At 59.5% G+C, this 53554-nt stretch carries 63 protein-coding genes and 1 tRNA gene (3 of these 64 running past the window's edge); 24 read left to right on the forward strand and 40 right to left on the reverse strand.

The window, feature by feature from the left end; genetic code table 11:
* The 3 genes in view from RS9916_RS01605 to cbbX are tightly spaced (at most 24 nt apart) and all read left to right on the forward strand, a layout consistent with a single transcriptional unit that may run on beyond the window.
* On the forward strand, positions 1-562 hold the final stretch of the coding sequence (locus RS9916_RS01605; RefSeq protein ID WP_007097428.1) for a CO2 hydration protein. It extends 575 nt beyond the left edge of the window; 562 of the gene's 1137 nt are visible here — the last part of the coding sequence; its start codon lies beyond the left edge, outside the window; it ends in the stop codon at positions 560-562.
* Positions 563-586: 24 nt separating this feature from the next.
* On the forward strand, positions 587-844 hold the full coding sequence (locus tag RS9916_RS01610) for a 4a-hydroxytetrahydrobiopterin dehydratase (protein WP_007097429.1): 258 nt from the start codon (positions 587-589) through the stop codon (positions 842-844).
* Entirely contained in the window at positions 828-1733 is a 906-nt protein-coding gene (cbbX, locus tag RS9916_RS01615; RefSeq protein WP_007097430.1) for a CbbX protein, read from the forward strand. The genes RS9916_RS01610 and cbbX overlap by 17 nt, the downstream gene beginning before the upstream one ends.
* 46 nt (positions 1734-1779) lie before the next feature.
* Here the strand turns inward: cbbX and RS9916_RS01620 are convergent, their stop codons facing one another.
* Positions 1780-1971, reverse strand: coding sequence for a DUF3136 domain-containing protein (locus RS9916_RS01620; protein WP_007097431.1), 192 nt, complete (start codon positions 1969-1971; stop codon positions 1780-1782).
* Positions 1972-2032: 61 nt separating this feature from the next.
* On the reverse strand, positions 2033-2431 hold the full coding sequence (locus RS9916_RS01625) for a Rid family detoxifying hydrolase (protein WP_038024003.1): 399 nt from the start codon (positions 2429-2431) through the stop codon (positions 2033-2035).
* A gap of 144 nt (positions 2432-2575) precedes the next feature.
* Between RS9916_RS01625 and RS9916_RS01630 the strand changes: the two genes are divergently transcribed.
* Positions 2576-3661: an ABC transporter ATP-binding protein gene (locus RS9916_RS01630; RefSeq protein WP_007097433.1), complete on the forward strand. Its 1086-nt coding sequence runs from the start codon at positions 2576-2578 to the stop codon at positions 3659-3661.
* 33 nt (positions 3662-3694) lie between these two features.
* Here RS9916_RS01630 and gloB read toward each other — a convergent pair whose 3' ends face one another.
* Positions 3695-4480 carry a hydroxyacylglutathione hydrolase gene (gene gloB, locus RS9916_RS01635; protein ID WP_007097434.1) on the reverse strand — a complete coding sequence of 262 codons (786 nt, stop codon included), beginning with the start codon at positions 4478-4480 and terminating at the stop codon, positions 3695-3697.
* A 29-nt stretch (positions 4481-4509) separates the two neighbouring features.
* Between gloB and hisG the strand changes: the two genes are divergently transcribed.
* The 3 genes from hisG to RS9916_RS01650 all read left to right on the forward strand — a co-directional run bounded on the left by hisG (position 4510) and on the right by RS9916_RS01650 (position 7561).
* Entirely contained in the window at positions 4510-5163 is a 654-nt protein-coding gene (hisG, locus tag RS9916_RS01640; RefSeq protein WP_007097435.1) for an ATP phosphoribosyltransferase, read from the forward strand.
* On the forward strand, positions 5163-6980 hold the full coding sequence (locus tag RS9916_RS01645) for an ABC transporter ATP-binding protein (protein ID WP_007097436.1): 1818 nt from the start codon (positions 5163-5165) through the stop codon (positions 6978-6980). The genes hisG and RS9916_RS01645 overlap by 1 nt, the downstream gene beginning before the upstream one ends.
* 77 nt (positions 6981-7057) lie before the next feature.
* A complete protein-coding gene (locus tag RS9916_RS01650) occupies positions 7058-7561 on the forward strand; it encodes a GNAT family N-acetyltransferase (RefSeq protein ID WP_038023042.1) in 504 nt (167 codons plus the stop codon).
* Between the two features lies 1 nt (position 7562).
* Here RS9916_RS01650 and RS9916_RS01655 read toward each other — a convergent pair whose 3' ends face one another.
* From RS9916_RS01655 to RS9916_RS01665, 3 genes are read right to left on the reverse strand one after another with little or no spacing between them, the layout of a single operon-like run.
* Positions 7563-8264, reverse strand: coding sequence for a TIGR04283 family arsenosugar biosynthesis glycosyltransferase (locus RS9916_RS01655; RefSeq protein ID WP_038024006.1), 702 nt, complete (start codon positions 8262-8264; stop codon positions 7563-7565).
* An 8-nt stretch (positions 8265-8272) separates the two neighbouring features.
* Complete coding sequence (locus RS9916_RS01660; protein WP_007097439.1) at positions 8273-8926, reverse strand: TIGR04282 family arsenosugar biosynthesis glycosyltransferase; 654 nt, start codon at positions 8924-8926, stop codon at positions 8273-8275.
* A complete protein-coding gene (locus RS9916_RS01665; RefSeq protein ID WP_007097440.1) occupies positions 8923-10077 on the reverse strand; it encodes a trypsin-like peptidase domain-containing protein in 1155 nt (384 codons plus the stop codon). Before RS9916_RS01665 ends, RS9916_RS01660 begins: the two co-directional genes overlap by 4 nt.
* 93 nt (positions 10078-10170) lie before the next feature.
* Here RS9916_RS01665 and dnaA point away from each other — a divergent pair, with 93 nt between their 5' ends.
* Positions 10171-11580 (forward strand): chromosomal replication initiator protein DnaA, encoded by a 1410-nt coding sequence (gene dnaA, locus RS9916_RS01670; protein WP_007097441.1) that lies wholly within the window; start codon positions 10171-10173, stop codon positions 11578-11580.
* 10 nt (positions 11581-11590) lie between these two features.
* Here the strand turns inward: dnaA and RS9916_RS01675 are convergent, their stop codons facing one another.
* The gene (locus RS9916_RS01675) at positions 11591-12316 is read right to left on the reverse strand and encodes a ParB-like protein (protein WP_007097442.1); all 726 of its coding nucleotides are present in this window, start codon (positions 12314-12316) and stop codon (positions 11591-11593) included.
* A gap of 100 nt (positions 12317-12416) precedes the next feature.
* Between RS9916_RS01675 and gorA the strand changes: the two genes are divergently transcribed.
* Complete coding sequence (gorA, locus tag RS9916_RS01680; protein WP_007097443.1) at positions 12417-13814, forward strand: glutathione-disulfide reductase; 1398 nt, start codon at positions 12417-12419, stop codon at positions 13812-13814.
* Positions 13815-13872: 58 nt separating this feature from the next.
* Here gorA and RS9916_RS01685 read toward each other — a convergent pair whose 3' ends face one another.
* The 7 genes from RS9916_RS01685 to RS9916_RS01715 all read right to left on the reverse strand — a co-directional run bounded on the left by RS9916_RS01685 (position 13873) and on the right by RS9916_RS01715 (position 20938).
* Complete coding sequence (locus tag RS9916_RS01685; RefSeq protein ID WP_007097444.1) at positions 13873-15393, reverse strand: GMC oxidoreductase; 1521 nt, start codon at positions 15391-15393, stop codon at positions 13873-13875.
* 19 nt (positions 15394-15412) lie between these two features.
* Complete coding sequence (locus RS9916_RS01690; protein WP_007097445.1) at positions 15413-16018, reverse strand: heme-copper oxidase subunit III; 606 nt, start codon at positions 16016-16018, stop codon at positions 15413-15415.
* Between the two features lie 4 nt (positions 16019-16022).
* Positions 16023-17711 (reverse strand): cbb3-type cytochrome c oxidase subunit I, encoded by a 1689-nt coding sequence (locus tag RS9916_RS01695; RefSeq protein ID WP_007097446.1) that lies wholly within the window; start codon positions 17709-17711, stop codon positions 16023-16025.
* Between the two features lie 5 nt (positions 17712-17716).
* Entirely contained in the window at positions 17717-18622 is a 906-nt protein-coding gene (locus RS9916_RS01700) for a cytochrome c oxidase subunit II (protein ID WP_007097447.1), read from the reverse strand.
* Positions 18619-19251 (reverse strand): DUF2231 domain-containing protein, encoded by a 633-nt coding sequence (locus tag RS9916_RS01705; RefSeq protein ID WP_007097448.1) that lies wholly within the window; start codon positions 19249-19251, stop codon positions 18619-18621. The genes RS9916_RS01700 and RS9916_RS01705 overlap by 4 nt, the downstream gene beginning before the upstream one ends.
* Positions 19248-19748 (reverse strand): DUF2231 domain-containing protein, encoded by a 501-nt coding sequence (locus RS9916_RS01710; RefSeq protein WP_038024009.1) that lies wholly within the window; start codon positions 19746-19748, stop codon positions 19248-19250. The genes RS9916_RS01705 and RS9916_RS01710 overlap by 4 nt, the downstream gene beginning before the upstream one ends.
* Positions 19749-19834: 86 nt before the next feature.
* On the reverse strand, positions 19835-20938 hold the full coding sequence (locus tag RS9916_RS01715) for a calcium/sodium antiporter (RefSeq protein ID WP_007097450.1): 1104 nt from the start codon (positions 20936-20938) through the stop codon (positions 19835-19837).
* A gap of 120 nt (positions 20939-21058) precedes the next feature.
* On the opposite strand from RS9916_RS01715, the gene RS9916_RS01720 reads away from it, so the two are divergent.
* The 3 genes from RS9916_RS01720 to RS9916_RS01730 are packed head-to-tail and all read left to right on the forward strand — an operon-like array spanning position 21059 to position 24808.
* Complete coding sequence (locus RS9916_RS01720; protein WP_007097451.1) at positions 21059-22702, forward strand: SulP family inorganic anion transporter; 1644 nt, start codon at positions 21059-21061, stop codon at positions 22700-22702.
* A 17-nt stretch (positions 22703-22719) separates the two neighbouring features.
* Positions 22720-23832: a dihydroorotase gene (gene pyrC / locus RS9916_RS01725; protein ID WP_007097452.1), complete on the forward strand. Its 1113-nt coding sequence runs from the start codon at positions 22720-22722 to the stop codon at positions 23830-23832.
* A gap of 28 nt (positions 23833-23860) precedes the next feature.
* Positions 23861-24808: an SMP-30/gluconolactonase/LRE family protein gene (locus RS9916_RS01730; protein WP_007097453.1), complete on the forward strand. Its 948-nt coding sequence runs from the start codon at positions 23861-23863 to the stop codon at positions 24806-24808.
* Between the two features lie 24 nt (positions 24809-24832).
* On the opposite strand, the gene RS9916_RS01735 is transcribed toward RS9916_RS01730, so the two are convergent.
* Positions 24833-24918, reverse strand: a tRNA-Leu gene (locus RS9916_RS01735).
* Between the two features lie 89 nt (positions 24919-25007).
* On the opposite strand from RS9916_RS01735, the gene RS9916_RS01740 reads away from it, so the two are divergent.
* From RS9916_RS01740 to trpA, 3 genes are read left to right on the forward strand one after another with little or no spacing between them, the layout of a single operon-like run.
* The gene (locus tag RS9916_RS01740) at positions 25008-25235 is read left to right on the forward strand and encodes an NAD(P)H-quinone oxidoreductase subunit L (RefSeq protein WP_038024011.1); all 228 of its coding nucleotides are present in this window, start codon (positions 25008-25010) and stop codon (positions 25233-25235) included.
* Between the two features lie 4 nt (positions 25236-25239).
* Entirely contained in the window at positions 25240-25572 is a 333-nt protein-coding gene (locus RS9916_RS01745) for a DUF3007 family protein (protein ID WP_007097455.1), read from the forward strand.
* Positions 25573-25617: 45 nt separating this feature from the next.
* Entirely contained in the window at positions 25618-26445 is an 828-nt protein-coding gene (trpA, locus tag RS9916_RS01750; protein WP_007097456.1) for a tryptophan synthase subunit alpha, read from the forward strand.
* A gap of 1 nt (position 26446) precedes the next feature.
* Here the strand turns inward: trpA and RS9916_RS01755 are convergent, their stop codons facing one another.
* Complete coding sequence (locus tag RS9916_RS01755; RefSeq protein ID WP_007097457.1) at positions 26447-26818, reverse strand: AbrB family transcriptional regulator; 372 nt, start codon at positions 26816-26818, stop codon at positions 26447-26449.
* Between the two features lie 102 nt (positions 26819-26920).
* On the opposite strand from RS9916_RS01755, the gene RS9916_RS01760 reads away from it, so the two are divergent.
* Positions 26921-27190, forward strand: coding sequence for a YciI family protein (locus RS9916_RS01760; protein ID WP_007097458.1), 270 nt, complete (start codon positions 26921-26923; stop codon positions 27188-27190).
* Here the strand turns inward: RS9916_RS01760 and RS9916_RS01765 are convergent.
* Both RS9916_RS01765 and RS9916_RS01770 read right to left on the reverse strand, forming a co-directional pair.
* Entirely contained in the window at positions 27166-27543 is a 378-nt protein-coding gene (locus RS9916_RS01765) for a c-type cytochrome (RefSeq protein WP_007097459.1), read from the reverse strand. The two genes, RS9916_RS01760 and RS9916_RS01765, sit on opposite strands and share 25 nt — an antisense overlap.
* Positions 27544-27576: 33 nt before the next feature.
* Entirely contained in the window at positions 27577-27798 is a 222-nt protein-coding gene (locus RS9916_RS01770; protein WP_038024016.1) for a DUF3136 domain-containing protein, read from the reverse strand.
* A gap of 87 nt (positions 27799-27885) precedes the next feature.
* Here RS9916_RS01770 and RS9916_RS01775 point away from each other — a divergent pair, with 87 nt between their 5' ends.
* Positions 27886-28455, forward strand: a complete 570-nt coding sequence (locus RS9916_RS01775) for a Nif11 domain/cupin domain-containing protein (protein WP_007097461.1) — start codon at positions 27886-27888, stop codon at positions 28453-28455.
* On the opposite strand, the gene RS9916_RS01780 is transcribed toward RS9916_RS01775, so the two are convergent.
* Genes RS9916_RS01780 through RS9916_RS01800 form a run of 5 tightly spaced genes read right to left on the reverse strand, consistent with a single transcriptional unit; the run spans position 28437 to position 30893 of the window.
* Positions 28437-28901, reverse strand: coding sequence for a phosphate-starvation-inducible PsiE family protein (locus tag RS9916_RS01780; RefSeq protein WP_007097462.1), 465 nt, complete (start codon positions 28899-28901; stop codon positions 28437-28439). The genes RS9916_RS01775 and RS9916_RS01780 overlap by 19 nt on opposite strands.
* A gap of 8 nt (positions 28902-28909) precedes the next feature.
* On the reverse strand, positions 28910-29191 hold the full coding sequence (locus RS9916_RS14260; protein WP_007097463.1) for a hypothetical protein: 282 nt from the start codon (positions 29189-29191) through the stop codon (positions 28910-28912).
* 10 nt (positions 29192-29201) lie between these two features.
* Positions 29202-29534 (reverse strand): hypothetical protein, encoded by a 333-nt coding sequence (locus RS9916_RS01790; RefSeq protein WP_007097464.1) that lies wholly within the window; start codon positions 29532-29534, stop codon positions 29202-29204.
* Positions 29535-29546: 12 nt separating this feature from the next.
* Positions 29547-29921: a YkvA family protein gene (locus RS9916_RS01795; protein ID WP_007097465.1), complete on the reverse strand. Its 375-nt coding sequence runs from the start codon at positions 29919-29921 to the stop codon at positions 29547-29549.
* Between the two features lie 39 nt (positions 29922-29960).
* Positions 29961-30893, reverse strand: a complete 933-nt coding sequence (locus RS9916_RS01800; protein WP_007097466.1) for a sigma-70 family RNA polymerase sigma factor — start codon at positions 30891-30893, stop codon at positions 29961-29963.
* 203 nt (positions 30894-31096) lie between these two features.
* Here RS9916_RS01800 and RS9916_RS01805 point away from each other — a divergent pair, with 203 nt between their 5' ends.
* Positions 31097-31588, forward strand: coding sequence for a DUF2214 family protein (locus tag RS9916_RS01805; protein ID WP_007097467.1), 492 nt, complete (start codon positions 31097-31099; stop codon positions 31586-31588).
* Positions 31589-31599: 11 nt separating this feature from the next.
* Complete coding sequence (locus RS9916_RS01810) at positions 31600-32274, forward strand: hypothetical protein (protein WP_007097468.1); 675 nt, start codon at positions 31600-31602, stop codon at positions 32272-32274.
* Between the two features lie 64 nt (positions 32275-32338).
* On the opposite strand, the gene hisIE is transcribed toward RS9916_RS01810, so the two are convergent.
* The 4 genes from hisIE to RS9916_RS14270 all read right to left on the reverse strand — a co-directional run bounded on the left by hisIE (position 32339) and on the right by RS9916_RS14270 (position 38235).
* A complete protein-coding gene (gene hisIE / locus RS9916_RS01815) occupies positions 32339-33007 on the reverse strand; it encodes a bifunctional phosphoribosyl-AMP cyclohydrolase/phosphoribosyl-ATP diphosphatase HisIE (protein WP_038024019.1) in 669 nt (222 codons plus the stop codon).
* Positions 33008-33766: 759 nt separating this feature from the next.
* Positions 33767-34297 carry a hypothetical protein gene (locus tag RS9916_RS01825; RefSeq protein WP_156777451.1) on the reverse strand — a complete coding sequence of 177 codons (531 nt, stop codon included), beginning with the start codon at positions 34295-34297 and terminating at the stop codon, positions 33767-33769.
* Complete coding sequence (locus tag RS9916_RS15335; RefSeq protein WP_007097472.1) at positions 34294-34719, reverse strand: type II secretion system protein; 426 nt, start codon at positions 34717-34719, stop codon at positions 34294-34296. Before RS9916_RS15335 ends, RS9916_RS01825 begins: the two co-directional genes overlap by 4 nt.
* A 54-nt stretch (positions 34720-34773) precedes the next feature.
* On the reverse strand, positions 34774-38235 hold the full coding sequence (locus tag RS9916_RS14270) for a hypothetical protein (RefSeq protein WP_007097473.1): 3462 nt from the start codon (positions 38233-38235) through the stop codon (positions 34774-34776).
* A 617-nt stretch (positions 38236-38852) separates the two neighbouring features.
* Here RS9916_RS14270 and RS9916_RS01840 point away from each other — a divergent pair.
* Positions 38853-39245: a hypothetical protein gene (locus tag RS9916_RS01840; RefSeq protein WP_007097474.1), complete on the forward strand. Its 393-nt coding sequence runs from the start codon at positions 38853-38855 to the stop codon at positions 39243-39245.
* Positions 39242-39754 (forward strand): 6-carboxytetrahydropterin synthase, encoded by a 513-nt coding sequence (locus RS9916_RS01845; RefSeq protein WP_050752226.1) that lies wholly within the window; start codon positions 39242-39244, stop codon positions 39752-39754. Before RS9916_RS01840 ends, RS9916_RS01845 begins: the two co-directional genes overlap by 4 nt.
* Here the strand turns inward: RS9916_RS01845 and clpB are convergent, their stop codons facing one another.
* Positions 39755-42388 (reverse strand): ATP-dependent chaperone ClpB, encoded by a 2634-nt coding sequence (clpB, locus tag RS9916_RS01850; RefSeq protein ID WP_007097476.1) that lies wholly within the window; start codon positions 42386-42388, stop codon positions 39755-39757. It lies immediately after the preceding gene.
* Positions 42389-42532: 144 nt separating this feature from the next.
* Between clpB and RS9916_RS01855 the strand changes: the two genes are divergently transcribed.
* Complete coding sequence (locus tag RS9916_RS01855; protein ID WP_007097477.1) at positions 42533-42748, forward strand: hypothetical protein; 216 nt, start codon at positions 42533-42535, stop codon at positions 42746-42748.
* A gap of 725 nt (positions 42749-43473) precedes the next feature.
* Positions 43474-43665 carry a hypothetical protein gene (locus tag RS9916_RS14275; protein ID WP_232199497.1) on the forward strand — a complete coding sequence of 64 codons (192 nt, stop codon included), beginning with the start codon at positions 43474-43476 and terminating at the stop codon, positions 43663-43665.
* Between the two features lie 136 nt (positions 43666-43801).
* Here the strand turns inward: RS9916_RS14275 and RS9916_RS01865 are convergent, their stop codons facing one another.
* From RS9916_RS01865 to RS9916_RS01875, 3 genes are all read right to left on the reverse strand, one after another.
* Positions 43802-44116 carry a DUF3288 family protein gene (locus RS9916_RS01865; RefSeq protein ID WP_038024024.1) on the reverse strand — a complete coding sequence of 105 codons (315 nt, stop codon included), beginning with the start codon at positions 44114-44116 and terminating at the stop codon, positions 43802-43804.
* Positions 44117-44141: 25 nt separating this feature from the next.
* Complete coding sequence (locus RS9916_RS01870; protein ID WP_007097481.1) at positions 44142-44537, reverse strand: hypothetical protein; 396 nt, start codon at positions 44535-44537, stop codon at positions 44142-44144.
* A gap of 63 nt (positions 44538-44600) precedes the next feature.
* A complete protein-coding gene (locus RS9916_RS01875; RefSeq protein WP_007097482.1) occupies positions 44601-44864 on the reverse strand; it encodes a 2TM domain-containing protein in 264 nt (87 codons plus the stop codon).
* Between the two features lie 50 nt (positions 44865-44914).
* Between RS9916_RS01875 and RS9916_RS01880 the strand changes: the two genes are divergently transcribed.
* A complete protein-coding gene (locus RS9916_RS01880; protein WP_007097483.1) occupies positions 44915-45394 on the forward strand; it encodes a hypothetical protein in 480 nt (159 codons plus the stop codon).
* Positions 45395-45407: 13 nt separating this feature from the next.
* On the opposite strand, the gene RS9916_RS01885 is transcribed toward RS9916_RS01880, so the two are convergent.
* Entirely contained in the window at positions 45408-45611 is a 204-nt protein-coding gene (locus RS9916_RS01885) for a Nif11-like leader peptide family natural product precursor (RefSeq protein WP_007097485.1), read from the reverse strand.
* The gene (locus RS9916_RS01890; RefSeq protein WP_007097486.1) at positions 45608-45973 is read right to left on the reverse strand and encodes a c-type cytochrome; all 366 of its coding nucleotides are present in this window, start codon (positions 45971-45973) and stop codon (positions 45608-45610) included. The genes RS9916_RS01885 and RS9916_RS01890 overlap by 4 nt, the downstream gene beginning before the upstream one ends.
* Positions 45974-46134: 161 nt before the next feature.
* Positions 46135-46494, reverse strand: a complete 360-nt coding sequence (gene petE / locus RS9916_RS01895) for a plastocyanin (RefSeq protein ID WP_007097487.1) — start codon at positions 46492-46494, stop codon at positions 46135-46137.
* A 34-nt stretch (positions 46495-46528) separates the two neighbouring features.
* Positions 46529-47530, reverse strand: a complete 1002-nt coding sequence (locus RS9916_RS01900) for an NAD(P)-dependent oxidoreductase (RefSeq protein WP_007097488.1) — start codon at positions 47528-47530, stop codon at positions 46529-46531.
* A gap of 24 nt (positions 47531-47554) precedes the next feature.
* On the reverse strand, positions 47555-48613 hold the full coding sequence (gene hemE, locus RS9916_RS01905; protein ID WP_007097489.1) for a uroporphyrinogen decarboxylase: 1059 nt from the start codon (positions 48611-48613) through the stop codon (positions 47555-47557).
* Between the two features lie 96 nt (positions 48614-48709).
* Complete coding sequence (glgB, locus tag RS9916_RS01910; protein WP_007097490.1) at positions 48710-51004, reverse strand: 1,4-alpha-glucan branching protein GlgB; 2295 nt, start codon at positions 51002-51004, stop codon at positions 48710-48712.
* Between the two features lie 77 nt (positions 51005-51081).
* Entirely contained in the window at positions 51082-51855 is a 774-nt protein-coding gene (locus RS9916_RS01915) for a DUF3887 domain-containing protein (protein WP_007097491.1), read from the reverse strand.
* Between the two features lie 42 nt (positions 51856-51897).
* Positions 51898-53554, reverse strand: the 3' portion of a protein-coding gene (locus RS9916_RS01920) for a CocE/NonD family hydrolase (protein ID WP_007097492.1). The gene runs 8 nt beyond the window's last position; 1657 of the gene's 1665 nt are visible here — the last part of the coding sequence; the start codon falls outside the window, past its right edge — the gene reads right to left on this strand; the stop codon is at positions 51898-51900.
* Positions 53552-53554, reverse strand: the 3' end of a protein-coding gene (locus RS9916_RS01925; RefSeq protein ID WP_007097493.1) for a hypothetical protein. 276 nt of this gene lie beyond the right edge of the window; the window shows 3 of its 279 coding nt (coding positions 277-279); its start codon lies off the right edge, out of view; the stop codon is at positions 53552-53554. Before RS9916_RS01925 ends, RS9916_RS01920 begins: the two co-directional genes overlap by 11 nt.

Genomic DNA, 53554 nt, shown 5'->3' on the forward strand with positions numbered 1-53554 from the left:
TGATGTGGTCCATCACATCCGAGACGGCCTGGTCACGGCTGCAGCGCACCCGATTGAATACAAAGTGACAGAGGGTGGAGAAGAAATCTGGATTCTCCCTCCCGAAGCCGGTCTCACCTTCCTGATGGATGTGGCCGTTCCCTATGTGGAAGCGGTGTTTTTCCGGGGAATGCCCTTCTTGGGCACTGTGTCCTACAACGCCCAGGCCCAGCAGATTGCTCCTGATATCAGCAGCTTTAAGTACGGGGCTCTTTATGCCGATCCGATTCCCAGCATGGGTGCTGGCATCCCCCCCAGCCTCTGCATGTCGGATATGTTCCGCAACCTCCCTGAGGAGTTGAGCCGTTGGTATGACAGCCATGGCCGCGGTCAGGTCGATGCCCATGTGCAGATCTGTGTGAGCTTTCAGAAGTCGATGTTCTGCGTCACCAACGCCGCCATTGCCGGCACCCTGCCGCATCCCCTCGACAGCACAGATCCCTCTGCCCAGCAAGCCAACCGCGATCATGCTCGCGCCTGGGGTGAGCGTCTGATGGGCTGCCGCCGTGTGGCGTTGCTCTAGGTTCAGCACAGTTCAGTCAGGGTTGTGGTGAAGCACGGTTGGGAGGAGCGCAATCGGCCGATTCGCCTGGAGCGCCGGTTCGAATTTGAGACGTATAGCGCCACCCGTGACTTCCTGGATCGCCTGGGCAGCTTCAGTGAAGACCAACAGCGGTTCCCCGACATCAGCTTCGGACGCACCTACGTCAACATCACCCTGCGCCCTCTCGATGAGAGTGAGGGGGCTCAACTTCAAGAGAATGACCACGCCTTCGCGGCGGGGGTGGATGGATTGCTCGATTGACCTGGCCTCCAGTTATGCCGATTCAGGCGTAGCTGAGGTGCTTGAACAGCTGGATCAGGATCTGGTGGGGCTGACGCCTGTCAAAACCAGAATTCGTGAGATTGCAGCCCTGTTGTTGGTCGAGCAGGCCCGCCGCTCGATGGATCTCACCAGTGCGGCCCCAGGGCTTCACATGTCGTTTACTGGACGGCCTGGAACAGGAAAAACAACTGTGGCGATGCGGATCTCCGAGATCCTTCATCGCCTTGGTTATCTGCGCAAGGGCCATGTGGTCACCGTGACTCGGGATGACCTTGTGGGGCAATACGTCGGCCATACCGCTCCCAAGACCCGAGAGATGATTAAGCGGGCCCAGGGTGGTGTGTTGTTTATCGATGAGGCTTATTACCTCCATAAGCCCGGTAATGAACGTGATTACGGGGCGGAGGCGATTGAAATCCTGCTTCAGGATATGGAGCGTCAGCGTTCCGAGTTTGTGGTGATTTTCGCTGGCTACAAAGATGAGATGGAGACTTTTTATCAGTCCAATCCGGGTTTGAAATCGCGCGTATCACACCACATCGACTTTCCTGATTACAGCAATGAAGAGTTGATGGAAATTGCCAAGATGCTTCTCAGGCAGCAGAACTATTGCTTTGATGACAATGCTGTTCGTGCATTCGCTGATTACATCGCAAGGCGTAGGCAGCTGCCCTTGTTTGCCAATGCTCGATCGATTCGCAATGCCATTGATCGGATGCGTTTGCGTCAGGCCAACCGGTTGTTTGCTCGCATGGGGCAGGCCCTTGATCGCGACGACTTAATCACCATTCAGGCGGCCGATATTCTCACCAGTCGGGTGTTTCTCGGTGAGGTGGAGGGGCAAGATCCAGCTCTACCGCTCACTTGACCAGGTCAACGCGCTCAATCCTTGGGGGATTCGAGATCCCGGCGAATCAGTGCCAGCAGATAGGAGGGCGCTTTGTATCGGCTTGGCAGGCAGCGGTTAAGGTTTCGAGATGCCCCCAGCAGACCGTCTTTTTGATGTCGTCCACGCTGCGCCCCTCTTTCAGCAGCCGTCTGAGGGCTTTGCAGTAGAGGGGATAACCCGCTTCGAGTTCACCGATGGTGAGTTTGGCCTGGGCCATGGAGTCTCGCAGCGCAACACTCAACCTATGCAATCGCTGGTCGACCCCGCTGTTTGACGGCTCAACCCAGATAGGCGACACAGTCGATTTCCACCTTGGCGCCAAGCGGCAGAGCAGCCACTTGCACACATGCGCGGGCGGGGCTCACACCCTCACCAAACATGCCCGCATACAAGGCATTGACCTTTTGGAAATCGTTGAGATCGGCAAGAAACACGGTGGTGCGCACCACCCTTGATGCATCCGCTCCTGCTTCCGTCAGAACGGCGTTGAGGTTTTTGAGCACCTGACGGGTTTCCGCCTCCACATCGCCGTCGCCAACCATGGTGCCGGTGGCGGGATCCAGAGGGATTTGACCAGAGCAATACAGCCAGTCACCCGCCTTCACCGCCTGGTTGTAAGGGCCCACGGGAGCAGGCGCCGCAGCGGTGGTGATCGCCTGGGTCGGTGAGGTCGACATGGTGGGGACGCACAATGGGTCTGCATCATCGCCTTCGGTGACCATGGCGGGGAGCCATTCGCTTTGACAGTGTCTGGAGACACGTCCATAGAAGCCCGGCCTGCTTCTGCGGACGAAGCCTCATCCGCGTCGGGTCAAGCACCGGTGGAGGTGCGGGGGCTTTGGCATCGCTATTCCTCTGCCAATGCGGACTGGACGCTGCAGGGCATTGACCTCACCCTGCAGCCCGGCGAGCTGGTCGGTTTGCTGGGTCCCTCGGGGTGCGGAAAAACCACGTTGTTGCGCCTGATTGCAGGTTTTGAGGTGCCCTCGCTGGGCGAGGTGCGGATGCATGGCCAGCCGGTGGCGTCGGCTCAGCGCTGGCTGCCCCCCGAGCGGCGCGGGGTGGGCATGGTGTTTCAGGACTACGCCCTGTTCCCCCATCTCACGGCCTGGGAGAACACCTGCTTTGGGTTGCGTCGCGGACAGGACACCAGTCGTGCCGCCTGGTTGTTGGAGCTGCTGGGTCTGGAGAGGCTCACCAAACGCTTCCCCCACGAGCTCTCGGGAGGGCAGCGCCAGCGCCTGGCCCTGGCGCGAGCCCTGGCTCCGGCTCCGGCTGTGGTGTTGCTGGATGAGCCTTTTTCAAACTTGGATGTGGAGGTGCGGCTGAGACTGCGCAGTGAGCTTCCTGCCGTCCTCAGTCGCTGTGGCACCTCGGGGGTGCTGGTGACCCATGACCCTGGCGAGGCTTTGGCGATCTGTGACCGTGTGGCGGTGATGAAGGACGGGATCCTTCATCAGTGCGCCTCGCCCCGCACCTTGGTGGAGTCGCCGGCCAGTTCGTTTGTGGGGCGCTTTGTGTTGCAGGGCAATCTCTTGCCGGTGCACCGCGAGCCTGACGGTCGCTGGCGATGTTTGCTGGGTGTGCTCGAGCGCAACGATGCTCAGTCTTTGGATCGCCACCCGGACGTTGCAGCTGACCAGGAGCAAACACCGGCCTTGCTGGTGGACCCGTCCGCCATCAGTCTGGAATTGGACCCTGAGGGGGACGCTTGCGTGATGGGGCGCGAATTTCTCGGTCGCGAGTGGCTTTATCGCGTGGAAGCAGCGGAGCAGCAGATGCGCTTGCTGCTCCCTCTGGCTCAGGACTATCGCCGCGGAACCCGCTGTCGGCTGCGGCTCAGGGCCGGGGAATCCGTGTTGCTGTATCCCCACCGCATCCCCTTGGTGGCCACTGCTGAGAGCTGAGACGACATTGCTTCGGCCAGGCACGGCGCGCAATCACCCGCGCCACTGGTCTTTATCAGCGCGCAGGCTTGCCAGCTTGTCTGGGGTCGAGGCTTGAAGAAACAGGTTGGTGGCCTGCTCAATCTTGATCGTGCTGGGCAGGCTGCTGGCCCCTTGTCGACGCAGGCCCTGTACTTGCTCAAGCCTCTCTTTGATCTGTTGATTGAGAGGAGCGCGTTGCATGGCCCAGCGCAGATTGGCCTCGGTGTATTCGTGGGCGCAATGCACCGTTGTGCTGTCGGGGAGAGAGCCAAGCCGCTGCAAGGCCCTGTGCATGTCTGTGGCTGTTCCTTCAAACAGACGCCCGCAGCCTGCGCTGAACAAGGTGTCACCGCAGAACAACGCCGCTGGTTCGCCAGCTCGGCCACCCTCTGGCACCAAGAAGGCGATATGCGCCCTGGTGTGGGCTGGCACATCGATCACCTCAAGCTCCTGACCGAGCAGGGGTAATCGGTCTCCGCCCCGCACGGACACGGTTTGAAAGGGGATCCGTTCCCGGTCTGCGGCCGCAGCAACCACCGCAGCGGCGGGCCACTGCGCCAGGAGTTCGGGCGTGCCGCCGATGTGATCGGCATGGTGGTGGGTCTGAAGCACCGCCTTCAGTTGCAGGTCGCGGTCTGTCAGCCAGCTGATCACAGGGCCCGCCACCGCAGGGTCCACCACCACAGCCTGGTTGCCTCGCACCCAGATCCAAATGATGTTGTCGTTGAGAACGGGCAGCTGATGAATGCCATCAGCCACCGTCTGGGGTGCAGGGGCGTTCGCCGGGGTCGGGGGCATCGTTAAAGTCCAGGTCGACGCATCAGTCCATGATCACCGTCGCTCTGGCCAAGGGGGCGCTGCTGAAAGAGTCAGTGGCGCGGTTTAACGCAGCCGGCCTCGATTTCTCCGCGGTCCTCGATCCCGACAACCGTCAGTTGATGGTGCCGTCGCGCTGCGGTCGGGCGCGAGCCTTATTGGTGCGCAACGGTGATGTGCCTGTCTATGTGGCTTATGGCCAGGCCCAGCTTGGGGTGGTTGGTTACGACGTGCTCAAGGAGCACCAGATGCCCGTGGCTCAGCTGGTGGATCTGAATTTCGGGGGCTGCCGTATGTCGGTGGCGGTGAAGGAAAGCAGTGGCTACCGCTGCGCCGCCGATCTTCCGCCCCATTGCCGGGTGGCGAGCAAATTCACCCGTTGCGCGCGTCAATACTTCGATGCCCTGGAGCTTCCGGTGGAACTGGTGCATCTCACCGGTTCGGTCGAGCTGGGCCCCATCACCGGCATCGCTGAGGCGATTGTGGATCTGGTGGCCACCGGTCGCACCCTGCGTGACAACGGCCTGATTGCCATTGAAGATCTGTTCCACACCACGGCTCGCCTTGTGGGGCATCCCCTCTCCATTCGTCTCGACAACGGAGAGCTTCGGGAGATCGTTGATGCGATGCGGGCTGCGACGCCGCAGCCGCTGGTGAATGCCTGATGGCGGGCTCTGATCTCAGGCGCGTTAAGAGGCTGGGCCGTTATCTCGGTCGCGATCGTCGCCGGCTCTCGCTCACCTTGGTGCTGCTGATCCCCGTGGCTCTGGCCGGAGCCATTCAGCCGTTGCTGGTGGGTCAGGCGATCGCCGTGCTCCGCCGGGTCGGTGGTGAGACCAAGGAATCGGTGCTTCCGCTGCTTCAGGGGCTTGAGACGCCTGTGGCCTTGCGCCTGATCGTGGCTGTGCTGTTGGTCTCAGTGCTTCTGCGTCTGGGGCTTCAGGGGGTGCAAACCTTCAATATTCAGGCGGTGGGCCAACGGCTCACGGCCCGCATTCGAGAAGACCTCTTCGCCCACGCGATCAATCTTTCGGTCCGCTTTCACGACCGCATGCCGGTGGGCAAGTTGCTCACCCGGCTGACGAGTGATGTGGATGCCCTTGCCGAGGTGTTTGGTAGTGGGGCTGTTGGTGTGTTGGGTGATCTGGTGAGTCTTGTGGTGATTGCGGTCACCATGCTGTTGGTGGAATGGCGACTGGGACTGCTGTTGCTGGCTGCTCAGATCCCAGTCACCTTTGTGATCCTCTGGCTCCAACGCCGCTATCGCAAAGCCAACTACCGGGTGAGGGAGGAACTCTCTCAGCTCAATGCGGATTTCCAGGAGAACCTGCAGGGTCTTGAGGTGGTGCAGATGTTCCGGCGTGAGGCCGTGAATGGCCAACGCTTCAACACCACCGGTTTGGCCTACCGCAGGGCTGTGAATGGCACGATTTTTTTCGACAGCAGCATTTCGGCCTTCATTGAATGGGTCGCTCTTGGGGCTGTTGCCCTGGTGTTGGCCTTGGGTGGATGGATGGTGACAGCAGGGGCGATGGGATTGGGCACCCTCACCACGTTCATCCTTTATTCCCAGCGTCTGTTCGATCCATTGCGCCAGCTGGCAGAGCGCTTCACCCAGATCCAAGGAGGACTTACCGCCGTTGAGCGCATTGGCGAGCTGCTCGAGGAGCCTCTCGAGATCGTCGACAACGCCGAGGCGGCCAAAGAGGGCACCATCCGCCAGCTCGCTTCCGCCCGAGCTCCCCGCGGTGAAGTGGTGTTCGAGAACGTGAGCTTTGCCTACCGCCCCGACGAACCGATCCTGCGCAATCTCAACTTCCGAATTGCAGCCGGAGAGCACGTGGCTCTGGTGGGACCCACCGGGTCGGGCAAGAGCACGGTGATTCGTCTGCTCTGCCGCCTGTATGAACCCCAGAAGGGTCGGATCCTGCTGGACGGTCGTGACATCCGCAGCCTGCCGATGCAGGAGTTGCGTCGCCAGCTGGGTGTCGTGCTCCAAGACACGTTCCTGTTTAGCGGCACCGTCGGTGACAACCTGCGTCTGGATGTCCCGATCGACGACGCCCGCCTTCGGAGCATCTGCCGCGACCTCGGTCTCGACCCGCTGTTGCAACGACTGCCCGATGGGCTGGACACCACCCTGAGGGAGCGGGGCGGCAACCTGTCTTCGGGGGAACGGCAGTTGTTGGCCGTGGCCAGGGTTGCGATCCGTAATCCCACGGTGTTGGTGATGGATGAAGCAACGGCCTTCATGGATCCCTCCACCGAAGCCACCCTGCAACGCGACCTGGATCGTCTGCTCGAAAAGCGCACAGCAGTGGTGATCGCCCACCGTTTGGCCACGGTGGAGGCGGCGGATCGAATTTTCGTGTTGCGGCGGGGGCAGTTGATTGAGCAGGGCACCCATCAGGAGCTCCGCGCCCTGGGAGGGCTCTATGCCGAATTGGCGGAATTGCAAGAACGGGGTCTCGCCAGGCTCTAGTTCGACGTTCTGAAGAGGCGCGAACCGTGGTTACCACGGGTGATACGCCAAGATCGGGGGCAGGTTGCAATCGCTGGGTGATCGGAACGCCTGCACTCACAGAGGAGACATTGGCGCAGGCCTATGGGGAGAAGGCTCGCTTCTGCCAGACCCCCAATTCCCAGGTCAGCCTGGTTTTCAGCCAATCGCGCCCCATGGACCTGGTGGAGCTGGAGCGTCTCCTGGAGTCAGTGGGTTGGAGTCGGCGGCCTGCGCGCCGTGTGAGAAAGGCCCTGGAGCACAGCCTGATCACTGTGGGCTTGTGGCGACACGACCCACGGCTTCCCCGTCTGGTGGGCTTTGCCCGCTGCACGGGTGATGGCGTGCTGGATGCCACGATCTGGGATGTGGCCGTGCATCCCCTCTACCAAGGCTCAGGCCTGGGAAAACAGTTGATGGATTACGTGTTGGATGCCCTGCGGGAGATGGGAACCGAACGGGCCACGTTGTTTGCTGATCCCGGAGTGTTGCCCTTCTACCAGCGTCTTGGTTGGGAGCTGGAGCCCTCAGGCCATCGCTGTGGTTTCTGGTACGCCAGCTGAATCAGGGGCTGATCGGTTGTCCGTAGTAATCAGCAGCCAGTTGTTCCGCACTCACGCCCTGCCGCCAGCGCTGGCGAAGTCGGGCATTACGCCAGCTGCGTTCCAGCACGCCGGTGCGGCTCCAACGGCGTCCATCACTCAGCAACGCCTGACCGATGGGCCTTAATCGGGCGATGGCAGCAAGTCGCTCCACGAGATCGAGATCCTCCATCAGAGGGAGAGGGGCATAGCCACCGCAATGGTGGTAAAGATCGCAGTGCACAAGCAACCCTTGGTCGCCATAGGGGCGTTGCAGCCAACGGCTGCGAAAGGCGACAGCTGCTTCGAGTAATCGCAGGGATGGCCGGCTGGGCGTAAGCCTTAGATCGAAGTACCAGGCCGAGTGTTTGGCAGCGGGTGCATGGACCAGGGATGCCAGCGTCTGGGCCCAGTTGGTGGGCAGCCGGCTGTCGCTGTGGAGGAATAGCAACCAGGTTCCCTGCGCTTGCGCGGCGCCGTGGGCCAGCTGGCAGCCTCGCCCCCGTTGCGGAGCCTGAAGCCAGTGCGCACCCGATAAACGGGCAATCTCGCCGCTGCGGTCGTGGCTGCCACCATCAACAACGATGCGTTCCAGTGGGCCATCCCAGCGCTGCAGATCGGCCAGCAGCAGCGGTAGACGCTGCGCTTCATTCAGGCAGGGAACGATCACACTCAGGGTTGGCATGACGGCGTTCAGGCCAGCCAAGGCTTGAGGTCCTCCACGCGGTCGATGTCGTTGTGCTCCCGCAATAGAAACGGTGTGAGGCCTTTGCGATGTGCCCGCTCGCGGGTGATCGCCAGCACGCTCTCACTGCCCCAGGGCAGTCCTGCGAACAGCCAGGACGGGCATGACCGAGCCAGCGCGGGGCCCAGCCCCAGGAGCCAGTAGCCACCATCGCTGGCTGGCCCCACCACCAAATCATGGTGCGTCAAGGCATCGATGGCGCAGCAGAGATCCCGACGCGATAGGTCGGGTAGATCAGTCCCGATGATCAGTAGCGGTGGCGAAACCCGGCCGCGGCGGGCCTTCAGCAGTTGTCGCCGCATGCGCAGACCCAGGTCTCCTTCCCCTTGGAGATGCAGGTGATGGATGGGGTGACGGGTTTGGACTCTCCGGTGAGGGTTGAGCCCCGATCCACTGACTGCCACTTGCAACTCGAGGATGCCGTCGTCGGCCAGGGAGGTGGCGACGGCGAGGGTATGCAAGCGCAACCGGGCCTGTACTGCAGCGGCTGCACTGGGACCGATCGTGGCCCCGAGCCGGCGCTTGCAACGTCCGAAGGCCGGCCAGCGGCTCATCACCACCAGAACGGGACGGGTCTGATGGTCGACAGGCGTCTTGGTCAATCCTGTCGTGGCAGTTCAGCCGGACGCACGGACAGCTTCTCGCTGGCTCCGTCGCGTTCCACGGTCAGGGGCATGGGTTCGCCCACCCTCCCACCGTCGACGGCCAACTGCACTTCGGATGGGTCCTTCACGCGCTTGCCGTTGACCGACTTGATCAGATCACAGGCCTTGATGCCTGCTCGGGAGGCGGGGCTGTTGTCCACCACCTCAACGACAATCACGCCATTGGTTTCCGGCACGCGGCAGCGGGAACTAGTGGCGTTAATTTCCTTCGCCAGCTGGGGTGTGAGGCTTTGCAGTCGCACGCCGATGTACGGGTGCGATGCCTGGCCGGTGGTGATGATCTGCTGGGCAATGCGCTTGGCCTGGTTGATCGGAATGGCAAAGCTGAGTCCGGCGCCCGGTGCCTTGCGGATCGCGGTGTTGATGCCGATCACCTGACCGGAGGCGTTGATCAGTGGCCCGCCGCTGTTGCCCGGATTCACCGCTGCATCGGTTTGGATGTAAGCCACCCGCTGGCCTGAGCCAAGCGCGTTGGTGCGATCCACGGCGCTGATGATGCCTGCCGTGACGGTGTTATTGAGTCCCAGGGGGTTGCCGATGGCGATTGCCCATTCGCCTGGTTTGAGGTCGTTGGAGTCTCCGAGTGGCGCCACGGGCAGCTTCTCGGCCACCACTTTCACCACCGCCACGTCAGTGAGCGGATCCCCCCCCAGCACCTTGCCGCGAAAACTGCGCCCGTCTGGAAGGGTGACCGACACCCGATCCGCTCCTTCCACCACATGTTCATTGGTGAAGATCAGACCATCGGAGCGGGTGATGAATCCAGACCCTTGGCCCTGCTGCTGCTGGATCGCCGGAGCGCCACCGAACAGGTTCCCCAGAGGATTGCTGACCCGTTTGATCGTGTCGATTCGCACGACGGCGGGACCGACCCGGTCCACTGCTGACACGATCACGTTCCGTCCCGGCTTGAGCGGCGGTGCGCTGGGGCCGTCGCTGACCTGGGGCAGCTTGCTTGGAGTGGGCTCAGGAGCGATCCCCAGCCGTTGCTTCCAGTTCGCATCGCAGCCACTGAGGCTGAGGCCAATCAGGCTGATCCCCAGCCAGGACAGGGGGCGCAGCTTTCGGTCATGAGCGGCGCAGGCCATGAGATCAAAAGGATTTCTGACAGCGTCTCATGAAAGACAGGGCTCGCCCGGAGACAAGCGTAGATTTCCCATCTGCATGGGGGGTTCAGAACGTTGCTGAGCGGGAGTGAGCTGTGGAACAAGGTGCAGCACGCTCTTCAGGGCAGCCTCAGCAAGCCGACGTTTGAAACCTGGCTGCGGCCTGTGCGTTGCAGCAGCTTCTCCGACGGTGAGCTGTGTCTTCAGGCCCCCAACAGTTTTGCCAGCAACTGGCTCAGGAAGCACTATCTGAGCACCATCACCGAGCTGGCCACCGACATCATTGGCAGGCCTGTGCAGGTCACCGTGGAGGCCCGTCAGGAGGATCAGGAGGGAGCTGCATCCACTCCGGTGCAGGCGGCACCTGCACCCGCACCTGTTGCAATGGCCAGTGATGCAAGCGCGAGCGCTGTGGCCGTCCCCTCCCCTGGCCAGACGCGAGCTCCTCGCCGTCTCCCAGGCCTCAATCGGCGCTACGTGTTCAATCGTTTCGTGGTGGGGCCCAACAGCCGCATGGCCCATGCGGCTGCTTTGGCGGTGGCCGAATCCCCGGGGCGTGAGTTCAACCCTTTGTTCATCTGCGGTGGTGTCGGCCTGGGCAAGACCCACCTGATGCAGGCCATCGGCCACTACCGCCTCGAGATCGACCCAGATGCCCGGGTGTCTTACGTCTCCACGGAGACGTTCACCAACGACTTGATTGTGGCGATCCGCAAAGACGGCATGCAGGCCTTCCGTGATCGCTATCGGGCCACGGATCTGATCTTGGTGGACGACATTCAGTTCATTGAAGGCAAGGAGTACACCCAGGAAGAGTTTTTCCACACGTTCAACGCCCTGCATGAAGCTGGGCGTCAGATTGTGATTGCGAGCGATCGCCCCCCAAGTCAGATCCCCCGGCTGCAGGAACGCTTGATCTCCCGCTTCTCGATGGGATTGATCGCTGACATCCAGGCCCCTGACCTGGAAACTCGGATGGCCATCCTTCAGAAGAAGGCTGAGCAGGAGAAGGTCTCGCTGCCCCGTGATCTGATCCAGTACCTCTCCGGTCGTTTCACGTCCAACATTCGCGAGCTGGAAGGCGCTTTGACCCGTGCTGTGGCGTTTGCCTCGATCACCGGTCTGCCGATGACGGTCGAATCGGTGGCGCCGATGCTTGACCCCAGCGGTCAGGGGGTGGAGGTCACGCCCCAGCAAGTGATCGACAAGGTGTCTGAGGTGTTCGATGTCAGTGCGGATGACATGCGCAGCAGTAGCAGGCGCCGTACTGTTAGTCAGGCCCGCCAGGTCGGCATGTTTCTGATGCGTCAGGGCACTGATCTAAGCCTGCCGCGCATCGGTGAGACGTTCGGTGGCAAGGATCACACCACCGTGATGTATGCCATCGAGCAGGTTGAGAAGAAGTTGTCGTCTGACCCCCAGCTCGCCAGTCAGGTGCAGAAGGTCAAGGACCTGCTGCAGATCGATTCAAGGAAAAAGCGCTAATCAGCGGCACTTAGCGCTCTCTTGTCCAGCCGGCCAGATGGGCAGCACCTGATGAGCGAACAAGATGGCGGGCTGCAGGCAGTGCCGGTTCCAATTGCGCTGAGCTGAAGGGGGGCAGTGGACGGCTGCGCAGCCAGGCTCCCCAGCGGAACTCGTGATATGGGATCAGGGGCTGCGGCTTGATGGCTCGCTCCTTCTTCAGTTTCCACACCAGGCTTCGGTAAGGGTCATCCTGAAGACCCATCAGGCTGGTCGGCAGTGACTCTGGGGCGTGGGGACCAGTGCCGCGACCATCAAACAGATAGAGCCATCCGCGCTGTTGCAGGTGTTGCAGCACTCCCTGGCGATCGTCGGTGTCGAGCTCTTCGATCACGTAGCCGAAAGTGGTGATCGTGGGATCCATCTCCAGCAATGCCCTTAGGCGATGGTGACGGTCGACCATCCACAGCGCGCCGCTGCGGTTGCGCACAAGCGGCACAGGTTTTGTCCGTAGGTAACGCTGACGCTCCTCCTCGCTGTCGTTGAGGAAATCCCGTTGCCGGCTGCGCACTTCGGCCAGTCCGATGCACATCTGGGTTGGCTGCAGGCGCTGCACATCGACCTCGAACAACGTGTAGCCGTCGTTGGGGTTGGGAATGCGGTCGTACTGAGCGAGATGCAGGGGGCTGAGCTCTGAATTCGTCGCCACTATGGCCTGATTGATTGGCTTTGGCGTGTCAGAGCCCACCGATCGCATCAATCCCCATGCGGAGCGATGCTGTGTCTGCAATCGCCATCGTCAACACGGTTGAACTTCTCACAGTTCTCTGGAGCACGTGCACAATGCCCGAGTTGAGATGGTTCTGGCTCTGGCGACCGTGGCGCAAAACCTTGATTCCGCATCTTTTGATCTGATCGTGCTTGGGGCAGGCTCCGGGGGGCTTGCTGCCGCGAAGCGGGCGGCCCGCCATGGGGCGCGGGTGGCGATTGTGGAGGGGGATCGGGTCGGCGGGACCTGCGTGATCCGCGGTTGTGTGCCCAAGAAGTTGCTGGTGTACGGATCCCAGGTGCAGGAGCAGTTGGCGGATGCGGCCAGCTACGGAGTCACCGTGACCGCCGCGCAACAAGACGCATCGGTGTTGTTGAACAACGTCCGCAATGAGGTTGATCGGCTCAATGCCCTTCACATCTCTTTCTTAGAGAAAGCGGGGGTGACCCTGGTGCGGGGCTGGGGACGCTTTCTGGACGACCATCGGATTGCTGTGCGTCGTGACGGTGATGGTGAGCGGGAAGAGGTGTTGCAGGGGAGCCGCATCCTGATCGCCGTTGGCGGTCAGCCCAGTCGACCGTCGATCCCCGGGGCGGATCTGGCCTGGGTGAGTGATCAAATGTTTCTGCAGGAGAGCTACCCGCAACGGGTGGTGATTGTCGGCGCTGGGTTCATCGCCTGTGAGTTCGCCTGCATCCTCAGGGGGCTTGGCGTTGACGTGACGCAGCTGGTGCGGCGGGATCACCTGCTGCGTGGCTTTGATCGCGAGCTGGCCGATGCGGTCCAGGAGGGGATGGTTGAAAAGGGGATCGATCTGCGCTTTGGCACGGCACCGACGGCGATCGAGGGGTCACCCGGAGATTTGGTGGTTTGCACCGATGGTGGTGAGCGGTTGCCGTGTGGTGGGGTGCTGCTGGCCACGGGCCGCCGCCCTTTCCTGGATGGCCTCGATCTGGCATCTGCTGGTGTGCAGGTGGAAGGCCATCGTGTGCCAGTGGATGCCGACCAGGCCACCAACGTGCCCCATATTCATGCGGTCGGTGATGTGACCGACCGGATCTGTCTGACGCCCGTGGCGGTGGATGAGGGGCGTGCATTTGCCGATGCTGCCTTTGGCGGGATTCATCGACAGGTCAACCACGACTTGGTGGCCAGTGCCGTGTTCAGTCAGCCGGAGCTGGCCACGGTGGGCCTCAGTGAAGAGGCAGCCGTCGAACGTCTGGGTGCTGATCAGGTGGTGGTGCATCGCGCCCGCTTCCGTTCGATGGCTCAGGCTCTGCCCAAGCGTGGTCCCCGCTGTCTGCTCAAGCTCGTGGTCGACAACACCAGCGATCGGGTGCTCGGTTGTCACATGGTGGGCGAACACGCCGCTGAAATCATTCAGATGGCGGCGATTGCCATCGGCATGGGAGCGACCAAGGCGGATTTCGATCGCACGATGGCGTTGCACCCTTCGGTGGCAGAAGAGTTCGTCACCATGGGGTGAGTCGTCGGGCGCTCATTATCCCGCCAACCTGGCAAAACCATGGAAGCCGGCGCAGCTGTTACCCGTCCAGGCGCCGGCCCAGGCTCTCGCCCAGACGGAGGGCCAGGGCAATGGTAGTGAGTCCTGGGCCCACACTCGGACAGCTGGGAAACACGCTCGTGTCGGCGATGTAGAGGTTGTCGAGCTCATGGCAGCGGCCATCCGCGTCCACCACGGAGGAGGCCGGATCTGTTCCCATCCGACAGGTGCCGCAGCTGTAGCCCACCACGCTCATGGGTGCTTCGCCGCGGGGATGGGTAGGAGCCTGGCTCACCACCTTGGTGATGGGGTCCGCCTCCACGGCTTTGAGGGTGTCAAGCCAGCGGTAAACCAGGCGATCGTGGGCTTCCCGGTTGTTGTGCAGATAGTTGATGCGCACCTGATCGTGGTGGAGCCACACCTTGTTGTGGGGGTCGGGCAAGACTTCGGTCATGGCCCACCAGGCCACGGAGCGCGAGGCCAGTCGTTCCAGGCCAAAGTCGGGAATCAGCTTGCTCACCAGCGACAGCACCGGAGGCGATTCCGCAAACAGCGCATCCTGCAGCACGCCACCAGCGGTCTGGATGTGTCCGAGCGGGAAGCTCACATTCTTGTCGCCCCAGTAGTAGTCGTTGATCCCAAGCGAGCGCGGGTAACGACCGTCGTTGCGTTCAGTCGCGAGCTGCAGGATTGAAGTCAGCTGCAGGTTCATCAGGTTGCGCCCCACCTGATCGGAGCCATTGCTGAGACCACGGGGATGGCGGTCGTTGCTGGAACGCAGCAGGATGGCCGGTGAGTTGATGGCGCCGGCCGCCAGCACCACGAGGTCGGCGGAAAACAGCCACAGATCTCCGGCGACGTCCGCTTCGACCCCTTTGACGGCTCGGCCGCTGGGGTTCACATGCAGCCGCAGAACCCTGGCTTCGCTGCGCACAGTTAGATGGTCCTCATCGCCAAGGGCGAGGCCAAAGAGCTGGGAGTCCCCTGTGGGGTCGTCGGCATCGTCCGACCAGCTCAGTGGAATGTCGTAAGGCTGGCAGCCTTGGCGTTGTAATGCCTCTCGCAAAGGCTCGAGAAAGGGCACCAAGGGGCGGGGAGGCTCCCCAAAGGGGCTTGACCGCGGTGGCTCGGTGGGATCAACACCGCTCGTCCCATGCACCCGATACAGGGTTTCCGCGTCGTCGTAATAGGGGGCTAGCTCCTGGTAGTCGAATGGCCATGCCGGTGAGATGCCGTTCTGTAGTGGCAGGTCACTGAAGTCGCGCTCACGCATGCGTTCGAGCACCGCGCCCCAGATCTTGGTGTTGCCCCCGAGGGCATACATGGTCTGCGGAGCGAACGGATCTCCATCGGGCCCGAACCAGCGCTCCTGGCGGGGGTGGTATCGGTCTTTGCGGAACAGATCCACGTCGGCGACGTTCTGATCGGCCAGGGCCATCGCTCCGCCCCGCTCCAACACCAACACGTTGCGGCCCTGCCGGCTCAGGGCACCAGCAAGGGTTCCGCCACCGGCTCCACTGCCGATAATGATCACGTCGTAGTGGAGATCGTCGATGATCATGGTCGTCGAAGAAAGGTGGTCAGTTCGTGCGTTGCCAGACGTAAATCAGCACGTAGAGGATGATCCAGATCACATCCACGAAGTGCCAGAAGAGGCTCACCGATGCCACACCCATCTCGCCTTTGGCGTAGTTGTCGGTGCGGAATGAGCGCACCAGCATCAGTGCCATCAGCAGGATCCCGGTGATCACATGCAGGCCGTGAAATCCGGTGAGTAGATAGAAGGTTCCTCCGAAGACACCGCTCTGGAGCGTGAAGGCCAGCTCTGACCATTCGACGTATTGGCCATACACGAAGTAGGTGCCCATCGCCATCGTGAGCAACCAGAAGCCACGGAAGCCCCAAAGGTTGCGGTGATGCAGCTGGCGTTCGGCGAAGTAGGCCACGAAGCTGGAACTCACCAGCACGATTGTGTTGATGAGGGGCATCCGGGTCTCGAGACCCTCGACTCCCTCAGGGAGCCATTCGGGAGCGGTGATTTTCAGGAGGGCAAATCCGGCAAAAAAGGCCAGAAAGATGATGCTTTCGGAGCAGAGGAAGATGACGAACCCCGTGAGGTTGTGGCCGTCATGTTGGATGTGCCCAGGGGTGTGATTCAGGGGGCTCTCAGGTTGAGCTGTGGTCATGGGATTAGGCCTCCTGTGCGCGACGCACGTAGTACTCCTCGTCGTTCACCAGAGGACGTCCCAACCCATAGCCATAGGGCTCATTGATCACCGTGGGCACGTCCTCTTCGAAGTTCTCGGCTGGAGGGGGAGAGGGAAGCAACCACTCCAGTCCGATGGCCTTCCATGGATTGGCAGGCGCCTTGGGGCCGCGGGCCCAGGAGCTGACCATGTTGAGGATGAAGGGGATTGAGGCAACGCCAAGCATGAAGGCGCCGATGCTGGCGATCACATTCCAGAGGGCGAACTCCGGGTCGTAGGACGCGACGCGGCGCGGCATCCCCATCAGTCCTGCCCAATGGAGGGGAAGCCAGTTGAGGGTGGCGCCGATGAAGGTCAGGGCGAAGTGCACTTTCCCAAGACCTTCGTAGAACATGCGGCCGGTGAACTTGGGGAACCAGTGGTAGAGGCCCGCGAAGATCCCGAAGCCGATGGTGTTGAAGATGATGTAGTGGAAATGGGCAACCACGAAGTAGGTGTTACCGACGTGGATGTCGATCGGGGCGGTGCCGAGCATCACTCCGGTGATGCCGCCAAAGATGAAGTTCACCAGCCCACCCAACACAAACAGCATCGGGGTGGTGAGCCGGATCTTTCCTCCCCACAGGGTGCCCAGCCAGGCGAACACCTTCACCCCTGTGGGGACGGCGATCAGCATGGTGGTCACCATGAACAGATTGCGCATCCACTGGGGGGTGCCGGAATAGAACATGTGATGCACCCACACAATCAGCCCTAGGAAGGTGATCACAAAGGAGGCAAGGGCCACAAAGCGATAGCCAAACAAAGGCTTGCGTGAATAAACGGTGATCAGCTCCGAGAAGATGCCAAACACCGGCAGCACCATCACGTAGACCGCAGGGTGGGAATAGAACCAGAAAAAGTGTTGATAGAGCACCGGGTCTCCACCTCCTTCGGGACGGAAGAAACTGGTGCCAAAGCTGAGATCAAACAGCAGCATGATCGCGCCGCCGGTGAGCGCTGGCAGTCCGACCAGTTGCAGGGTTTGGGCCGCCCAGGCGGTCCAGACGAACACCGGCATGCGAAAGAACCCCATCCCCGGGGCACGCATGCGGATGATCGTGGTGACGAAATTGATCGCACCCATGATCGATGAGATCCCCGAGAGGGCCACGGCCAGGATCCAGAGGAACTGGCCGTTAATGAAATGCCCCAATGGGTTCTGAATGCTCACTGGGGGATAGGACCACCACCCGGCTGATGCAGGGCCACCAGGCACGAAGAAACTGGCCATTAGCACCACCGCAAACACTGGCACGAGCCAGAAGGCCGCGGCATTTAGCTTTGGGAAAGCCATGTCGGGTGCGCCGATCATGGTTGGAATCAACAGATTGTTGAATCCATTCAGAACGGGAAATAGAAACAGGAACAGCATCACTGTTCCGTGCATGGTGTAGAGGCCGTTGTAGACGCTCGGATCGACCAAATCGGAGGGTGGCGTGATCAGTTCGCCACGCATCACCATCGCCAGAAGGCCACCCACCAGTAGGAAGAAGAGCGCCAAGCCGATGTATTGAATGCCGATCACCTTGGCATCGGTGTTGAAGCTGAAAAAACGCTTCCAGTTGTCGGGTGCGCCGGGCACCGGATGCGGCGCTTTGAGCACCCGCGGGTCATAGTTGGTGGTGGTCATGCGGGTCAGGCGTCGTGGGGCGCTTCAGGGGTGCCGGGGTCATTGACCATCGGTGGCAATGCCGGGGGGACCGTGGCCCAGCCCCGGTCCCCCTTGGCAAGGCGTTGTGCGTAAAGAGGTGTCGCTGGACTGAGGCCTGGAACCAGTGGCTGAGAGGCGCTGTGTTCTAACCATTGGTTGAATGTCTCCTCCGACTCGACGATCACGTGGGTCTGGTTATGGGAGAAATAGGCGCCGCTGAACATGGCATCTCTGAGGCGGTAGGTGCCTGCGCGCGTCGGCGTGACGCTGTAGGAGATCACGCTGCCCGGAATGATGTCTTGTTTGAGCCGAAAGGCCGGGACGTAAAAACTGTGGAGTACATCGGCGGAGCTGAGCTGAAGGTTGGCGCGCTGATCAATGGGCAGGTGTAACTCGGAGCTGCGCACACCATTGGGGTAAACAAATTCCCAGCTCCATTGGCGAGCCATCACACCGATTGGGCCGAAATCCCGACGGGTATCGGCAACCGCCACAGCTCCGGGGGCCTGATCGGCGGCCACGTCGTATTTGGTTTGTGGTCCGAGCGAGGCCAGCTGCTCATTGACATGGATGGAATAGAAGGCCAGAGCCATCACCACCACAAACGGAATCACCGTCCAGGTGATTTCCAGGCGTGTGTTCCCTTCAATGGGTAAGCCGTCGCTCTCGTCGTATTTCTCGGCCCGGTTAAACAGCACCGACCAGAGGATGAAGCCGACGCAACCCACGAAGATGAAGCAGCCAATGCCCACTTCGAGGCTGAATAAGCCGTCCACATAGGGGGCTGCGGTCGAGGCCGCCACCGGGAGCCAGTCGACCGACCAGTGGGCTACCTGAACGCTCAACACCAGATTGAGCAGGGTGCAGAGGCCGATCACAACCCATCTCATGGCAGCACCTCCCCTAGGTCAGCACCGGCGGCGAGCAGTTGGTCTGCAGTGATGTGCACCCCAAACTCACTGGCCAGCCAGGCGCCGAGGCTGCCGTGCAGACCCATCAGCAACAGCACAACAGTGCCGCAAGCCAAATACAGCCAACTCACCTGACGCCCCAACTCCCGGCGCCAGACGAAGCGTTCATAGGCCCGCCAGATGGTCATTGCCACGATGATCAGCAGCAGAGCCACCCCACCGACGGCATGCCAAAGCATGGTGTCGATCGCGTTCTGCCCCAACACACTGCGTACGCCCGGCAGGGGGACCGCTAGAAGCATTTCAAAAAAGCCTGCGGCCACCGTGAAAAAGCTGATCACGCTGCAGGCGAGCACGTTGTACCAGCCCACGTCGTGGAAGCCGACCCGTGTTACTGGCAACGCCAGGAAGCGGAACACCCGTTTCTCAAGGGGGTAGAACGCGCCTGCGAAATCAAAGGCGATGCCGATGGCAAACAACCCGATGGTGAAGTGCACCAGATTCGGGTGGATCGGAATCGAATAAGGCAGGTCATTGGGCCCTAGTCGGTCAGCGATCTCATTGATCGGCGAACTGATCAGCCCGAGCCCGATCCAGGTGCTGCTCATGACAGCACCCCACTGCGGGCGGCCTCCACCACGGGCACGGTGTGCAGTCCATAAATCCAAACGAGCTTGTCGCCGAGATAGACCTGCACAACGACAAGGGCAGCCAGCAGGCTGTCGACGGCCAGAAAACCTCCAGGTAAACGGTTGGGGTCCTTCTGGCGAACCACAAAACGCCAACCCGTCAGCAACCCCAGTACGCCGGCGAGGGACCAGCCGATCGTGCTGTGGATGTTGAGAATGTCGCGGGCCGCTCCGTAAGGACTGGCAAGCCCGGCTTCAATCTGGCCAAAGATGATGGCGACGAAAATCGCCACCGTCGCCACCAACAGATTCCAGAAGCTGACCTCAAATAAGTTGCGGCGTCCTGTGACGACGCCAATCAGGTCGAACACAACGCTGATCAGCGCCATCGCAATCACGAAATGGACGACGATGGGATGAATGACGTCGAGCCAGGGCAGGTTCTTGTCGTTGAGGGGCGGGAGCAGCCCGAGCATCGGCAAGCCGACGAATAACCCTTTCAGGATGTCCAGCAACTAACGCGTGGTCATCCTTCCTGATGAGTTTTGTCGAAATCGCCTGATCAACCGCCGGTGCGGTGGCGTTTCAGTTGACGCCAGTAGATCAGCGCCTGCGTGCTGATGATCACCATCACCGCTGGCAGCACCAGGCACAGCACCACCAGGCGGAATTCATCGCTCCAGCTGGCCAGCTGGGTTCTGGGCAGCACGTTGTCGACCATATAAACGCAGTAAAGCCCCACCAACAGTCCTCCCTCCAACCTGGAGATGGATCCCTTCGTCCAGAAGATCGGGAAACAGGCCAAGCAGGTGAGCAACATCACTGGGATGTCGTCGCTAATCAGTTCAGGGCTCACCTGGAGCCCACGGGCTCCGGCGGCAATGGCGCCGCCCCCCAGCACCAATAGCAGGTTGAGTAGACAACTGCCCACCACGTTGCCGATCGCCAGGTCGGTGCGGCCCCGCAGTGCTGCCACCAACGAGGTGATCAGCTCGGGCATCGAGGTGCCAGCCGAAACGATGGTCAGACCGATCACGGCTTCACTCACCCCCAGCTGCAATGCGGCTGCACTGGCGCCTTTGACCAGGAGCTGGGCTCCAAAGCCCAGCACCACAATCCCACCCAACAGGCGGATCGATGCCTTGATCCAGCCCTCATCCGCGGTTTCGGCATCAATCTCAGGCTCGGCGTTTTCCATCTCCTCGGGTTCTTCCCGCGCAGTGCGGATCTCCCAGATGGTGTTGATCACCAGGGCCAGCAGCAGGGCCACGCCCGACTGCCAGGTGATCCTGCCTGTCGAAGCCATGCCCCAGACCGCAGCCGATACGGCCAGGAGCAGGGGAACATCCCGTCGCACCAACCGGCTCTCCACCTTCAGGGGCAGCACCAGAGCACTGCTCCCCAGCACCACCATCACATTGAAAATGTTGCTGCCTACTGCGTTGCTGACGGCCAGGGCATCGGAGCCCTGAAGCACAGAGCCAATGCTCACGAAAAATTCGGGGGCGCTAGTGCCCAGCGACACCACGGTGAGTCCGATCACCAGCTGGGGGATCCCGAAGATCAGCGCCAGGGTGACCGCCCCTTGCACAAACAGCTCGCCGCCACCAAACAGCAGTGCAATGCCCACCAGCACTTCAAGGGCTGACAGCAAGAAGGGAGGCATCGCAGAACCGCTTGATGCGATGATTCTGCTACCACAGATGGATTGCGAATGCTGATTGGAAGGGAACTTGTCGCAGGCTGGAGCCGCCTAACATTTCCGAGTCTGTTTATTAGGGGTTCAGTGCTTCTGAATCGCATCAGCACCCAGACCATCAAAGGCGATGCCTTTGGTGGTCTGACGGCGGCGGTGGTGGCTCTGCCGATGGCGCTTGCTTTCGGTGTTGCGGCCACCGGTGACCCGGGCCCCGGGCTTTGGGGTGCCGTGATCATTGGCCTGGTGGCTGCTTTTTTTGGGGGTACTCCCACGCTGATTTCCGAACCCACAGGTCCAATGACCGTGGTGTTCACTTCGGTAATCATCAGCCTCACCGCCACGGCTCCAGACAAGGAGACCGGTCTGGCCATGGCCTTCACGGTGGTGATGCTGGCGGGTTTATTCCAAATCCTCTTTGGGGTCTTCCGCCTGGGGCGTTATGTCACCCAGATGCCCTACACGGTGATCTCGGGCTTCATGTCGGGGATCGGGGCCATCCTGGTGATCCTGCAGTTACCCGCCTTTCTTGGCCAAGAAGCCCAAGGAGGGGTGAAAGGGACCATCGTTCGAATCCCTGAACTGCTCAGCAAGGTTGATGGTCCGGAGCTGGCTCTGGCGGTCGTCACTGTTGCGATTCTGTGGTTCACGCCAGGCGTCGTGAAGCGGTTCTGCCCTCCGCAGCTGCTGGCGTTGGTGGTGGGCACCTTGCTCTACATCCTTTTGCCCAAGGAGCTGGATCTCGCTGTCATTGGTGAGTTCTCTGCGCAATTGCCAAGCCCCCAGATGCCGCGCTTTGACGGAGGGCAGCTGAGTTTGATGCTGGTGGATGGGGCTGTCTTGGGCATGCTCGGATGCATCGATGCGTTGCTCACCTCGGTGGTGGCTGACAGCCTCACCCGCACCGAGCACGACTCCAATAAAGAGCTGGTGGGGCAGGGGCTGGCCAACATCGCCTCCGGAATTTTTGGTGGTCTCCCCGGCGCCGGCGCCACCATGGGCACAGTGGTGAATATCCAGGCGGGCGGTCGCTCAGCTCTCTCCGGGATCATCCGGGCTGTGATCCTGATGGTGGTGGTGCTGGTCGCCGCTCCCCTTGCCTCCATGATTCCTCTGGCGGTCTTGGCCGGGATCGCCTTGAAGGTGGGTATCGACATCATCGACTGGGACTTCCTGCGCCGGGCCCATCACCTGTCGGTCAAGGCAGCGTTGATCACCTACGGGGTGATTGCTCTCACTGTTTTGGTGGATCTGATCGCCGCTGTGGGCATTGGTGTGTTTGTGGCGAACGTGCTCACCATCGACCGGATGAGCGCTCTGCAGTCGAAGCGCGTGAAGACGATCAGCACAACGGACGATGACGTGGAGCTGTCGGTTGATGAGCAGCAGTTGGTTGACCATGCCTCAGGCCGAGTGCTGTTGTTCCAGTTGGCGGGGCCGATGATTTTCGGGGTGGCGAAGGCCATTTCCCGCGAGCACAACGCCATTGGCGAGTGTGAAGCCGTGATTTTTGACCTCCACGAGGTGTCTCACCTGGGCGTGACGGCCTCCTTGGCCCTTGAAAATGCCATCAAGGAAGCCCTTGAAGTGGGTCGCCAGGTTTATCTGGTGCTTCTGCCTGGTGTCACCCGTCGTCGCCTCGAGAAGCTGAGGTTGCTAGAGCTGATTCCTGAGGAGTGCATTACCACTGACCGTTGTGATGCATTGCGCCGGGCGGTCGCCGGCCTCAACTGATCTTTTCCCCTGGCTTTGTGACTGAAGCTCCGTCTCGCCTCACACTCCGTCGTCCCGACGATTGGCATGTGCACCTGCGTGATGGGGCGATGTTGCAGGCGGTGCTTCCGGCCACGGCCCGGGTGTTTGCGCGGGCCATCGTGATGCCCAACCTCAAGCCGCCCGTCACCACGGTTGAGGCAGCACTGGCCTACCGCGAGCGGATCCTCTCCGCCCTGCCAGACGGTGCGCAGTTCACACCCTTGATGACGGCCTATCTCACCGATGACCTTGATCCGGCAGTGCTGGAGAAAGGCTTCCGAGCTGGGGTCTTCACGGCCGCGAAGCTTTACCCCGCCAATGCCACCACCAACTCAGCGGCGGGGGTGACGAATCTCGACACGATCGCTCCCGTGCTGGAAAGGATGGAAGCGCTGGGCATGCCGTTGCTCATCCATGGCGAGGTCACCGATTCCGCGATCGATATCTTTGACCGTGAGGCGGTGTTCATTGAGCGGCACCTGATTCCGCTGCGCGAGCGTTATTCAGGGCTGAAGGTGGTGCTCGAACACATCACCACGGCACAAGCCGTGGATTACGTGTCGGGGCGTAGTCCGTTGCTGGCGGCAACGATCACTCCCCACCATCTCCACCTCAACCGCAACGCCATGTTTGCCGGCGGATTGCGCAGCGATTTTTACTGTCTGCCGGTTGTGAAGCGCGAGACCCACCGTCGTGCTCTGGTGAAAGCGGCCACCAGTGGTGAACCCTGCTTCTTTCTGGGTACCGATTCCGCCCCGCACCCCCGGGCCGGCAAGGAATCAGCCTGTGGCTGTGCCGGCATCTTCAATGCTCTCCATGCCCTGGAGAGCTACGCCGCCGTGTTTGAGCGGGAAGAGGCCCTGCATCAGCTCGAAGCCTTCGCCAGCGAGTTTGGCCCGCGTTTCTACGGCCTACCCCTCAATTCCGGCACCGTCACCCTGGAACGCACGCCCCTTGATGTGCCGGCCCGTCTCGTCGGCCCCTTCCCTCCGTCAGCGGATGAGGGCCCCCTTCCAGACGATCAGGCTCCCGTGCTGTTCCATGGTGGTGACACCCTCCCTTGGAGGATCACCGCGATCTCGTCCGTTGCTCAGACAGGGATTGCCTGAATAGCCTGAAAGCAATCGGCGCTGGTGGATGGCTGTTTCCAAGTCCAGCTTCGTCGACACTGAGTACGCGGCGGATCACCCCCGCTTCCACGATCTGTTGCTGTTCAACGCTCAGATGGAAGTGTTGTTTGAGGGGTGTCGTTGGTTGGAAGGGCCGGTATGGATCGGAGATCAGAACCGGCTCCTGGTCTCAGACATTCCCAATGACCGGATCCTGGCTTGGGATGAAGACCACGGGCTGAGTGTCTTCCGCCATCGAGCCGGTTTCCCGAATGGGCAGACCCGAGATCGCCACGGACGGCTGCTGACCTGTAGTCATGGCGAGAGGGCTTTGCTGCGCACCGAGCACAGCGGCCGGGTGGTGCGCCTTGTCGATTCCCATCGCGGAGAACCCCTCAATACCCCCAACGATGTGGTGGTCAAACGCGATGGAACGATCTGGTTCAGTGATCCGCTGTACGGACTGATTAACGATTACGAGGGTGGGAGACGCAGTTCTCGCCAGCCGGCCAGGGTCTATCGCTTTGATCCCAACGATGGATCTTTGACGGCGATGACCGAGCCATCGCAGGTGGTTGGACCCAATGGTTTGGCGTTCTCTCCCGATGAATCGCTCTTGTATGTGGTCGATACGGGGGCACCGGATGATCCCGATCCAGAACGCCGCATCCTTGTGTTCGATGTGGAGGATGGTGGTGGTGCCCTTGGCGAGGCGCGGTTGTTTCACCAGGTGAGTCCGGGTTACGCCGATGGCATCTGCGTGGATGAAGAGGGCCATGTCTGGAGCAGCGCAGGCGATGGCGTGCACTGCATTGCGCCTGATGGTCATCGCCTCGGCCGCCTACGCACGCCTCAACGGGTCGCCAATCTCTGTTTTGGTGGGGAACACTGCAACCGTTTGTTCATCTGCGCCTGGACGGCGATGTACGCCATTCACGTCAACACCCGTGGCGTGCAGCATCCGGCAATGCCTTAACCGATGCGGCTCTGGATCAAGCAGTGGGGGCAGGGGGACTTGAACCCCCACAGGCTTTACAGCCCAAACGATTTTAAGTCGCGTGCGTCTACCAATTCCGCCATGCCCCCGGCGGTCAGAGCCCTGTCAGTGCTCTTCGCGGCATCTTAGATTTCAGCCATCCAGCGGGAGTGATGTGTTGCCGGAAGCCCTCACCAACATGGCCAGTACGGAGACGCTGTTCGTGCTTGCCGCTTATGCCCTTCTGGGTGGCCTCTATCTGGTGGTGGTGCCCCTGGCTCTTTATTTCTGGATGAACAAGCGCTGGCACCGCATGGGCAAGGTGGAGCGCCTCGGCATCTACGGAATGGTGTTTCTCTTCTTTCCCGGGATGATCGTGTTTGCTCCCTTCCTCAATTTCCGGCTTCAAGGTCAAGGCGAGGTCTGAACCGTTGACCCGTTTGAACGTTCTCCTCATCGGCCTCTTGGTGCTGGTGCTTGGTGGTGTGGGTTACGGCGCATTCACTGCGCTTGGTTTTGAGGATGCGTCCGCCGGCATCGCTGCTGAAGCGGTGCTGATTGTGATCGTGGTGGTCTGGACGGGCTCTTATCTGTTCCGTGTCGTCACCGGCAAGATGACCTATATGGAGCAGCGTCGCCGTTACCGCAAGGGTTACGACCAATTGACCGACGACGAGCTTCAGGCGCGGTTTGATGCCTTGAGCCCGGAGGAGCAGCAAGCGCTTCTGGAGCAGCTCTCGCCCGAAGCCACCTCAGACCCGTAGGCTCCCGCAGTGCTTCTGCTGCGCTGAATCAGCATTCTTGGCCCCATGACCACCCCTGCAGTGACCGCAACAGACTCTCTGTCACCCATTGCGGCACGCTTCGCCAGCCTGCGGGAGCAAGGGCGGATGGCTCTGATGCCTTTCCTGATGGCTGGCGACCCTGATCTCAGCACCACGGCAGAGGTTCTCCTCAGTCTTCAGGCTCAGGGGGCTGACATGGTCGAACTCGGCATCCCCTACAGCGACCCCCTTGCTGATGGCCCGGTCATTCAGGCGTCCGCCTATCGGGCGCTGTCAGCGGGCACAACCCCGGATCGGGTGCTCGACATGTTGGCTGGCCTCAAGGGACAGCTCACAATTCCGGTGATCCTGTTCACCTACAGCAATCCACTGTTGAATCGCGGGGCTGAGCAGTTTTTTGCCGATGCTGCCGCCGCCGGTGCAGCAGGGCTGGTGGTTCCTGATCTCCCGCTGGAGGAAGCCGAACGCCTCTCCCCCCTTGCCCAGGCGGAGGGCCTCGATCTGGTGCTCCTAGTGGCGCCCACCACCCCTGCCGATCGCATGCGCAGAATCGCAGCGGCCAGCCGCGGCTTCACGTACCTGGTGAGCGTCACGGGCGTCACAGGTGAGCGCTCCAGCCTTGAGGGGCGTGTGTCGTCATTGGTAGCTGATCTGAAAGCCTGCTGCCCGATTCCTGTTGCTGTGGGCTTCGGTATTTCAGGCCCCGAACAAGTGTCTCAGGTCAAATCCTGGGGCGCGGATGGCGCCATTGTGGGCAGTGCTTTGGTGAAGCGAATTGCGGCAACGGAGCCCAACTCCGCTGCCGCCCAAGCAGGTGAATTCTGCCGGCAGCTCAGAAGCGCTGCCGACTGAATCACTCTTCGTCTTCTTCGCTGCCGCCGACAGGAACCAGGCGGATCTGTTTACGGCCGAGCTTGATCTCAAACTCATCGCCGGCTTTGAGATCGAGCATGGCGGTGTATGCCTTGCCGATGAGAAGATTGCCGTTGCCTTGAACAGTTGCGATGTAGGAAAGCTTGCGGCCACCTTTGCCAACACCGGCACCACCGCCGATGCCCAGATTCACACCTTTGGCTTCGAGAAGCGCTTCATAGAAAGCGGTGAAGTTGAGACGCTCGCCGCCGTCCTTCTTGCCCGAAACGTAGCCGCAGGCCCTGACGAGATCGGATTTACTGACATCGCCCAGTTCTTTGACCTTATTGAGCAGGTCACTCCCTGTGAGCATGATCGTGGAAAAAGAAGATCTACGGCATAAACATAGCCTTCAATCCTGCCACTGTGCCATTCTCAAGGAGATATTCAGTGTGTGTTGGAGCATTCAGCATCCATGGCTCGTTTTGTTCTTTGGGGTACTTACTGCGAGAACGCTCTGGAAAAACGCACCCCCTTTCGTGATGAGCATCTGGGGCGCCTAAAGCTTCTTCAAGATCAAGGTACGTTGATCACGCTTGGCCCAACCGAAGGCAGCACCCATGTTTTCGGAATTTTCGAAGGGACTGATATCGCACAGATTCGTGATCTGCTTGAACAGGATGTGTATTGGCGAGAGGGCATTTGGACGGCTCTAGAGGTTTACCCCTGGATCCAAGCGTTCTGAGCCTGTTCCCAGATCCAGGCGGCCACAAGTTCGTCGCCGCCCACCCCAAGCACATCGCCATAGCCCGACATTTGTCCGATTCCTTCGCGAGCAACGCGGGCAATGGCGTCGGGGTCATCGAGGCCATTCTTTTTGAGTGCGGCGAGCTTGAGGGTGCGGCCGCGGCGAATGATGTTGCCGCCATTGACATGACATCCGGCGCAATGGTTGCTGAACAACTCTTGGCCACTGGTGGCCAGCACGGGACTCACTCCGGGAAAGATTGCCAAGGTGGCGAGCACGATCCCAAGTGAGGCAATGGTGTGCAGCAGCTTGGTGATCAATTGGATGGAACGACTGGCCTTCCGGATCATGCAATCAAGGCAGCAAGCTCTTCATTCTGCTCTTTAGGCCTGGAGTGAGCGTTGATAGCGAGCCAAGAGGTCTGCGGGCGATCGGTACTCGCGGGGCAGGCTGGTGTGTAAGCGCTGCAGATAATCCCAGCAGCGTGTTCGTTCAATAATGCGTTGATCCTTTCCTTGGGTCACAAGTGTTCGCAGTGCCAGGCAGTAACTGGGGAAGCCGGCTTCCAGTTCTCCGATGGAAAGGACGCTTTTCGCAGCCGTCATCACCTTGCTTTTGCACAACTGCCACAGTCGCTGCGTTGCATGATTCCTGTCTGTTGTCAGGATCACAGCAAAGAGACCAGGTGACTCGTGGCGGAAGTCGATCTGCAGCGTTTTCTGCAGAAGGTGCAGCAGCTCAATGCCTTGGTTGCCTTGCTGGAGCAGGACCCTGCCCGTCGTGCTGCCTTTGCTGCCTGTTCGGACCACAACCAGGTGGTCCAGCTCGCCAGGGTCTGGGGGTACGAGATCGGTCGGCGCTGGGGTGAGCAGCCTGTATGGGTTCCCCCTCTAGAACGTCAGCCTGAGGGCCAGGCACTTCCCCCAGGGGCAACGGTGGTGGATCCTTTGCTGCGCGGCAGCCTGCCTCCACCGGGAACGGAACACGTCCGCATTCTTCATGCGGGGGAGTCCTGGCGTTTGGAGTTGATTCACTCCTGTGCGGCCCAGAGTGCTGATGGGTTTTGGTATGACCAGCGTGAGCATGAATGGTTGACGCTCCTGCGGGGCAGCGCCCGCCTGAGGGTGGCTGATCCAGCCCAGACCCTTGATCTGTGTGTGGGTGATGGGGTGCATCTGCCACCCCATCGGCGTCATCGTGTGGAGCGCACCGACCCGGAACCGGGCACGTTGTGGTTAGCGCTCTACTGGTGGGATCCCTGATCGATGCGTCCTTGGGGTTGGGAGCGAATCACAAGCCAGTAGGCCCCTGCGAGGGCGATGGAGGCGAGCCCCAAACCAATCAGGAGTTGGGGCTTGTTCTCAGACCCTGCTGGGAGCACGATCACTTTGCGCGCCACGGCTGTGAGTGCTGTGACCAGCACCAGTTCCAGTTGCACGACGTGGCGGCGCAGGTAGCTGGTGACGTTTTGGAGCACTTCCAATGCGATCAACACGGTGAGCAGATCACCCAGCACTTTGATCAGCCCATCACCGAGCCAGTTGGCTGGTTGCGGACTGATCAGGTCCATGGCGACACGCATGATCAGTTGCCCGAGGGCTGCCACGATCACCACCGCGGTGACCACTGTCAGCACCTTGGCGACGACCTGTTCACCCTTGTCGACCACCTTCAAGAAGCTGGGCCAGGCACGACGGGAGGAAGGCACAGTCGGGTTCAGTTGGTGAAGGGCTCGTAGCCGGGACGCGCTGGAGTGTCGCCGGGAGGATTTTCGATCTTGGTGTTGCAGGTCACCGAGCCGTCTGCGTTTTCGACGCAATCGGTCGGCACCACTTTGCTGTTTTTGCCGGTGCTGCTGCCGGGGCCGAGCAGCCATGTCTCTTGCTGAGCCAGTAGCTGCGGGGCAGCCACGATTTGCAGCCCGATCAGAGCGGCGGCGGACGTCTTCAGAACTGTTCCAGCAGACACGGCAAGCACTCGTCTGCCCACACTTTGCATGGGATTGAACTCAGCTGACGGAATCGTCGCGGATTTCCCTGAGAAGCAGGTCCAGTTGGCCAAAGGGGTCCACGTCGTTGCTTGCTGAACCTGCCTCCGATTGGCTGTCCCCGTTGGAGGGCGATTGGCTCCAGTCCGCTTCGATGGCACAGAGCCTTGCGGCCAGTTTGGGGAGTCCCCCTTGGCGATGCTCCCGCTCCAATACCTCCAGAAGCGCGGGCATGCGCGTGGAGCTGGCCCGAAGACTGCGGCGCAGGTCCGCTTGGGTGCGTCCCTGTTGTTTGAGCCAGTCCTTCAACACGGCCACCAGCTCGTCTTCCATGGCTGTGTTCCAGACAGTCATCGATGGCATCGGTCAGGACTGACCGGGAGGAAACCACCGATCCAGTTTGCGCTGTGCCCGCAGACGGATGTCATCGGTGAGGTGATGTCGCCATAGACCGATGACAGCGGTGAGGGCCACAAGGTCGTCACTGAAGCCAGCAATCGGCAGGAAATCCGGCACCAGATCTGCTGGCATCACGAGGTAGGTGAGGGCAGCGAGCAGGGTCAGCCGGGCCTTGGGTGGAGTCGCTGGATCCATCAGCAGCTCGAGTACTTCCAGGGCCGGTCGCGCGACTCCCCGACCGGCCCTGCGCAACAGCCTGCGGAGATTGCCTTCATCGATGACGCTGCTGTCGATCACCTCGGCATCGACCACGTGGTCATGAAATGACGATGCCTCAGCCATTGCGGCGCCTTGCGGAGGTTCCTGACTCCACTCTCGCCCTTAGACCTCGACCCGCGCTTCGATCAGGCCATTTTGGATACCGCTCTTGCGCAGTTTGCGGAGGGCGCGTTGCACCACTTGACGGCAGTATTCGCGGCTGCAGCCCATGTGGCGTGCGACCTCGGCCAACGTCCGCCATTCGTTGGAGCCATCCAGGCCAAAGCGCAGCATCACCACGGTGCGCTCTTTAGGGGTGAGGTTGGAGCGATCCAGCAGGGTCCAAGCAGAGGCGGTGCGCTCGTCAATCTCGGCTTGCTCCATCGGTGGTAGTTCTTCGCTGGGAAGCACATCCACAAGTTCGGAGGGGTCCGATTTCGATTTGACGATCCCCTGCAAACTCACGGTGACGCTCCGCAGTTCACAGCCGAGTAGATCGTCGACTTCGGCGCGGGAAATTTGCATGGCTTCCGCCAATTGTGCGGGCGTTGCGGCCTGGCCATTGCGTTGCATGAGCCGAGCCTTGGCGGCGCGAAGTTTGGTGAGCTTTTCATTCACATTCACGGGAATGCGAATGGTGCGGCTTTGGGTGGATAGCGCCCGGTTCAGTCCTTGACGGATCCACCAATAGGCATAAGTCGAAAAACGATGTCCCCTGGTGGGATCGTATTTTTCAACTGCCCTGGTGAGGCCCAGCGTCCCTTCTTGGATCAGATCGAGAAGGTCGAGGCCTTTGCCCTGATAACGCTTGGCAAGATTGACGACTAGGCGCAGATTCGCCGTGATCATTTGATTCTTTGCCTTTTCTCCCTTTTTGATGGTGCGTTTTTCCTCCTCGCTGTAGTTACATGCTGGCCCCGTACCTCCGGCAAGCATGCAACGTTCTGTGATCGCGACCATGGCCTGAACCTTGCGGCCCATGGTTAACTCCTGCTCAGGGGTCAACAATTGGTGCCGGCCAATTTCGCCGAGGAAGGCGCTCAGGGAACTCACCATCTTCACACTCCTGTCTTTTTTGAACCTAGGGCGGAAATGATTGCCACTCGGGGGTGTAATAAAGAGTGCGGAATTAATGATTAGTGCGTTATTCCGTTTTGTTTTTTAATTTGTTTTTGCTTCGTTTGTAGCGGCTTTGTGTTGGTGTCTCCGGCCCGCCTCCTCATGGTCGCCGCTACCCTCACGACTTCTCCGACATCGCCATGACTCTGGCCACCGTTTTGACGCCCGAGATCGCCAAGAGCGCCGGGGTTGCTTACGTCCACTACTTGAGCTTTATGCTCTGCTTCGCCGCTCTCGTGGTCGAGCGGCGCCTGATCCGTCCTGACCCTGATCGTCGGACCGCCACCGTGATGGTGGTCACTGATGTGATCTACGGAATGGCAGCGTTGGCCCTGCTGGTGAGCGGCATTTTCCGGGTGCTCTATTTCGGCCAGGGCAGTGAGTTCTACACGACCAATCCCCTGTTCTGGTGGAAGGTGGGCCTCTACCTCTCTGTGGGCGGTCTCTCGCTTTACCCCACCATTACTTACGTGCTCTGGGCGATTCCTCTGCGCAAGGGTGAACTCCCCAAGGTGTCTGAGGCTCTGGCCTCCCGTTTGGCTTGGATTCTCAATATCGAGCTGGTGGGATTTGCCCTGATTCCTCTGATGGCCACCTTGATGGCTCGCGGCGTGGGCTTGCCCGCCGCCTGATCGGTTCGAGGATGGTGGCCTTGACCCCCGATCCCTGCCCTCCTGCCCAGGAGGTTCGCAGCGTTGACTTGCGGTTCGCGCCGATCGCCGTTGCCGATGCTCCTGGGTATGGTCAGCAGTTAGCGACAACCGGGCTGGGGCCGCCAATGCTCCCTCGATGGTGCGTCTGGGTCGAGCCCGCCAGTTCGAGCGAGCCCTCCCGTTGGGAGGCGCGATGGCAACGGGGAGTCGACCAATCTCTGAAGGTCTGGGGGCAGGTCTTGCCGATGATCCGCGTGGTAGATCCGCAGCGGGCCCATGTGCGGATCGAGCGGCGCAGGCCACCACGGCGTCAGCTCCCCGACGGTTGGCGTGCCAGTAACGGTCGCAGCCTGTTGGAGACCTTGAACGTTCGCCGTCAGGAGGTTTGGCGCTTGGAGCCAAGGGTCACCGTGTTGGTGTCTCCGGAGTTGCGGGCTTCAGCGCTGCAGGCCACGGCGTTGCATGAACTCGGTCATGCCTTTGGGCTGTGGGGGCATAGCGATCAGGCTGGTGATGCCATGGCTGTGTCGCAGGGGCGCTCACCATTGCTCCGACTCAGCAAACGTGATCAGCTGACGCTGGAGTGGATGCGACGGCAGCCGACGCAATTCGGAAAGCCCGTGGAGACAGACCAAACCCCTGAGACACGTCTGCGTAACGATTAAGTGACTTTTGCGTAACGAGAACGTTTCGAGCGTGGGTTTGGCGCCGATCCCGGCGTTGTGGCGGTCAGTGTCGCCTCGGGGCTCCACGGCGTTGGGCCAACACTTCCTGCACCTGGCGCCAGCTAACGCCGTGGTGGGCGAGGGCCACCTGCATGTGAAAGATGATGTCGGCCGCTTCCCCAGCAATTTCTGCGGCGTTGTCGTCTTTGCAGGCCATCACGAATTCAGCGCTCTCTTCGCCGATCTTTTTGAGGATGCGGTTGTCGCCTCCCTCCAGCAGTTTGTTGGTGTAGCTGCCTTCTTCTGGTCTGTCGCGGCGGCCTTCGATCACTCGGGCAAGCTCGGTGCACACATCCGCCGGTGGCGGCAGGGCATTGGCGCCGCCACCTGTGGGTTGATCGCTGTCGTCGTAGAAGCAGCTGCGGGCGCCGGTGTGACAAGCCACATCTCCGGTCTGCTCAATTGTGATCAGGAGCACGTCGGCGTCGCAGTCGTAGCGAATGCCTTTGACGGTTTGGGTGTGGCCGCTGGTTGCGCCCTTGTGCCAAAGCTCCTGGCGCGACCGGCTCCAATAGTGCACTTCCCCGCTGCTGAGGGTGCGCTCGAGGGCCTCTCGGTTCATCCAGGCCTGCATCAGCACAGCGCCATCAAGCCAATCCTGGGCCACGGCCGGGATCAGTCCGGCCTCGTTGAAACGGAGATGGTTGATGAACTCAGGACTCAGGGGCTGCATCAGGCCTCTTGGCACGCAGATCTCGTGCCTTGATCCTCCCGCAATGCCGCCCCCTTCCAAGCGCAGAGCCATTGGGTCTGTCACCTGAATCGGCGTTGGGAAGGCGCGGGCGAGGTAACCCGCGATTTTAGCCTTCCTGCAAAGCGTCGAGCGCCTACCTGGCCTTTCTAAGGGAATTGATGCCCATTCTCGACTAAGCGTTAATGCCTATTCCTGTTTCTAAAAAGTTTGTGGTGATACAGGGAAAGGGGGCTTCGATGTCGAAAATTGGAATGTGAAGGCATCAGCCTTATTGCCGTCGAGCGGGAGGTGGGCTGAGGGGCCTTCCTCCCTATTCTTTTGTTGCTTGCCTCTTCGGGAGTCCTGCCGCTCGCCTTTGGGGGGCGGGGCTTCGGCGTCATCACTTGACCGTGGAGCTGTTCACTTTGCCCCGAAGCTTGATCAGAAGAGAATTGTTCCGGTGTCGTCAAACTGCAACGAGCCAACTGCATTTTTGACAACAGCCATAGCTCTTGTTCTCCCGTCTAGACCAGCTGCATTGAACAAGTGATGTGGTCTAGGCCGTCCTGAAAGTCATTGATATAGGCAACGCCGCGCCCTCTTGTTAATTGGAAGGTGTCGCGTCCTTCGCCGCCCCACATCTGGTCGACGGAGTCGCCACCGGCAACAATTGTGTCGCGACATTCAGTCTGAATCAGCGAATAGACCACTTGCTCAAGGTGATCTTTGAGCTTAAGGAAGTGCTGTCTTACTTGATTGTCAGTAGGTACCATAATCATTAAAGCGCTTGGAATTGTAGATGTTTTCGTACATGGGAATCACGTTGTTCCCACCTAGTTGGCAAGCCCTATTGCGGAAGCCATCACCTTTCCAGCCCTCGTAGCAACTGTCGTCGTGGGTTGGCAAACCAGTGACATCCTCGAAGCCATTTTGGTCTTCATCAGTGAATTGACCAGGGTTGCGTTCAAGCGCAGGGAAGGCCAGAAGCAGGTTCTTGCCCCCTACTGTTTGTTTACCAGTAGAGCAGCTGACTTTGAAGTTGAAACCTTCATCGTCGTAGCCATAACCGTCCACCTTCTTGCAGTATTTGGTGTTGTAGAGCTCGCGCTTATCGAAGTCGACGTTGTCAGTGCTCCAGATTTTTTTGGCGCGATCAACTTCAGCTTGATAAAGCAGCCGCGCTTCCATGTTTGCGCGGCCTTTGGCTTGTTGAACGTTGAGTTGAATCATGGGTGCTGCAATGCTCGCCATGATTACTGCGCCAATCATGCTGCTAGTAATTCCTGTCATGAGCTGACTTTCTCCTCGTTCGCAGGGCGAGCAGGGTTCTTGGCGCCGAAAGCTTCGTAGGTGCCCGTGACGCTGACTTCAGTGAGGCTGTCTGGGATGGAGACAACACATGTTTCTGGTGCCTTCACGGTTACTGATCCAAGGTGTGTGCCTTCGTAATCCTTTTTTAGTCGTTCAATGTCAGTGTCATCAGCAACGCTGATGTCATCGGTGATGGCCAATTCGCAAGCACCGACCAGAGCGGCAGCAGCAGCATTAGAAGCGCCAACTTTTGCTTTCACCCGTTGGCGGTTGTAGTTCGGCAGTGCAACGGCTGTGATGATGCCGACAATGGCAACAACAATCATGAGCTCAATCAGGGTGAAGCCGTTGGCTTTCTGATTGTCTTTCTTTTGGTAGGCAGAGAGAAGAGAAAGTTTCATGGTTTTCCAAGGGGTAAGAGGGGACTTGATGTCCCCTAGGAATTGGTGTTCAGATCAAACGAGAGCGGGCTGAGTCCTGCATGTGCAAAGGTCGTCTTTGGAGGATCCAGCAAAATCAGTCGCGATGTTGAAGAGGTCATCGCCGAGCTGCACTTCTTCAAAGCCAGAGAAGGTGCTGGAGCCAAGCGTTGCCGTTTGTGTGGCGGCATCAAAGGAGAACTGGGTCTTGAGCGCGTCTAAATCGTCAGCTGTGAAGCCAGTCAGGGAAACGCGGTCAAAGCCATCACCACCTTTAAAGGTGCTGTTTTGGAATGCTTCTAATGAGGTGCCGCCCATGGTGAGCATGTCATTGCCAGCACCCATGTCGATGGTGCTGTTACGGGTGATCAGGTCATTACTTGTGAGGTCAACGGTGTCGTTACCCGAACCCATCGAAATGGTGGAGCAATTAACAGCGCAGGCATCACCAGTGAGGGTGTCTTTGTGGCTGTAAGCGTATTCGTGGCTGTAGCTATATTCTCGACTATGGCTGTAATCGTGGTTGTAGTTGTAAGAGCTCGAATAACTAGAGCTTTGACCACAAGTGTCTCCATCGTATGACCGTTCATAGTCAGAGCTGTAGCTATGGCTCCTGCTGTAGTCAGAGCTGCGGTCATAGCCATTGCTGGATTTGTAAGTGCGCTCATATTCCGAGACAGCTTCAGTGTTAATGGAGAGGCTGTCGTTGCCTGACCCCATGTCTATGGTGCTATTTTTGGCACCAAGCTTGTTGCTGTTCAGATTAATATCGTCATCTCCAGAGCCCATTAAGATGGTCGAAGAATCGACCGCGCAGGCTTCTCCAGCAACAGTACCCTTAGAGCTATTGATGTACTCACGATTGCTGCTGTTTTCGTTGTTGCTGTTGTAGCTGGAGCTGCCATCGTAAGAGCTCGAATAACTAAAGCTTCTACCGCCATTGCCTCGATCGTATGACCGTTCATAGTCAGAGCTGTAGCTATAGCTGCTGCTGTAGTCAGAGCTGCGGTCATAGCCATTGCTGGATTTGTAAGTGCGCTCGTATTCCGAGACAGCTTCAGTGTTAATGGAGAGGCTGTCGTTGCCTGACCCCATGTCTATGGTGCTATTTTTGGCACCAAGCTTGTTGCTGTTCAGATTAATATCGTCATCTCCAGAGCCCATTAAGATGGTCGAAGAATCGACCGCGCAGGCTTCTCCAACAACAGTACCCTTAGAGCTATTGATGTACTCATTATTGCTGCTGTTTTCGTTGTTGCTGTTGTAGCTGGAGCTGCCATCGTAAGAGCTCGAATAACTAGAGCTACTACCGCCATTGCCTCGATCGTATGACCGTTCATAGTCAGAGCTGTAGCTATAGCTGCTGCTGTAGTCAGAGCTGCGGTCATAGCCATTGCTGGATTTGTAAGTGCGCTCGTATTCCGAGACAGCTTCAGTGTTAATGGAGAGGCTGTCGTTGCCTGACCCCATGTCTATGGTGCTATTTTTGGCACCAAGCTTGTTGCTGTTCAGATTAATATCGTCATCTCCAGAGCCCATTAAGATGGTCGAAGAATCGACCGCGCAGGCTTCTCCAACAACAGTACCCTTAGAGCTATTGATGTACTCATTATTGCTGCTATTTTCGTTGTTGCTGTTGTAGCTGGAGCTGCCATCGTAAGAGCTCGAATAACTAGAGCTACTACCGCCATTGCCTCGATCGTATGACCGTTCATAGTCAGAGCTGTAGCTATAGCTGCTGCTGTAGTCAGAGCTGCTGTCATGGTCATTGGTGGACTTGTAAGTGCGCTCATATTCCGAGACAGCTTCAGTGTTAATGGAGAGACGGTCGTTGCCAACGCCAGCATCAACGAGAGACCCCTTAACACCAGTTGCAGTATTTTTTGTGCCGAATCTTTGCAGGCCGCTTAAGGAAGAGACGGTCCGCTCTGCTTTCACGTCAATATCGATATCGTCATCACCCAGCCCGGCAAGAACAACAGAGTTTGCTAAGCCGGCTGCCTCCACAGTATTGCCCGTCGAAGTGTTATAGCTTTCTCTAGCACTCGCGCTTGTAGATGAGTTAGCGGATGACGCACCAGAACGACTTAGATAATTGGAGATAGTGCTCCTATTCCCTGAAGAGTACTCATGGGTGCTGGAGTAAGTGTTGTCCCAACTTGAAACAGTTGAGTTTTCATATGCGCTGGAGTACTTGTAAGAGCTGAATTTGAGATCGCTTGCAGTCGCACGGATCTTTAACTCATCGTTGTCCTGAGGTCTATAGCCACAAGCGTAGTCCTGCCCCAGGGTGATTCGAGCACCCCAGCCACCAATAGCGGTACCGTTTGATACAGCATTGAGGCCAAGTTTGTCGTTGCCCATGCCAATATCGACTCGACTGTTATCGACAACAGTTGCTTTGGTTTTGAAGTTGTTCCACCACCAGTATGAGCGACCTGGGTTATTTCCTCCCTTAGCAAATGCATTCAAGAAGACTTGGTCGTTGCCGCCGCCCGTCAGGATGCTCGATTGGTTGTCCAGCGTTGTAGCTGAAGCGCTGCGCCCATAGCCATCTTGTCTCTCCCATGTTCTGCTGTACTGGCTTTTTGTAGAGCGCTGATAGCTGTAGTTCCCGGTGTAGTCGTAAGAACCACTGCCCCAGTTACGGCTGTAGCTGTAGCTTCGGTCATAGGCATAACTGCGCTCATAACTTCGCTTGTAACTACCGCTGCTGCTGTAGTCCGCATAGTTGTCAGCAGTAGCGCTTAGGCCGACGTAGTCCTTGCCGTTTCCGGAAAAAATGGTGCTGCGATTGAGAACTGCTGCATCTGAGTGCCTGCCAATACTCGCCTGATCCGCTTTGACTTGGGCGGTGATTACATTGCTGCCTGCGCCCAAATCAATGAGCGAATTCTTCATCCCGGTTGCTTTAGATGTACTCCACCAACCCCTTGTGGTCGACTGGTTGTCGAGGCACACGTCGTCGTTGCCGTAGCCCGTTGAGATGACGCTGCGCTCTAGCCCAGTGGTTGCGACATTTCCGTTTCCTCGTCCGACGGTTTTGGCAGACGTGGTGATGCTGATGATGTCGTTGCCGTTGCCCGTGTAGAGGCTGCTATTACGCATGGCCCAAGAAGGGTCATAGCGCCCAGTTAATCGGCTATGAGCATTAATTGTGACTACTTTGTCTCCGCAGCCGAGCATGTAAAGGCGGGAGTAATCCAAGCCGACTGCATAGGGGTTCGCGCCCAAGGCGAAGGCCGAGATGTTGGCCCGATCACCCTTGAAGGCAATGGTGCTGTTCCTCAGGCCTGTTGCTGTCTGTCTGCCACCCCGCCGGCTGAAGTCAACGGCAGAGGCTGAGACATTCAAGATGTCCCCTTCGAGGGCCAGGTTTTGTCCGTTGACTGCTGTGGCAGTTGTAGATGAACTCCAGCCCCAGCGTCGCCAGCCCCAACGACCCCAACGTGAGCCTGTATTGCGCTTAGAGGCGCTAAAGGAAATGCTGTTAGTCATAAATCCTTCTTTGGTTATTCACAGACGAAAAAATCTCCATATGTCAACCGTGAGCCTCAAGACTCTTTTGAGCCCAAAGCTTTTTTGTGATTGATCTTGTTGATGAAGATTTCCTGAGCAACCTCTGTGAGTTACCCAAAGAACCTATGGCGACAATCTGACTTTTTCCTTAAATAGTATTCATAAACGTCTGTTTAGGCTAAGCATGCTTTGAAGTCTTTTTTCTCCTCCTGTCTTTTAGGTCGGCTCGTTTGCTTCGATAGTTGGTCGCCTTGCTGGGAAATTAGTTCTTACAGCTCTTCTATTAATTCCTCGAGAAGATTTGTGATTCCTTCCTGAAAGTTGACTCCGTATCCTCTCGAGGCTAGTGCGCAGATTATTTTCTTTTTCATCTCTGGCTTTACAAATATGCATATCGCGCTTTTCCCTCTGCGACTTGCTTGTGCTGGTTTCCCATAGTGCTGGCTCATTTTGCTTCTGACTCTTTTGCGTATGTTCTATCTTTTGTTTTCGGCCCTGCCTTTAGCATCCCTCAGTTGAGGGATTGTCCGGTTGCATTCCCTCCCTCGATTGGGGGACGCAGATTTTGGTCTCTCGTCAGAATTTCAAGGAGAGCGGTGGCTGAACTCACCGCCGATCTCAACCACCGGCGTTCGCCTTTCGCCGGCACCCCGATTCACAACCGAGGCAGCATGACCGAGGGCGTCGCTCTTGTCCGCAAGGTTGCTGTGCAGACTCTCTCAATCCTTGATCAAGCCAAAGCACCACTGGAGACAATGCTGCGATCGGGTGAACCGGAACTTGTTGGTCATGGGCTTGCGTCCCTAGCCCGTCTGCTGCAGCGGTCATCAGAAGCGATGGCAGAAGGTATGGGGTTGGATGCTGGCGAACTGAAGGAGCGTGAAGCTGGCGCCCCCCTGCCCCGGGTTCTGGTGCGGCACTGCATTGATCTGAAGTGCCATGGTGGGGGCAAGGGATTTGCGCAAGGTCCTGCGCTTGATCGAACGTGAACCGAAATCAGACTCCTGCTTCGCACAGGCAAGTCGACGGATTACCTCCTTTCACCTGCAGCAAGCGGTTTGAGGGGTATCCCTGCTGTCATCGCCAGTGGCAGCATCCCGGCCATTGCCGGTTTGTTCATGGGTACAGCCGCAGCTTCACGGTGTGGTTTGCAGCCAAGGCCTTGGATCCCTGTTGCTTTGTGGTGGATTTCTCCAGCCTGCGTCCACTGGAGCAGCAGCTGCGTGATCAGTTCGATCACACCTTTTTGGTCAATGCCGACGACCCGTTGCTCCCAGAGTGGGAGCGGCTCCATGGCTTGGGTGCACTGGATCTGCGTGTGATGGACAACGTGGGCATGGAATCCACTGCCCAGTTGGTGTGGACTTGGGCCAATGCCCTTCTGCAGGAGCGGGACGGGGGTCGCAGTTGTTGCTGGAAAGTGGAGGCCCGGGAAAACCGGGCCAACGGTGCCTGCTTCGAAGCGTTGCCGGATTGGTTCAACGCCCTGGCTGCCTGATCAACGCAGCACCAGTTGCTTGTGCGCATCGCCATCGGTGCTGCCGGTATCACCTGCGATGGCAATGGCATCCACTTCAACGGTGGCGCCTTCTCCATAGTGACCGCCAAGGATGGCCTTGGCAATGGGTGTTTCCAGTTCGCGCTGAATCGCTCGCTTCAGCGGCCGTGCGCCATACACCGGGTCGTAGCCCGCGTTGGCCAGCCAATCGGTCGCTCCTTCGCTGATGGTGAGGCTGAGCTTGCGATCGCTGAGGCGGTGGCGCAACCGCTCCACCTGAAGGCTCACGATCTGGCGCAACTCCTCGCGCCGCAGGCTGTGGAAGATGATCTGGTCATCCAGACGGTTGAGGAATTCGGGCCGGAAATGGGCCCGTAGAGCCTCATTCACCCGCCGCTCCATTTCACTGTGCTGGCTGTCATCGCCGCCAAGATCGAGGATCGACTGGCTGCCGATGTTGCTGGTGAGAATCAGCACTGCGTTGGTGAAATCCACCGTGCGCCCTTGTCCATCCGTGACGCGTCCGTCATCGAGGATCTGCAGCATCACGTTGAACACATCAGGGTGGGCTTTCTCCACCTCGTCGAAGAGGACGACGGAGTAGGGGCGACGACGGATGGCTTCGGTGAGCTGTCCGCCGGCTTCGTAGCCCACGTAGCCCGGAGGCGCACCGATCAGACGGCTGACGCTGTGCTTCTCCATGTATTCCGACATGTCGATGCGCACCATGGCGTCGTCGCTGTCGAACAGCTGCGCCGCTAGGGCTTTGGAGAGTTCGGTTTTGCCCACGCCGGTGGGGCCGAGGAACAGAAAGCTGGCGATCGGCCTGTTGGGGTCACTGAGGCCGGCGCGGGAGCGCTGGATCGCATCCGCCACTGCGGTGACGGCCTGCTGCTGACCTACCACGCGCTCATGCAGCTGACTCTCGAGGCTGAGCAGCTTCTCCATTTCCGATTGCACCAATTTGGCCACGGGAATGCCCGTCCACTTGGCGATCACCTCGGCGATGTCGTCTTCAGTGACTTCCTCACGCAACAGGGATTTGTCTTGCCCGCCGTCGTCGGCTGCAGCCAGAGCTGCCTCCTGATCGGAGAGCTGCTTTTGCAGCCCAGCCAACGTGCCGTATTCCAGTTCGGCAGCCTTGTTGAGGTCGTAGTTGCGTTTGGCTTGCTCCACCTGCAGTTGCACCCGTTCGATCTCTTCCTTGAGATTGGAGAGGTCGTCGATGGCGCCTTTTTCCTGCTGCCATTGGGCGTTGAGGGTGCTCTGCTGCTCGGAGAGCTCCGCGACTTCACGCTCCAACCGCTCGAGTCGCTCTTGGCTGGCAGCATCCGACTCACGGCCGAGGGAGAGCTTTTCCATCTCCAGTTGGAGAATCTTGCGATCGATTTCATCGATCTCCTCCGGTTTGGAGGTGATCTCCATCTTCAACCGGGCGGCCGATTCATCCACTAGGTCAATCGCCTTGTCGGGCAGGAAGCGATCGGCGATATAGCGCGTGCTCAGCACAGCGGCAGCCACCAGGGCGCTGTCGGCGATGCGTACGCCGTGGTGCACTTCGTAGCGCTCCTTCAGGCCGCGCAGAATTGAAATGGTGTCTTCCACAGTGGGTTGATCCACCAGCACCTGTTGGAAGCGACGCTCCAACGCAGGGTCTTTTTCGATGTGCTGGCGGTGTTCATCCAGGGTGGTGGCACCGATGCAGCGCAGTTCCCCCCTGGCCAGCATGGGTTTGAGCAGGTTGCTGGCATCCATGGCTCCACCGGTGGCACCAGCGCCCACCACGGTGTGGATCTCGTCGATGAACAGCACAATGCGCCCCTCAGAGGAGGTCACCTCCTTCAGTACGGCCTTGAGCCGTTCTTCGAATTCGCCCCGATATTTGGCACCGGCGATCAGTGCGCCCATGTCGAGGGCGATGAGCTGTCGGTTCTGCAACGCCTGGGGGACGTCGCCATTGACGATCCTCTGCGCCAGGCCTTCCACGATTGCGGTTTTACCAACGCCGGGTTCGCCGATCAGCACCGGATTGTTTTTGGTGCGGCGGCTGAGGATCTGAATCGTGCGCCGGATTTCCTCGTCGCGGCCGATCACCGGGTCGAGTTTGCCGTCGCGGGCGGCGGCGGTCAGATCCCGCCCGTATTTCTCCAAGGATTCGTAGGTGCCCTCAGGGTTTTGGTCAGTCACGGTCTGGCTGCCGCGCACGGCATCAATGGCGGTTTTCAGGGATGTTGCATCAGCGCCGACCTGATTGAGCAGGCGCTTCCCGCAGCGGGAATCGTCGGCCAGGGCGAGCACCAGGTGCTCAATGGCAATGAAGCTGTCGCCATAGCCCTGCTTGAGAGCATCAGCGCGGTCGAGCAGATCACTCAGACCCTTTCCGAGATATACCGACTCAGGGCGGTTCTGAAGTGCGGGTTGTTGGTGCAGGTGCTGCTCCACAACGGATTGGAGCTCGGGTGGCGAAACACCGGCTTTCTCGAGAATGCGACCGGCAAGACCGTTTTGCTCCAACAGGGCGAGGAACAGGTGCTCGCTTTCCAGTTGTTGATGCCGATGGCTTTGGGCCAGCTGCTGGGCGGCCACGATGGCGCCCCAGGCTTTTTCAGTAAACAGCTCTGCTGTTGGTTGCATGGTTGTCTTCGCTCGGTTGAGCAAACCGTATGCGGATTGGTCTGGTCCGCGAAGGGGAGAACCGATCCCCCCTCGTTCGGTCTGTACACCAGCCTGCGGGTAACCGTCCCGAATCGGTAGGGTCAGCCGACCGAATCCCTTGGCATGACGGACCAAACCTCAGTGGATGCAGCACTGGTGCAGTCCCTTGTGGACCGGGTGATCGAGCTTTACGGTCCTTCTCCCTCCGATCTCGAGCGCATGTGCTGGATGGTGGTGCATGAACACCATCACCAGGCGATGCCCACGGAGTACGACATCCGGGAGGTGGATGAAACTCTGTACCTTGCGGTCTTGAACGCAACCCGCCAGTCGCTGTAGGGGATCGAAGGGATCACCCAATCAACGCCATCACCCGCTCAGCCAGCAGTCGCTGGGCGGTTCAGGATTTGGGATGAGTATCCACGAATTTCAGATGGAGGTCTTCTCCAAGCTTGCTCAGAAAGTCGATCTCAGTTTGGTCGTTGAGCAGTAAGCAGATCCTGCCAAAGCCTTCCTTCTGGTAGCAGTGCGTATCAAAACTGCTGGGGTCTCGATTGGATTCGAAAACATCCCCATTGCGAGCGACAAAATGAGTCATGTGATCAAGGCCGTTAAGTTGGTCGTAGCCCTATCAGTGAAGTGATGTCAGCAGCGGCGACGCGCTTGTGTTGATGTGCACACGCCAGACTTGTTTGGTGTGATTGATGACCATTCAATCGTCCTACTCTGAACATCATTCCAACGTCTGCTTTGCTCATGGGTAGACGCTTCGGTGAAATTGGGGTCGGGGTGGTTCCTGGCCTTTTTTGTTGAGAAGGTCGATGGGCTGCTGGGCCGTCAATGCCAAGAGCTATTCCAAGGTCGCAATTACTGAGAATCTCTCGCGCTAGCGCTGGGCGTTGGTCAACCTGTTGTCAGGCGGATGCTGCGTCGAAACGCCATCAAGGCTTGATGTCACATGCAGAACATCGGACCCTGGCGGCGTTAGTCCAGGTGGTTGGTGTCTCCAGTGAACATGTTCGGTCTGGGTTTGGTGTCACAAACTACTGCACAATCTTTTGATTGTGGCATTCTCTTCAAAAGCAATTAGTGTTATGACACTCGAGGAGCAATACGTCACTCTGATGGAAGCGGCTGGACGGATTTCTGATGAATGGTGTCGCGAGAAATTTATTGAAGAAGCCGACAATGTTTTGCTGCAAATCAATGCTCAGGTTCTGAAGAACAAGCGGGAGGTCGACTCCATCGCCTTCTGAGCTCAGGCCTGGCCTCCGCTTGGGGTGATGCTGTTCGGCATCCATGGAGCTGGCCCTTGCTCCTTGATGGTTCTCTTTAACGGCGTTGCAGTCCTCTGCAACGGTTGATGCTCTGCTGGAAGCCTGCAGGTGCTGATTAGCTGCCCGCGTCTTCCACGTCGGCCCCTGAGCCAACGGAGTCGCCCGCATCTTGCCCCGGCCGCCAGCCGGAAGCCCAGATCTCTCGGCATTTGGCGTTGAGTGATTCTCGCTCCAGTCCCCAGCCTTTGATGGCCCGCTCCAGGTCGGTTTGGATGTCAGGGGACCCTGGGAAGCCGTCGTAGCGCATCAGCAAGCGCGCGGCATGGCTCAGCTGGTCAGGACCTGGCTCCCCTTGATGGCCCAGCAGAGAATCCACCACTTCGCGGTCGGTGGCGTAGAGGGGATGCGTCTGGGATGTGTCGTCGCTCATCGCTCCATGATCCAGCATGGGGCCCTCAGCCGAAGCCCTTGGCCTGCGCTTGCCGGGTGAGATGTCTGTGCTGGCCCTTGAGCAGTGCTTCTCGTTCAGCTGCTTCCCCCACGTGGGGTGCAATTTCCACACCTGCAGTCCGCAGGGCTTCCAAGCACTGTCGCTCTTGCTCCGACCCCGTTTCGCTCTGCAGGTAGGCCGTCACCAAGGCATGGGCTGCGTCGTTGGTGGCGTAGTAGAGGGTGCCTGGACCACGGCGTTCCCGCGTCAGCCCCCGAGCCCGACGGCGCTGTTGCACACCTGCCCAGAGTTGGCCAGGCGACTGGGTCATATAGGCGTTGAGATCCTTGGCATCGGTGTCTTCGCTTAGCGCCATGCAGGTGCCATCCACAAAGTCACTCAGCAGGGTCACCACAGCCATGGGGGAAGGCGGCGAAAGTACAAGTCTGCGTTGCCGCCCAACACTTTGCTGATGGTGACGGGGTCAATTGCGCCGCTGCAGTTCTGCGTCGATCTCTTGGTCGCTAATCGGTTGTTCCGGATGATTGATGCTCCAGGCCTGGATCAGCAGCGTCATGCCCCAGCCGCCAATGGGCCAGATCGGCCAGAAGTCACCCCTGCCATCCAGCAGCCAGATCACCACCAAGGTGAGGTTCACGATCACATAGGCCTGCACTTGTTTCTGAAGGCCACGGCGTCGTTTCACCCTTGCTTTGGCTTCGTCCCTGCGTTGCTGATCTCCTTGCATTGTTCAGCACTTGGAACTGCGTTCATAGTGGTAGCGACTCGAACAGTCCAATGCCATCGAAACCCCGCAATCGTGTCGGCGAGGTCTACGGCCAGCTGACGGTGGTGCGGCTGTCGGATCGGAGAACCAAAAGCGGCAATGCTTTCTGGTGGTGTCGCTGCACCTGTGGACGGGATCGGGAGGTGCCTGGCGACAAGCTCTCTCACAACACAGCCAGGAAGAAGCCAGTGATCACAGCCTGTTTGGACTGCTCTAAGGAACTGCAGGTGGAAGCGGTCTGTGCCAAGAACGACCGTGAGGAACGGCAGCGGCGGCGGGATGCGGAGCAACGCCGTGCTGATCTGAAGGGAAAGGTTCCTGATAGTTGGTTGAAACTGCCACTCACCGATGCCCATGCGCGTGAACAAGGGCAGGTGTTGTTTTTTCGCGGAACGCGCTGCCTCAGGAACCACCTGGCTCCGTATCGCATCAATGGCGGATGCTTGGCCTGTGCTGGCCAGCGACCGTCAGCAGACCAAAGCTCTGGTTGACGGCGAGGGAAGCTCAGGAAATCCAGCTGTTGGCAAACCAGCGCTCGACCTGGTCGCAGCGGGCGTCATCCTGAAAATCGGATTCGCTCACGGCAAAACCGTTGTCTCTGGCTAAACCCACCACAGCGTCGATCGAGGGAAGCTGGTGAAGTTGGCGTCTGAGGGAGGAACTGTGTTCTAAAGCATGGACGAAATCCTTGAAGCCTTGCCGGCTCATCGCTGCCAACCCCGCTCGGCCTGCTCTTCCACATAGGCCGCGACATCAGCAATGTCGTCATCGCTGAGCTTGCCCTGATAAGGGGGCATGGCATTTTTCCCGGCTTCGATCTGATGTTCGATGGCTTCGAGGTGATCTTGGCTGTAGGAATCGAGATGGGCCTGAAGATCGGCTTCGCTCAAGGTGCGGCTTGCCCGGATCACGTTGCCACCGCCCATGTGGCAAGCCGCGCAGTTGGTGGAAAAGATCTGACTGCCATTCCCTGAATCAGGGTTAGCCAGTGATGCAGTGGCTGGTAGCGCGCCGATCAGACCGATGACCAGCACGAGTACCAAAGGAAAGATCCGTTCCGGTCGCGGCATGGCTGCTTGGCTTGGCCTTGTGGGCCACACCCTATCCAGACTGAATCCGATGTGAAGGGGCTGATCGTGGTTCTGAAATGGATGGCTTTTCAGACACAAAAAAACCAGGTAATCAAAAGATCACCTGGTGAAAAGTTGATTGTGGATGAAAGATCAGTGGATCACTCAACGATCACCTTGCCGACCATGCCAGCACCACGATGGGGCTCGCAGTAGAAGTCATAGGTGCCAGCGGTGGAGAAGGTCTCTTCCCAGGATTCGCCGGGGGCGAAAGCCAGGTCGGAGTGGCTGAGCTCATCGTGGCCATCGAAGACGGCGTTGTGAGGAGCCATCTTGTTGTTGACGAACTTGACGGTGTCGCCAGCTTTGATGTTCACGGTGCTGGGCTCGAACGCCAGCATGCCGGAATCGGAGCCAAGCTTCACTTCAACGGTGGCGGCGTTGGCGGAAGCCACGCCCAAGCCGATCACCAGAACAAGGGCGATGCAGGCAGAAACAAGGGAGCGCAGACGATTAATCATCACGTCATTGACACTGAATAGAGTTTAACGCCAATTAGGCCTTGCCACGGCGGGGAAGCCCGGAGTCTTGAAGCACGGCTTCAAGGTTGGGGCCATGGCTGGTCAGTCCGAACGCCTCGGGCTGGGTCACAGGATCGTGGATGAAATGCCGCTGGCGGATGCTGAAACGATCCCAGGCATTCACTTCAATGGGCAAAATCCGGATCAGCCCTTCGATCAGCCAGGCCCAAAGCGGAATTCCGGGCGTGCGCGCCACACCGCGCCAACGGCAAAGGGTGGCCACGGCTTCATTCACGCTGATCGCTTTCTGGCCCATCACGATGCGGCGAATCGCCCCCTGACCCGGCGTGCGGTTCAGCACGTGGGGGCGGGTCGCCAGGGCACCGCAGATCGCTGCAATATCTGCGGCATGAATGAAGTGGAAGCTGGCATCAGCCCGCAGGAAGCGGGCCAGCCAGAGCCATTTGCTCGCTTCGGCCAGTCCTTCGGTGAGGTAGCTGGTGGGGAAGCTGCTGGTGCCATCGACGCGTCCGCCGAACACCAGGGTGGGGAACACAGCCACAATCCGCTCGGCTAGCGGGTGGCGTTCCAGTTCCTGAAGGCATTGCGCCTTGGTTTGGATGTATTCCGTGCCGTAGGCCAGGGCTTCCGGCAGCGGTTGGAGATGCCGATCGAGAATGCTTGCGGTGGAGAAATACACCACTTGCTGCAGCTTGTTGGGGTCGAGCAAGTTGAGCATTTGCTTCACGGCCACCACATTCACCTGTTGCGCCCGTTCAGGGTCCCCCCAGGCGGTGGCGGTGTGGATGACCCGATTCACCGTGGCCAGTTCGGAGGCAAAACGATTGCTTTCGCGTAGATCGCCCACCAAGAGATGCACGCGCGGATGATCTGCAGCGATGGCCGTGAGTTTGCTGGGATCCCTTAGCCAGAGCAGGAGCTCTGCATCGGAATTCTTCAGCAACCAGGATGCGGTGTATTGACCAACGCAGCCGCTGGCACCGGTGATCAGGATCCGAGCGGGTGAGTTGGTCAAGGGTTAGGCCGGTGAGATTGGAGCTCAGGCGAGGGCGCCGAGGCGATCCATCACGCTCTTGCCAGAGCGGAAGAAGGCTGCACCATTCTCCTCCGGGGTGCCGGGCAGGATGCCGTGGCCCAGGTTGAGGATGTGCTTGCGGCCGCGGGCCTTGCGCACACAATCATCGATGCGGGCTTCGATCGCTTCGGGGGAACCGAACAGAAGGCCGGGATCCACATTGCCCTGAACACCGATGTGCTCGGGCAAGCGAGCCAGAGCCTCAGCCATGTCCACGGTCCAGTCGAGGGAGACGATGTCGACCCCGGTCGTGGCCATGCGCTCGATCACCCCGGCACTGCCGGAGATGTAGAGGATGAAAGGAGTGTCGGGATGGGTCTGCTTGACCAGATCCACCACCTTCTTCTGATAAGGCGCTGCGAAGGTGTCGTAGTCCGCAGGGCTGAGCTGGCCGGCCCAGGAGTCGAACATCTGCACCACCTGGGCACCGGAATCAATCTGGTAACGCAGGTAGTTGGCGATCGACTCGGCGAAGTGATCGAGCAGCTTGTGCAGGATGTCTGGTTCGCGGAAGGCCATGGCCTTGATCACCGCGTAGTTCTTGCTGCTCTTGCCTTCAACGACGTAGGCGGCCAGGGTCCAGGGAGCACCCACGAAGCCCAGAACGGCAGCCTCATTGCCGACGCTCTGGCGCAGACGACCCAGCACTTCACCCACGAAGGGCATGGATTCGGCGGGGTTCAGAGGACGCAGAGCATCCACCTGGGCCATGCTGCGGATCGGATCACCAATCTGGGGACCCTTGCTCTCGATGATGTCGAAATCGATCCCCATGCCGGGGAGGGGAGTGAGGATGTCGGAGAACAGGATCACGCCATCGGGCTTGAAGGCGTTGAAAGGCTGCATCGAGATCTCATAGGAGAGATCAGGGTTCTCCGAGCGCTCGCGGAAGCTGGGGTACTTGTCGCGCAGGTCCCGGTAGATCTTCATGTACCGGCCGGCCTGGCGCATCATCCACACCGGGGGACGCTCGACAGCCTCTCCGCGGGCAGCACGCAGCAGCAGGGGCAGGGAGTCGCTCATCAGGAAGTGGAGATCAAGTCGGCAACCTAACTGAGAGAACCAGGCGCTTAGACCGATCTCCCCCTGAAGGCAACGGCTTCTTCACAAGCCTTGGTCTCAACCGCTGCTCTCTGCTCCCTTGGCCTCGAGGCTGCGCTTGGGGTCGTGTTTGAACACCATCACGCTCAGGGGAGGCAGGCAGAGATCAAGCGAGTTGTCATAGCCATGGATCCCCCACTCCTCGGAGTGCTTGCCGCCCATGTTGCCCAGGTTGCTGCCGCCATAACGGGCGGCATCGGTGTTGAACAACTCCGCATAGAAACCAGCCAGGGGGACGCCAACGCGGTAATGGGAGTGGCTTTGGGGGGTGAAGTTGGCCACCACCACGAGCCAGGTGCCACTGGTGCTCTCACGGCGCATGAAGCTGATCACCGAGTGGCGGTTGTCATTGCAGTCGATCCACTGGAAACCGTACTGATCAAAGTCATCGCGCCAGAGGGCTGGTTCTGCTTTGTAGAGGACGTTGAGGTCGTCCACCAGGCGCTGGACCCCTTGGTGAGGGTCGTATTGGAGGAGGTCCCATTGCAGATCTCCCCACACATTCCATTCGGCCCGTTGACCGAATTCCATCCCCATAAAGATCGTCTTCTTGCCGGGATGGGTCCACATGTAGGCGAGTAGAGCCCGGGTGTTGGCGTATTTCTGCCAATCGTCTCCCGGCATCTTGTGCAGCAGATGGCTCTTGCCGTGCACCACTTCATCGTGGCTCAAGGCCAGCATGAAGTTCTCGGTGTAGGTGTACCAGATCGAAAAGGTGATGTTGTTTTGGTGGAACTGGCGGAACCAGGGATCCAGCTCGAAGTAATCGAGCATGTCGTGCATCCAGCCCATGTTCCATTTGAGGTTGAACCCGAGTCCTCCGATGTCGGTGGGCTGGGTCACCATCGGCCAGGTGGTGGATTCCTCCGCGATCGAGAGTGCACCGGGGTAGTGCTGGAACAGCACGTGGTTGGCCTGTTGGAGGAAGCGAACCGCTTCGGTGTTTTCCCGGCCGCCGTGTTCATTCGGAAGCCATTCACCGTCGGGACGCAGGTAATCGCGGTACAGCATTGATGCCACCGCATCCACTCGGATTCCGTCGATGTGGAACTGTTCGAACCAGAAGATGAGGTTTGCCACAAGGAAGTTGCGCACTTCGTTGCGGCTGTAGTTGAAGATCAGCGTTCCCCACTCCTTGTGCTCGCCGATGCGGGGGTCGGCATGTTCGTAGAGGTGGGTGCCATCGAAGAAGGCCAGGCCATGGCTGTCCTTCGGGAAGTGGCCTGGAACCCAGTCGATGATCACGCCGATTCCTTCGGCATGGCATCGATCCACAAAAGCGCGGAATTCATCCGGGCTGCCGAAACGGCTGGTGGGGGCGTACCAGCCCGTCACTTGATAGCCCCACGACCCATCGAACGGATGTTCCGTGATCGGCATCAGTTCGATATGCGTGAATCCGCGGGCTTTCACGTAGGGGATCACCCGATCAGCCAGCTCGGAGTAGGTGAGGAGTCGGGCCCCGGGTTTGAGATCGGCGGCCGGAACAGGAGCACGGGGGGTGCCATCGGCTTCGATGAACGGTTGATCCGCTGCGGCATGGATCCAGCTGCCCAGATGCATCTCGTAGACGGAGATGGGCTGATCGAGCGCGTTGCGGCTGTCGCGCGCTGTCATCCAGGAGCGATCGCTCCACTGGAAGGTGTCGAGTCTGGACACCAAGGAACTGGTGTCGGGACGCACTTCGTGGCGGAAACCGTAGGGGTCGGCTTTCTGGTAGCAGTGCCCCTCTTGGGTGCGGATTTCGTATTTGTAAAGCGCTCCTTCCTGGATCCCAGGAATGAACAGTTCCCAGATGCCGCCCGTGCGTTGCTGCATGGGGTGATGGCGGCCATCCCAGGAGTTGAGATCCCCGATCACACTGACGCTGCGAGCGTGGGGAGCCCAAAGGCAGAACATCACACCCTCAACACCGGCAATGGTGGTGAGATGGGCGCCCATCTTGCGCCAGATGTGGTGATGGTTGCCCTGGGAGAAGAGATGGCGATCCATTTCGCCCATCCATTCATCCCGGAAGGCCCAGGGATCGTTTTGCTCGTGGTGGATGCCCCCACGGCTGACCTGAAGGCGGTAACTCTGACCCGGGTCTTGGGTGAGCTGAGCCTCAAACACCCAGGGGTGATTCGGCGTCTGGGTGCCGATCACCTCCCCATTGACAACGAGGTCGACCCGGTCGGCCTCTGGCATCCAAGCTCGGACGGTCCAGCCCGTGTCAGAGGGCTGGGGTCCAAGAATCGCAAAAGGATGGTCGTGGCGACATTCGGCCAGACGCCGACCATCCTCAATCATCCAGTCGAGGACTGCAGCAACCATGACCCAACGGCAGTATTGGGCGGGAGCTTAAGCGGAAAAACCCAGCTTCCCGCTGTCCATCTCGACCAATTAGGCGATCAGACCAGATCGGCGGAGAAATCCACGTTGATGATCCGTCCATCGCGGTTGAAGATCACGAACAGGTTGTCGGTCACCTTGCCGAATTGGATGGTCACCAGCACGAGTTGCTGATCGCCTCCCTGGCTTGCCACCAGTGCGCTTTTGATCTCCTTCACCCCACCAAGGGTGCGGGCGAGTTTGCTCCACTTGCGCTTGAGGTCCTGGGGACCAATCTCCTTCTGAAAGTCGAGGTCGAGGTAATACCGAGCCGCCACCCAGCGTTCGGCATCGAGATCTTTCACGAAATTGATCGCGCTCTGCTCGATCGGCAGGGTCTTGCCAATCCATTTCCACGCCACCAACTTGCCTGTGTCATCGAGCACCAGCAGCAGCGGGGCCTCTTGTTTGCCGCCATTGAGCAGGGCGACAGCTTCCACGGTGGTGTCGTCGATCCCGCGGGAGATGCTGTTGATCCGATATCCGTTCAGCTTCGGCCCACGGTTTAAGCGGTCTTGAACTGCTGCTTCGCTGCTGGTGCTGCGCAAGGGGGCCGAGAGACCGGCATAAAGACCAGCTGCATCCTTGGCTTGTAGGGCATCAAGGAGTTGTTGGGCTGCTTTGGTGGCCTGAGCTGCTGTGAGCGTGGTGCTCGGAGCAACGGCGGCCTGCGCCACGGTCATTGGTCTTGCGTCCACCTGCTCGAGGTTTGTGGCCTGGCTTTTTGCCGACGGCATCACGGAGGCGATCGGACCGCAGAGCGCGAGGGCAAGAACGCAGGCAGTGGTGTTCACAGCGTGAAGGCGACGCAGAGTTGGCGTCAGTTTGCCGGAGGTTCAGCGTTCCGGCTGATCGATCAGGGGAACAATCGTTAATTCGGCTGCTGAAAGCCACAGATTGATGCTGATCACGCGGCAATCCAGACTCGGTGGGCCGCAGGTGGCTGAACCCGTGCCAGGATTCACGGCAATGGCGGGCCAGCAGGCTCCTGCAATCGAAAGCCGCAGCCGGTCCCCGGGCTGAAGACAGGCTTCTAGCCCTTGAAGCTCGATGGCATAGGTCGTCTCGGCCAAGGCCTGCTCGCCGATGACACGCGCCACACCGGTGCTGATTTGGCGGCTTTCTGCGCTTCCTGCGGGACAGACAGCCAGAGCAACGCAGAGGTCGAAACCGGGTTGATCAGCAGAGGCCGGTAGGGAGAGAACAGGGCGTCCTCGCACTTGCAGGGGTTGCTTCAGGGGGGCTGAGGTGAAGGTCGCCACATCAGTCCGCGCGTCAACAGATGCTCGATCACAAGGGCCGGGATGGGGGCTGAGATGGCCACCGATGGCGGGCGTGGCTCTCCAGGGGTCATGAACGATCACCACGGCGTCAGTATCAGCCTGTGCAGCAGACGCTCCTTCCGATGTGGTCGCGATCAGGCGACCGTTGCTCATGTCGTGGCATGCCAGTGAGCTGCCGCTGAGGCGCCAGCTTCCGCCGCTGGCATCCCCCACCCCGATGGCATTCCAGCGATGGGTGCATTGGTCCCAGACACGCATGGTTCTGGAATCGGGTTGCTCTGATGCCTGCTCGGCGTTGAGAGGCGCATCGCAGAGATGGCGCCGAAAAAAGTCCAGGTGCAGCTGCTGGGCTTCCGGCCACCACTGCAGATGGGTGGCGGGGCCGATGTGCAGTTCAGGATCCCCACCTGCAGCCAGGCTGCGCTGGTGCAGATCCAGCACGCCACGCAGGTGGGGATCCCACCAGCCACCGATCAGCAGCATCGGTTGCTGCATCAACGCGTCCGGTGGTTGATGCCTGATCCAGGCGTTGGTCTCGGCTGGGGATTGCCCCAGCCATCGACAGGCCATGCCGCCAGGGTCATATCTGCGAAGAAGCGCCAGGCCGTCGCGGTAGTAGCGGTTGTCCTCCAGGCAGCGGCGGATGTCCTCCCAGGCCTGCTCGTCACCTTTGCGTTGGCTTTGCAATGCCGCCAGCTGCAAGCCCCATCCCAACCCGAGGTGCCACCAGTGGGCTCCGCCTTCGCAGCTCCAGTGGTCACGTTCATCCAGACCCGTCATCGCGGGAGCAAGACAATCGGGGAGCGTGCTGCCCGTTTGGGCAAGCAACTGCGTGAAGCCCTGATACGAGAAGCCGTAAACACCAATGCGGCCGTTGCATTCCGGCAGGCCGCGAACCCAGTTCAAGGTGGCATCGGTGTCGGCGGCTTCCTGACTGAATCCGTTGAACTGGCCGCCGGACCCCCCCTGACCGCGCACGTCCTGCACCACCACCACAAACCCCTGTTCAGCCCACCAGCGGGGGTGGGCATAGGTGACGGTGGAGGCGATGGCGCGCCCGTAGGGCTGACGCATCAGTAATGCAGGCCAGGGGCCGCTCTGCTGCTTTGGCGTCCAGATGCGGGATTTCAGCTCGACGCCGTCCGGGAGGATCAGGCTGAGATCACGGTGATCGTTGCTCGAAGGGGCTGAATCTCCGTTGAGCGGATCA

Origin of the sequence: Synechococcus sp. RS9916 (assembly GCF_000153825.1) — a bacterium.
Taxonomy (GTDB): domain Bacteria; phylum Cyanobacteriota; class Cyanobacteriia; order PCC-6307; family Cyanobiaceae; genus Synechococcus_C.

Excerpts from the sequence above, each read along its gene's own strand:
- cbbX (WP_007097430.1), top strand. The coding sequence starts at position 828 with ATGGATTGCTCGATTGACCTGGCCTCCAGTTATGCCGATTCAGGCGTA.
- RS9916_RS01620 (WP_007097431.1), bottom strand. The coding sequence starts at position 1,971 with ATGGCCCAGGCCAAACTCACCATCGGTGAACTCGAAGCGGGTTATCCC.
- RS9916_RS01625 (WP_038024003.1), bottom strand. The coding sequence starts at position 2,431 with ATGTCGACCTCACCGACCCAGGCGATCACCACCGCTGCGGCGCCTGCT.
- gloB (WP_007097434.1), bottom strand. The coding sequence starts at position 4,480 with ATGCCCCCGACCCCGGCGAACGCCCCTGCACCCCAGACGGTGGCTGAT.
- hisG (WP_007097435.1), top strand. The coding sequence starts at position 4,510 with ATGATCACCGTCGCTCTGGCCAAGGGGGCGCTGCTGAAAGAGTCAGTG.
- RS9916_RS01645 (WP_007097436.1), top strand. The coding sequence starts at position 5,163 with ATGGCGGGCTCTGATCTCAGGCGCGTTAAGAGGCTGGGCCGTTATCTC.
- RS9916_RS01655 (WP_038024006.1), bottom strand. The coding sequence starts at position 8,264 with ATGCCAACCCTGAGTGTGATCGTTCCCTGCCTGAATGAAGCGCAGCGT.
- RS9916_RS01665 (WP_007097440.1), bottom strand. The coding sequence starts at position 10,077 with ATGGCCTGCGCCGCTCATGACCGAAAGCTGCGCCCCCTGTCCTGGCTG.
- RS9916_RS01675 (WP_007097442.1), bottom strand. The coding sequence starts at position 12,316 with ATGCGATCGGTGGGCTCTGACACGCCAAAGCCAATCAATCAGGCCATA.
- gorA (WP_007097443.1), top strand. The coding sequence starts at position 12,417 with ATGGTTCTGGCTCTGGCGACCGTGGCGCAAAACCTTGATTCCGCATCT.
- RS9916_RS01685 (WP_007097444.1), bottom strand. The coding sequence starts at position 15,393 with ATGATCATCGACGATCTCCACTACGACGTGATCATTATCGGCAGTGGA.
- RS9916_RS01690 (WP_007097445.1), bottom strand. The coding sequence starts at position 16,018 with ATGACCACAGCTCAACCTGAGAGCCCCCTGAATCACACCCCTGGGCAC.
- RS9916_RS01695 (WP_007097446.1), bottom strand. The coding sequence starts at position 17,711 with ATGACCACCACCAACTATGACCCGCGGGTGCTCAAAGCGCCGCATCCG.
- RS9916_RS01700 (WP_007097447.1), bottom strand. The coding sequence starts at position 18,622 with ATGAGATGGGTTGTGATCGGCCTCTGCACCCTGCTCAATCTGGTGTTG.
- RS9916_RS01705 (WP_007097448.1), bottom strand. The coding sequence starts at position 19,251 with ATGAGCAGCACCTGGATCGGGCTCGGGCTGATCAGTTCGCCGATCAAT.
- RS9916_RS01710 (WP_038024009.1), bottom strand. The coding sequence starts at position 19,748 with ATGCTCGGGCTGCTCCCGCCCCTCAACGACAAGAACCTGCCCTGGCTC.
- RS9916_RS01715 (WP_007097450.1), bottom strand. The coding sequence starts at position 20,938 with ATGCCTCCCTTCTTGCTGTCAGCCCTTGAAGTGCTGGTGGGCATTGCA.
- RS9916_RS01730 (WP_007097453.1), top strand. The coding sequence starts at position 23,861 with ATGGCTGTTTCCAAGTCCAGCTTCGTCGACACTGAGTACGCGGCGGAT.
- RS9916_RS01740 (WP_038024011.1), top strand. The coding sequence starts at position 25,008 with ATGGCCAGTACGGAGACGCTGTTCGTGCTTGCCGCTTATGCCCTTCTG.
- trpA (WP_007097456.1), top strand. The coding sequence starts at position 25,618 with ATGACCACCCCTGCAGTGACCGCAACAGACTCTCTGTCACCCATTGCG.
- RS9916_RS01755 (WP_007097457.1), bottom strand. The coding sequence starts at position 26,818 with ATGCTCACAGGGAGTGACCTGCTCAATAAGGTCAAAGAACTGGGCGAT.
- RS9916_RS01760 (WP_007097458.1), top strand. The coding sequence starts at position 26,921 with ATGGCTCGTTTTGTTCTTTGGGGTACTTACTGCGAGAACGCTCTGGAA.
- RS9916_RS01765 (WP_007097459.1), bottom strand. The coding sequence starts at position 27,543 with ATGATCCGGAAGGCCAGTCGTTCCATCCAATTGATCACCAAGCTGCTG.
- RS9916_RS01770 (WP_038024016.1), bottom strand. The coding sequence starts at position 27,798 with ATGACGGCTGCGAAAAGCGTCCTTTCCATCGGAGAACTGGAAGCCGGC.
- RS9916_RS14260 (WP_007097463.1), bottom strand. The coding sequence starts at position 29,191 with ATGCAAAGTGTGGGCAGACGAGTGCTTGCCGTGTCTGCTGGAACAGTT.
- RS9916_RS01790 (WP_007097464.1), bottom strand. The coding sequence starts at position 29,534 with ATGACTGTCTGGAACACAGCCATGGAAGACGAGCTGGTGGCCGTGTTG.
- RS9916_RS01795 (WP_007097465.1), bottom strand. The coding sequence starts at position 29,921 with ATGGCTGAGGCATCGTCATTTCATGACCACGTGGTCGATGCCGAGGTG.
- RS9916_RS01800 (WP_007097466.1), bottom strand. The coding sequence starts at position 30,893 with ATGGTGAGTTCCCTGAGCGCCTTCCTCGGCGAAATTGGCCGGCACCAA.
- RS9916_RS01805 (WP_007097467.1), top strand. The coding sequence starts at position 31,097 with ATGACTCTGGCCACCGTTTTGACGCCCGAGATCGCCAAGAGCGCCGGG.
- RS9916_RS01810 (WP_007097468.1), top strand. The coding sequence starts at position 31,600 with ATGGTGGCCTTGACCCCCGATCCCTGCCCTCCTGCCCAGGAGGTTCGC.
- hisIE (WP_038024019.1), bottom strand. The coding sequence starts at position 33,007 with ATGCAGCCCCTGAGTCCTGAGTTCATCAACCATCTCCGTTTCAACGAG.
- RS9916_RS01825 (WP_156777451.1), bottom strand. The coding sequence starts at position 34,297 with ATGACAGGAATTACTAGCAGCATGATTGGCGCAGTAATCATGGCGAGC.
- RS9916_RS15335 (WP_007097472.1), bottom strand. The coding sequence starts at position 34,719 with ATGAAACTTTCTCTTCTCTCTGCCTACCAAAAGAAAGACAATCAGAAA.
- RS9916_RS14270 (WP_007097473.1), bottom strand. The coding sequence starts at position 38,235 with ATGACTAACAGCATTTCCTTTAGCGCCTCTAAGCGCAATACAGGCTCA.
- clpB (WP_007097476.1), bottom strand. The coding sequence starts at position 42,388 with ATGCAACCAACAGCAGAGCTGTTTACTGAAAAAGCCTGGGGCGCCATC.
- RS9916_RS01855 (WP_007097477.1), top strand. The coding sequence starts at position 42,533 with ATGACGGACCAAACCTCAGTGGATGCAGCACTGGTGCAGTCCCTTGTG.
- RS9916_RS01865 (WP_038024024.1), bottom strand. The coding sequence starts at position 44,116 with ATGAGCGACGACACATCCCAGACGCATCCCCTCTACGCCACCGACCGC.
- RS9916_RS01870 (WP_007097481.1), bottom strand. The coding sequence starts at position 44,537 with ATGGCTGTGGTGACCCTGCTGAGTGACTTTGTGGATGGCACCTGCATG.
- RS9916_RS01875 (WP_007097482.1), bottom strand. The coding sequence starts at position 44,864 with ATGCAAGGAGATCAGCAACGCAGGGACGAAGCCAAAGCAAGGGTGAAA.
- RS9916_RS01880 (WP_007097483.1), top strand. The coding sequence starts at position 44,915 with ATGCCATCGAAACCCCGCAATCGTGTCGGCGAGGTCTACGGCCAGCTG.
- RS9916_RS01885 (WP_007097485.1), bottom strand. The coding sequence starts at position 45,611 with ATGAGCCGGCAAGGCTTCAAGGATTTCGTCCATGCTTTAGAACACAGT.
- RS9916_RS01890 (WP_007097486.1), bottom strand. The coding sequence starts at position 45,973 with ATGCCGCGACCGGAACGGATCTTTCCTTTGGTACTCGTGCTGGTCATC.
- petE (WP_007097487.1), bottom strand. The coding sequence starts at position 46,494 with ATGATTAATCGTCTGCGCTCCCTTGTTTCTGCCTGCATCGCCCTTGTT.
- hemE (WP_007097489.1), bottom strand. The coding sequence starts at position 48,613 with ATGAGCGACTCCCTGCCCCTGCTGCTGCGTGCTGCCCGCGGAGAGGCT.
- glgB (WP_007097490.1), bottom strand. The coding sequence starts at position 51,004 with ATGGTTGCTGCAGTCCTCGACTGGATGATTGAGGATGGTCGGCGTCTG.